The sequence below is a fragment of the Streptomyces sp. NPDC006655 genome (assembly GCF_040703965.1).
Taxonomy (GTDB): Bacteria; Actinomycetota; Actinomycetes; order Streptomycetales; family Streptomycetaceae; genus Streptomyces.
In genome coordinates, this window is sequence record NZ_JBEYJU010000084.1 from 1 (window position 1) to 41,643 (window position 41,643).

The 41,643-nt window shown below is 73.1% G+C and carries 35 protein-coding genes, 1 tRNA gene and 3 pseudogenes; 28 read left to right on the top strand and 11 right to left on the bottom strand.

Going from position 1 to position 41,643, the window contains the following annotated elements; translation table 11 throughout:
• Positions 1 to 317: 317 nt before the first annotated feature.
• Complete coding sequence (locus tag AB0958_RS34200) at positions 318 to 815, bottom strand: MarR family transcriptional regulator (protein WP_366894354.1); 498 nt, start codon at positions 813 to 815, stop codon at positions 318 to 320.
• Positions 816 to 930: 115 nt separating this feature from the next.
• A complete protein-coding gene (locus tag AB0958_RS34205) occupies positions 931 to 1,773 on the bottom strand; it encodes a YihY/virulence factor BrkB family protein (RefSeq protein ID WP_366894355.1) in 843 nt (280 codons plus the stop codon).
• Between the two features lie 194 nt (positions 1,774 to 1,967).
• On the opposite strand from AB0958_RS34205, the gene AB0958_RS34210 reads away from it, so the two are divergent.
• From AB0958_RS34210 to AB0958_RS34220, 3 genes are read left to right on the top strand one after another with little or no spacing between them, the layout of a single operon-like run.
• Positions 1,968 to 3,599, top strand: coding sequence for a PP2C family protein-serine/threonine phosphatase (locus AB0958_RS34210; RefSeq protein WP_366894356.1), 1,632 nt, complete (start codon positions 1,968 to 1,970; stop codon positions 3,597 to 3,599).
• Positions 3,596 to 4,687: a B12-binding domain-containing protein gene (locus AB0958_RS34215; RefSeq protein ID WP_366894357.1), complete on the top strand. Its 1,092-nt coding sequence runs from the start codon at positions 3,596 to 3,598 to the stop codon at positions 4,685 to 4,687. Before AB0958_RS34210 ends, AB0958_RS34215 begins: the two co-directional genes overlap by 4 nt.
• Entirely contained in the window at positions 4,680 to 5,066 is a 387-nt protein-coding gene (locus AB0958_RS34220; RefSeq protein WP_366894358.1) for an STAS domain-containing protein, read from the top strand. The genes AB0958_RS34215 and AB0958_RS34220 overlap by 8 nt, the downstream gene beginning before the upstream one ends.
• Here the strand turns inward: AB0958_RS34220 and AB0958_RS34225 are convergent.
• The 3 genes from AB0958_RS34225 to AB0958_RS34235 all read right to left on the bottom strand — a co-directional run bounded on the left by AB0958_RS34225 (position 5,002) and on the right by AB0958_RS34235 (position 7,203).
• Complete coding sequence (locus AB0958_RS34225) at positions 5,002 to 5,478, bottom strand: ATP-binding protein (RefSeq protein ID WP_366894359.1); 477 nt, start codon at positions 5,476 to 5,478, stop codon at positions 5,002 to 5,004. The two genes, AB0958_RS34220 and AB0958_RS34225, sit on opposite strands and share 65 nt — an antisense overlap.
• 107 nt (positions 5,479 to 5,585) lie before the next feature.
• A complete protein-coding gene (locus tag AB0958_RS34230; protein WP_366894360.1) occupies positions 5,586 to 5,921 on the bottom strand; it encodes an STAS domain-containing protein in 336 nt (111 codons plus the stop codon).
• Between the two features lie 73 nt (positions 5,922 to 5,994).
• Complete coding sequence (locus AB0958_RS34235) at positions 5,995 to 7,203, bottom strand: phospholipase D-like domain-containing protein (protein ID WP_366894361.1); 1,209 nt, start codon at positions 7,201 to 7,203, stop codon at positions 5,995 to 5,997.
• 463 nt (positions 7,204 to 7,666) lie between these two features.
• On the opposite strand from AB0958_RS34235, the gene AB0958_RS34240 reads away from it, so the two are divergent.
• From AB0958_RS34240 to AB0958_RS34285, 10 genes and pseudogenes are all read left to right on the top strand, one after another.
• Positions 7,667 to 9,937 (top strand): M4 family metallopeptidase, encoded by a 2,271-nt coding sequence (locus AB0958_RS34240; protein ID WP_366894362.1) that lies wholly within the window; start codon positions 7,667 to 7,669, stop codon positions 9,935 to 9,937.
• Between the two features lie 352 nt (positions 9,938 to 10,289).
• Positions 10,290 to 10,835, top strand: a complete 546-nt coding sequence (locus AB0958_RS34245; RefSeq protein WP_366894363.1) for a hypothetical protein — start codon at positions 10,290 to 10,292, stop codon at positions 10,833 to 10,835.
• Positions 10,836 to 11,064: 229 nt separating this feature from the next.
• Positions 11,065 to 12,057: a PP2C family protein-serine/threonine phosphatase gene (locus tag AB0958_RS34250; protein ID WP_366894385.1), complete on the top strand. Its 993-nt coding sequence runs from the start codon at positions 11,065 to 11,067 to the stop codon at positions 12,055 to 12,057.
• A gap of 27 nt (positions 12,058 to 12,084) precedes the next feature.
• A pseudogene (locus AB0958_RS34255) lies at positions 12,085 to 13,853 on the top strand (beta-1,3-glucanase family protein).
• A gap of 389 nt (positions 13,854 to 14,242) precedes the next feature.
• Positions 14,243 to 14,719, top strand: a complete 477-nt coding sequence (locus tag AB0958_RS34260) for a helix-turn-helix transcriptional regulator (protein WP_366894364.1) — start codon at positions 14,243 to 14,245, stop codon at positions 14,717 to 14,719.
• 40 nt (positions 14,720 to 14,759) lie between these two features.
• Complete coding sequence (locus AB0958_RS34265; protein ID WP_366894365.1) at positions 14,760 to 15,359, top strand: isochorismatase family protein; 600 nt, start codon at positions 14,760 to 14,762, stop codon at positions 15,357 to 15,359.
• 10 nt (positions 15,360 to 15,369) lie between these two features.
• Positions 15,370 to 16,281, top strand: a complete 912-nt coding sequence (locus AB0958_RS34270; RefSeq protein ID WP_366894366.1) for a DJ-1/PfpI family protein — start codon at positions 15,370 to 15,372, stop codon at positions 16,279 to 16,281.
• A gap of 80 nt (positions 16,282 to 16,361) precedes the next feature.
• A complete protein-coding gene (locus AB0958_RS34275) occupies positions 16,362 to 16,601 on the top strand; it encodes a hypothetical protein (RefSeq protein ID WP_046727032.1) in 240 nt (79 codons plus the stop codon).
• A complete protein-coding gene (locus tag AB0958_RS34280; protein WP_132890845.1) occupies positions 16,601 to 16,981 on the top strand; it encodes a toxin Doc in 381 nt (126 codons plus the stop codon). Before AB0958_RS34275 ends, AB0958_RS34280 begins: the two co-directional genes overlap by 1 nt.
• A 497-nt stretch (positions 16,982 to 17,478) precedes the next feature.
• On the top strand, positions 17,479 to 19,188 hold the full coding sequence (locus AB0958_RS34285) for a PE-PGRS family protein (protein ID WP_366894367.1): 1,710 nt from the start codon (positions 17,479 to 17,481) through the stop codon (positions 19,186 to 19,188).
• A 111-nt stretch (positions 19,189 to 19,299) separates the two neighbouring features.
• Here AB0958_RS34285 and AB0958_RS34290 read toward each other — a convergent pair whose 3' ends face one another.
• Positions 19,300 to 20,043: a DUF3566 domain-containing protein gene (locus AB0958_RS34290; protein ID WP_366894368.1), complete on the bottom strand. Its 744-nt coding sequence runs from the start codon at positions 20,041 to 20,043 to the stop codon at positions 19,300 to 19,302.
• Positions 20,044 to 20,443: 400 nt separating this feature from the next.
• Here AB0958_RS34290 and AB0958_RS34295 point away from each other — a divergent pair.
• Positions 20,444 to 20,566 (top strand): annotated as a pseudogene (locus AB0958_RS34295) (alpha-L-rhamnosidase C-terminal domain-containing protein); the annotation flags it as partial.
• A gap of 64 nt (positions 20,567 to 20,630) precedes the next feature.
• On the opposite strand, the gene AB0958_RS34300 reads toward AB0958_RS34295, so the two are convergent.
• From AB0958_RS34300 to speB, 4 genes are read right to left on the bottom strand one after another with little or no spacing between them, the layout of a single operon-like run.
• The gene (locus AB0958_RS34300) at positions 20,631 to 21,038 is read right to left on the bottom strand and encodes a nuclear transport factor 2 family protein (protein WP_366894369.1); all 408 of its coding nucleotides are present in this window, start codon (positions 21,036 to 21,038) and stop codon (positions 20,631 to 20,633) included.
• Entirely contained in the window at positions 21,035 to 21,688 is a 654-nt protein-coding gene (locus AB0958_RS34305) for a cyclase family protein (RefSeq protein ID WP_366894370.1), read from the bottom strand. The genes AB0958_RS34300 and AB0958_RS34305 overlap by 4 nt, the downstream gene beginning before the upstream one ends.
• 5 nt (positions 21,689 to 21,693) lie before the next feature.
• Entirely contained in the window at positions 21,694 to 23,262 is a 1,569-nt protein-coding gene (locus tag AB0958_RS34310; protein ID WP_366894371.1) for a cytosine permease, read from the bottom strand.
• A complete protein-coding gene (speB, locus tag AB0958_RS34315; protein ID WP_366894372.1) occupies positions 23,259 to 24,227 on the bottom strand; it encodes an agmatinase in 969 nt (322 codons plus the stop codon). The genes AB0958_RS34310 and speB overlap by 4 nt, the downstream gene beginning before the upstream one ends.
• 150 nt (positions 24,228 to 24,377) lie before the next feature.
• Between speB and AB0958_RS34320 the strand changes: the two genes are divergently transcribed.
• The 8 genes and pseudogenes from AB0958_RS34320 to AB0958_RS34355 all read left to right on the top strand — a co-directional run bounded on the left by AB0958_RS34320 (position 24,378) and on the right by AB0958_RS34355 (position 33,566).
• Positions 24,378 to 25,892, top strand: a complete 1,515-nt coding sequence (locus AB0958_RS34320; RefSeq protein WP_366894373.1) for a PucR family transcriptional regulator ligand-binding domain-containing protein — start codon at positions 24,378 to 24,380, stop codon at positions 25,890 to 25,892.
• Positions 25,893 to 26,054: 162 nt separating this feature from the next.
• Entirely contained in the window at positions 26,055 to 27,533 is a 1,479-nt protein-coding gene (locus AB0958_RS34325) for a glutamate--cysteine ligase (RefSeq protein ID WP_366894374.1), read from the top strand.
• Between the two features lie 98 nt (positions 27,534 to 27,631).
• Positions 27,632 to 27,952 (top strand): annotated as a pseudogene (locus AB0958_RS34330) (discoidin domain-containing protein); the annotation flags it as partial.
• Positions 27,953 to 28,029: 77 nt separating this feature from the next.
• Positions 28,030 to 28,102 (top strand) — tRNA-Arg (locus AB0958_RS34335).
• Positions 28,103 to 28,211: 109 nt separating this feature from the next.
• Positions 28,212 to 29,345 (top strand): gala protein, encoded by a 1,134-nt coding sequence (locus AB0958_RS34340; protein ID WP_366894375.1) that lies wholly within the window; start codon positions 28,212 to 28,214, stop codon positions 29,343 to 29,345.
• Positions 29,342 to 31,135: an ankyrin repeat domain-containing protein gene (locus AB0958_RS34345; protein WP_366894376.1), complete on the top strand. Its 1,794-nt coding sequence runs from the start codon at positions 29,342 to 29,344 to the stop codon at positions 31,133 to 31,135. Before AB0958_RS34340 ends, AB0958_RS34345 begins: the two co-directional genes overlap by 4 nt.
• A gap of 62 nt (positions 31,136 to 31,197) precedes the next feature.
• Positions 31,198 to 32,367: an AAA family ATPase gene (locus AB0958_RS34350; protein WP_366894386.1), complete on the top strand. Its 1,170-nt coding sequence runs from the start codon at positions 31,198 to 31,200 to the stop codon at positions 32,365 to 32,367.
• An 11-nt stretch (positions 32,368 to 32,378) separates the two neighbouring features.
• Positions 32,379 to 33,566: a VWA-like domain-containing protein gene (locus tag AB0958_RS34355; protein WP_366894377.1), complete on the top strand. Its 1,188-nt coding sequence runs from the start codon at positions 32,379 to 32,381 to the stop codon at positions 33,564 to 33,566.
• A gap of 133 nt (positions 33,567 to 33,699) precedes the next feature.
• Here the strand turns inward: AB0958_RS34355 and AB0958_RS34360 are convergent, their stop codons facing one another.
• Complete coding sequence (locus AB0958_RS34360) at positions 33,700 to 35,034, bottom strand: NAD-dependent succinate-semialdehyde dehydrogenase (RefSeq protein WP_366894378.1); 1,335 nt, start codon at positions 35,032 to 35,034, stop codon at positions 33,700 to 33,702.
• 90 nt (positions 35,035 to 35,124) lie between these two features.
• On the opposite strand from AB0958_RS34360, the gene AB0958_RS34365 reads away from it, so the two are divergent.
• The 6 genes from AB0958_RS34365 (at position 35,125) to AB0958_RS34390 (ending at position 41,569) form a co-directional block, all read left to right on the top strand.
• Positions 35,125 to 35,748: a TetR family transcriptional regulator C-terminal domain-containing protein gene (locus AB0958_RS34365; protein WP_366894379.1), complete on the top strand. Its 624-nt coding sequence runs from the start codon at positions 35,125 to 35,127 to the stop codon at positions 35,746 to 35,748.
• 171 nt (positions 35,749 to 35,919) lie between these two features.
• Entirely contained in the window at positions 35,920 to 37,146 is a 1,227-nt protein-coding gene (locus tag AB0958_RS34370) for a hypothetical protein (protein WP_366894380.1), read from the top strand.
• A 185-nt stretch (positions 37,147 to 37,331) separates the two neighbouring features.
• Positions 37,332 to 38,492, top strand: a complete 1,161-nt coding sequence (locus tag AB0958_RS34375; RefSeq protein WP_366894381.1) for an acyl-CoA dehydrogenase family protein — start codon at positions 37,332 to 37,334, stop codon at positions 38,490 to 38,492.
• Positions 38,489 to 39,343 (top strand): phosphate/phosphite/phosphonate ABC transporter substrate-binding protein, encoded by an 855-nt coding sequence (locus tag AB0958_RS34380; protein WP_366894382.1) that lies wholly within the window; start codon positions 38,489 to 38,491, stop codon positions 39,341 to 39,343. Before AB0958_RS34375 ends, AB0958_RS34380 begins: the two co-directional genes overlap by 4 nt.
• Positions 39,340 to 40,563 (top strand): ferritin-like domain-containing protein, encoded by a 1,224-nt coding sequence (locus AB0958_RS34385; protein WP_366894383.1) that lies wholly within the window; start codon positions 39,340 to 39,342, stop codon positions 40,561 to 40,563. Before AB0958_RS34380 ends, AB0958_RS34385 begins: the two co-directional genes overlap by 4 nt.
• Positions 40,564 to 40,660: 97 nt before the next feature.
• Entirely contained in the window at positions 40,661 to 41,569 is a 909-nt protein-coding gene (locus tag AB0958_RS34390; protein ID WP_366894384.1) for an aminoglycoside phosphotransferase family protein, read from the top strand.
• Positions 41,570 to 41,643: the final 74 nt, after the last annotated feature.

Consider the following 41,643-nt stretch of genomic DNA (forward strand, 5'->3'; position numbering starts at 1 on the left):
CAACTTCGCCCGAGCACGGTTCACTTCATGTGCGTCCACACCCTCACCATGCCCCCAAACAGCACCGCGAGACAGACCTAACGGAGCACTACTAGGGCCTGTCTGACAATTCCCGTCGTCGCCCGGAGGGCGGCCGCGCGGCGTCAGGTGCGTGCTCTGGGGGTCCCCCGGCCGGAGGCTGGGGGAGTGCCGGGCCCTGATCCACGTACTGGACGTACTTGGGTCTGGGCCCGGTGCGGCGAGTGGGGGTCCCCCCGGCCGGAGGCTGGGGGAGCGTGCATGGCGTCGCGTGGCAGGCGGGAATTGTCAGACAGGCCCTAAGGCCGCTGCGGAGGCCGCAGGGGTGTCTCGCCCTGGGCGGAGGCGAAACCTTTCATGCCGCGGATCAGCGCCGAACGGTCCGCGGGGGCCATCGCGGCCAGCACACCGGCCAGGGCCTGGGTGCGCCGGCACGCCACCTCGCCCAGGACGCGGCGGCCCTGCCCGGTGAGGCGCAACCGCACCTCGCGGCGGTTGCGCGGATGCAGCGAACGCTCCAGCATGCCCGCCGCCTCCAGCCGGTCGCACAGCCGGCTGGCGGTGGGCAGCCCGATGTCCATGCGCTCCGCCAGGCCGGTGACGTTGACCTCCGGCGCTCTCTCCAGTGCCTGCAGCGCCCGCAGTTGATGGAGGGAGAACCGTACCGTCGACTCCTGAGCGGCCATGGACCACAGGTCCGCCAGGCGCTCCACGGCATCGGAGATCTCCTGCGCGTCCGCGCTCGGATCGTCAACCGAGCCCACCGCGCGGTCGTCGGCTCCGCCGGGAAGTGTCACGAACACATCGCTTTCAGTGAGACCAGGCGTTTGCGGGGACACCCGTATTCAATCGCTGTACCCAAAGAGGCGCAGTACAACCGGCATGGCCGCGGACGCTCCGCGGCCGGCGTGATCACGAGCGTGCCGACAGCTCCGCGTTGAACTGCGCACCGAAGAGCAGGGCCAGGTTGGCCAGCCACAGCCACACCAGGAAGACCACGACGCCCGCCAGCGAACCGTACAGGCGGTGGTAGGTGCCGGCATGCGAGGTGTAGAAGGCGAACCCGAAGGAGACCGCCAGTACGAGCACCACCGCCAGCGCCCCGCCCGGCGCCATCTTCCGCACCGGACGCGAGGACGCCGGACCCGACCGGTAGAGGACGAGCACCAGGGCGACGGCGACCACGGCCACCACCGGCCACCGCAGCGCGTCCCAGACGGCCTGCGGCCCGGTGCCCAGATCCAGCACCCGGCCGAGCCGCCGGGCCAGACTGCCGGTCAGGAACAACGCCAGCGTGGTCGTGGCGAGCAGCGCGATCAGGACCAGCGCCGTGATGACGATGCGCGGAGCGGTGCGCCAGACCGGCCGGTGCGCGCTGACGCCGTGCATGGCGTGCAACGCCCGGCGGAAGACGCTCAGATAGCTGGAACCCGACCACAGGGCTCCCGCCCCGCCGACGAAGACCAGTGTCCATTCCGCCGACGACTGCTGGGCCATCTCCTCAAGGGTGCTGTGCAGCAGGGCGCGTGACTCCAGCGGAACGGCTTCCGACATGCGGTCGATGACATCGGGCCGGGCCGTCGGCATGGACAGGCCCACGATCGACAGGACCACCAGCAGCACCGGGAACAGGGCCAGGACCGCGTAGTACGTCAACGCGGCGGCCCAGTCCGTGATGTCGTCGTTCCAGACCGCCACCGGTGTACGGCGCAGGGCCGCCCACCAGCGGGCCGCGCGACCGTCTCTTTCATCCATGGGACGGATGCTCTCACCTCTTTTTCCTCGGGCCGCTCGCCCGGGCAGGTTGCCATGGCGGGGGTGGATGCGGGACTGTTGTCGTAAGACATCTATTTTTCGAGAGCAGGAAGGTGGTGAGGCGCGCAGGATGCGCGCCTCCGCTTGTGTCTGCTTCCCCCCACATTTCCGCCCGTCCGCCCGATGCCGGCCACGTGGTCGGTGCGACCTGGACCGAGGCTCCCTACCCGGTCCTGGTCGTCGACCAGCACGGCGTCCTCGTCGACCTCAACGGGGCCGCGCGGATACTCCTGCCCGGTGCGGCCATGGGCGACCGGTTGGACGAGCGGGTTCCCGCCTGGCTCTCCGGTGCCCACGCGCGCCTGGGCGACGCGGGGGCGGCGGGGAGCGGTACGGACGCCGGCCTGCCGAACGGACGTATCAACGGTCGTCACTTCGAGGGGCATCCGACCGCGGCCGGCGGCGGTGACGTGGTGTGGTGGCTGGTGGACGACACGGACCGGCGACTGGCCGAGGCCGCGCTGACCGACACGAGGACCCGGACCGAGATCCTGTCCGAGGTCTCCAGCACCCTGCTGTCCACCATGAACGTGCCACGGTGCATGGAGGCGTCGGCGTCCCTGGCCGCCGCGCACCTGGCCGACGCCGCCGTCGTCGTCGCGCCGCCCCAGGGACGGCGCCACTCGCTGACGTTCGCGAACCGGGGCGGTCCCGTCACCCGGGCCACCCGGCAGGTCGACGTGACCACGGTGCCGGGGCTGGCCGAGGCCCTCCAGGGTTTCCCGCCCGTGTCGGCCCGCTGGATCGACCCCGCCGACATTCCCGACTGGGTCACCCCGGACGGCTTCCCCGGCCCGCTCGGCTCGGTGATCGTCACCCCGCTTCCCGGTCACGGAGTGCCCGCCGGAGCGCTGATCCTGCTGCGGTCCAGCACCGAGCAGTCCTTCACCGAGGGGGAGGAGGTCTTCGCCCGCCTCTTCGCCGCCCGGGCCGGCGCGGCCCTGTCCGCCGCCCGCCTCTACGGCGAACAGGCCGCGGTGACCGCCACCTTGATGCGCGAGCTGCTGCCCCCGACGCTGCGCAGCGTGCACGGCGTCGAGTACGCCGGCGGCTACCGCGCGGCCAGGGACCACGAGCGGGTGGGCGGGGACTTCTACGACGTCCACCCGGGCTCCGACCCCTCCAAGGACACCCTCGTCGTCCTCGGGGACGTCGCGGGCAAGGGGCTGGACGCGGCGGTGCTCACCGGCAAGATCCGCAACACGTTGCACGCCCTGCTGCCGCTGACCGACGACCATCAGCGGGTGCTCGACCTGCTCAACGGCGCCCTGCTCTCCTCCCACCACACCCGTTTCGCGACGCTGGTGCTCGCCTCGGTCCGCCGCCAGGGCGACCGGGTCCGCCTCCGGCTCACCAGCGCCGGGCACCTGCCGCCGCTGATCGTCCGGGCCGACGGCACCGTGGAGGAAGTGGCCACGCACGGTACTTTGGTCGGTGCGCTGCCGGCCGTGACGGCGGACACGGTCCAGACCGTGCTGGAACCCGGCGAGACGTGTCTGCTCTACACCGACGGCATCACCGAGGCGCGCGGCGGCCCGCTCGGCGACGAGTTCTTCGGTGACCACCGGCTGCGGCGGGCCCTGGCCGAATGCGCGGGACTGCCGGCCGAAGCGGTCGTGGAACGGGTGCAGATGCTGGCCGCCCAGTGGCTGGGCGCCGGCCGCCACGACGACATGGCCGCCGTCGTCATCAGGGTTCCCCGAAACGGCCCGCCGGCGGCCGACGACGGGCGGACGGACAGGCGGTACAGCAGGAGGAGTACGTGACAGAGCCCACCGCGGCGGCCGAGCTGACGGACCGGCTGTGGCAGGCGGTGGTCGACGGCGACGAGCACGGGGCCGCCGACATCGTCCACGAGGCGGTGGCCGACGGCGTGACCGAGGAGACGCTGCTGCTCGAGGTGATCGCGCCCGTCCAGGCGAGAGTCGGGTCCGAGTGGGCCGCCGACCGCATCACGGTGGCCCAGGAACACGCCGCCACCGCCATCAACGAACGGGTGATCGCCTCCCTCGCACACCGTCGGCCGGCCCGCGAGCGGCGACTGCCGCACCGGGGCCGGGTGACGGTCAGCTGCATCGACGGCGAATGGCACGCCTTCCCCGCCCGGCTCGTCGCCGAGGTGCTCCACCTCCGCGGCTGGCGGGTCGACTACCTGGGCGCCCAGACCCCGACGCCGCATCTGGTGGCGCACCTGCACCACACCGGCCCCGACGCCGTCCTGCTGTCCGGCTCCATCCCCACCCACCTGCCGGCCGCGCACGCCGCCGTCACCGCCTGTCAGGCCCTCGGTGTCCGGGTCCTGGTCGGTGGCCGCGCCTTCGGCGCGGACGGCCGCTACGCGCGGGCGCTCGGTGCCGACCAGTGGGCGGCCGACGCGCGCGGGGCGGCCGAGGTGCTCGCGTCGGGCCTGCCCAGGTCCCGTCCGGCGGCGATCCGGCAGGTGGCGGACGACCTGCCGCACCTGGCCGACCAGGAGTACACGACGGTCGTCCGGTCCCGCCCCGCGCTCGTCAGGCAGACCCTGGCCGGCCTGACGACCCGTTTCCCGGCCGTGCGCGGCTACGACGACGCGCAACGCGAGCGCACCGCGGAGGACCTCACCCACATCGTCGACTTCCTGGCCACCGCCCTCTACGTCGACGACCCCGAGCTGTTCACCTCGTTCCTGACCTGGACCGCCGACATCCTGGAGGCCAGGCACGTGCCCGCCCGCTCCGTCGTGGCGACCCTCGACGTCCTCGCCGGCCAACTGCGCGAGTTCCCCCGCACCGTCGGCCTCATCAAGGCGGGCGGCGCCGCGCTGCGCGGCCGTCCCACCGTCCCGTCCCCGACCTCGGCACCCGCACATGACTGATTTTCGGCCCACCGAGTTCGCCGTCACCGTCGCCCACGAACCCGCCACGCTGTCCGTGCGGGTGCGCGGCGAACTCGACTACGACACGGGCGACGACCTGATCGACATAGTCGCCGAGCACCTGGCGGCCGACGGCGCGCCGCCCCACGAGGTGCGTGTCGACTTCCACGGCCTGACCTGGATCGACTCCACGGGCCTGGCCGCCCTGCTGATGGTCCACCGCCGTACCAGCGCCGTCGGCGCCACTCTCCGCCTGGACAACCGGCCGGAGGTCCTGGAACGCGTGCTGCGCCTGACCAACGTCCTGGACCACCTCACCGCGGGCGCGAGCGGCCAGGGTCCAGGGTTTCCTCCCGACGCAGGCTCAGTTCGGCCGTGACCCGCTTGCCGTCGTCGAGGAGGACCGTGTCGAACCGCTCGCAGATCCGGGCGACCAGATGCAGGCCGTGCCCCCCGACGCGGTGCGGGTCGGGGTCGAGCGGGCGCGGTCGCCGCGGTGAGCGGTCGTGGACGGTGATCCGCAGCAGGCCGTGCTCCGGGAGCAGTTCCAGCAGGAGCCGGCCGGGGCCGGGGGCGTGGCGCAGCGCGTTGGTGACGAGCTCGCTGACCACGAGCTGTGCGTCCAGGGTGGGTTGGCGGTCCGCGGGGTGGCCTGCCCCGACGAGCAGCGTGCGCACGGCGTGCCGCGCGTGAGCGATGGAGGTGCCTTCGCTGCCCCAGGCGACGCCGTACTGCGACGGCGTCGCCGGGACCGGCTCGTCCGTGGCCTTATTTCCAAGGGGGGTGACCATAGAGTTCCCGTGCGGTGCGTTCGACTTCCTGTCGGCGGGTCGTGGTGCGCTGTATCGTCGGCCCGCGGTGGCCGTGCTCATGGAGATGACCGGTGTCCCGGTGTTGCTCAGGGGTCCGGGTCCAGGACCGTGAAGTGTCCGAGGGTGCCGCTGATGGACAGCAGCCGGCGCACCGGCGGGGGCAGCGGGCCGCGCAGGACGAACGCGCGGCCGGCCGTGTGGTGCCGGCGCCGGCCTTCGAGGAGCGCGTTGAGCAGCATGCTGTCGGCGAAGGTGACCTGAGCGAGGTCCACCACCGTCGTGGCCAGTGCCGCGCGGTCGGCGGCTTCCCAGGCGCTGTCGACGGCCTCCGTGTCGTCGTGGTCCAGCTCTCCGCGCAGGACGACGTGCAGAGCCTGGTCGTGCTGGCTGACGTGGACGTTCATGGCGTGGGCCGCGGGCATGGGGCCATCGTGTCACCTGGGCGTTTGCGCTGCCAAGCCGGTCCGGGGCGGATATCGCGGGCGGTGGGCCCGCTCACAGGAACCGCCGGACCGGGGTGACCGCGGCCTCACCCGCGCGTTGCAGCAACGCCCTGCGTCTCCACCGGGTCAGGTCGATCTCCGCACTGTGTCTCAGGTCCGCCTCGTAGTCGCGGTCGAGCGCGGCGGTGAACTCCTCGTCCAGGACGGCCAGCATGACCTCTTCGTCGTGGTTCATGGACCTGCGGTTGAAGTTGGTCGACCCGATGAGGGAGGCGACCGAGTCCACGGTGATGATCTTGGCGTGCATCATGGTGGGCTGGTACTGGCGGATGTGGACACCGGCCCGCAGCAGACGTGTGTAGTGGTGCTGACCCGCCAGTTGGCAGGCGCGCTGGTCGGTGTACGGGCCGGGCAGCAGGATCTCGACCCGCACTCCGCGCCGGGCGGTCTCGCACAGCAGGCCGATGAAATAGGTGTCGGGCGCGAAGTAGGCGGTGGCCAGCCGGAAGCGTTCCTCCGCCGAGGTGAGCATGACCCGGATGAGGGTCTGCATGTCCTGCCAGCCGATGCTCGCGGAACCGCGGACGACCTGCACCACCGACGAGCCGGTTCCCGCGTGCGCGGTGAAGCGGTCGTGCTCGTCGAAGAGGTCGTCGTGGCACTCCGCCCAGTTCTGTGCGAAGGCGGCCGCGATGCCGTCCACGGCCGGACCGCGGACCCGGACGTGGGTGTCGCGCCACTCGGCGGGGTTGCGGGCGTCGCCGCACCATTCCTCCGCGATGCCGACGCCACCGGTGAAGGCGGTCTCCTCGTCGACGACGAGGGCCTTGCGGTGGCAGCGGTGGTTCTGTTTGAAGGGCGACAGCCACACGGGTTTGCGGAACCAGGCCACCTGCACGCCCGCGTCGCCCATGAGGTCCAGCAGCCGTTGTTCGATCTCCTTGGCGCCGAAGCCGTCGAGCAGCAGCCGTACCCGCACCCCCGCGCGGGCCCGCTCGGCGAGCGCGGCGGCGAAGTCGTGGGCGATCTGCCCGCGCCAGTACACGAAGGTCATCAGGTCGATGGTGTGCCGGGCCGAGCGGATCGCGCCGAGCATCGCGGGGAAGATCTCGTCGCCGTTGCGCAGGGCCGTCAGGTCGTTGCCCTCGGTGGCGGCGACACCGATCAGCCGCTCCAGGCGGCGGCGCAGGCGCTGCTTGCGCGCCGCCACGTCGGGCGCGGCGGCGCGCACCGGGGGCGCCGGTATGCCGTCGAGTATCACGCCGATCCCCCCAAGGGCCGGAAGACAGAAGGTCACGGGCTGCCGGACGAGCCCGAACAACCGGATGCCCGGTCGCAGCCGCCGTACTCCAGCCGTCGCCGTGACGCCCGTCGCGCACGGGCACGCACCGGACGCGGCCCGGGCCGGCGGCCGAGGCGGAGGGTGAAGACCGGGCGCGCAACCGCCAGTTCCAGCCGTTGTCATGGTGCGGTCATGACAACATCGAACGCCGGATGTCAGTCTGCTCTCCAGGTGTTCACCGTGAACACACGGACACCTCGCGAAAAACCCACATCTCGCCCCCACTTCACCGCACGGCAGCGCTGACGCCATCCCGTCGCACCGTGCCTCTTCCGGCTCCACCCGTTCCTCCCTTCACCCGCGCGCCGCCGGACGGCTCGACCCAGCCGCCCCGCTCTCCCGGGCTCCACCGAGCCCGAACACCCCACAGAAGGAGAACGCCATGTTCCGGCAGGACCGTCACCACCGTCGGATCAGACACCGCGTCACCCTGGCGCTGACCGCGGCAACCACCCTGCTCGCGGCCGGACTCCAGACCGGCACCGCCCTGGCCGCGGCCGGCGAACCCGGGCCCGCCGCCGTCCACGCCGCACCCCGGGCCGGCGCGGCCCCCGTCCCGCTCTCCCCGGCCCGACGCACGGCCCTGCTCAGGAGCGCCGCGGCCGACGCACCGGACACCGCGAGGACCCTCGGCCTGGGTGCCGACGAGCGGCTCGTCGTCAAGGACGTCACCCGGGACGCCGACGGCACGACGCACACCCGCTACGAACGCACCTACGCCGGCCTGCCCGTCCTCGGCGGCGACCTGGTGGTCCACGACGACTCCGGCCGTCTGACCGTCTCCCGGGCTTCGAGGGCGGCCCTCTCGATTCCGTCCACCAAGGCGCGGATATCCCCGGCCACGGCGAAGGCCCGGGCACTCGGCGCGGCCGCGAAGGCGGGCGCCGGGCACCGCACGCTCGACGGCCGCCCGCGGCTCGTGGTCTGGGCGGCCTCCGGCAAACCCGCCCTGGCCTGGGAGTCCGTGGTCGGCGGCTTCCAGGACGACGGCACGCCCAACGAACTCCATGTGATCACCGACGCGGTCTCCGGCAAACCGCTCTTCCAGTACCAGGGCATCGAAACCGGCACCGGCACCGGCCAGTTCAACGGGACCGTGCCCCTCGGCACCACGCTCTCCGGCTCCACCTACCAACTCGTCGACGGCGACCGGGCCGGCCACCGCACCTACGACCTGAACCAGGGCACCTCCGGCACCGGCACCCTCTTCACCGACGACAACGATGTCTGGGGCGACGGCACCCCGGCCAACCGGCAGACCGCCGGCGTCGACGTCGCCTTCGGCGCCGCGGCCACCTGGGACTTCTACAAGAACGTCTTCGGCCGCAACGGCATCCGCAACGACGGCGTGGCCGCCTACAGCCGCGCCCACTACGGCAACAACTACGTCAACGCCTTCTGGCAGGACAGCTGCTTCTGCATGACCTACGGGGACGGCGCCGGCAACACCCACCCGCTCACGGCGCTCGACGTCGCCGCGCACGAGATGAGCCACGGCGTCACCGCCGCCACCGCGGGTCTCACCTACTCGGGGGAGTCGGGCGGCCTGAACGAGGCGACCTCGGACATCTTCGCCGCCGCGGTCGAGTTCTACGAGAACCTGCCCGCCGACGTCCCGGACTACCTGGTCGGCGAGCAGATCGACATCAACGGCGACGGCACGCCGCTGCGTTACATGGACAAGCCCTCCAAGGACGGCGCGTCCAGCGACAACTGGAGCCCGTCCCTGGGCGGACTCGACGTCCACTACTCCTCGGGCCCGGCCAACCACTTCTTCTACCTGCTCTCCGAGGGCAGCGGCGCGAAGACCGTGAACGGCGTCGCGTACGACAGCCCCACCTACGACGGCCGGCCGGTGACCGGCATCGGCATCGAGAACGCCCAGCGCGTCTGGTACCGCGCCCTCACCACCTACATGACGTCGAGCACCGACTACGCCGGCGCTCGTACGGCCACCCTCCAGGCGGCGGCCGACCTGTTCGGCGCCTACAGCCCCTCCTACCTCGCCGTGGCCGACGCGTGGGCGGCGATCGACGTGGGCAACCGGATCGCGCTCGGCGTGAACGTGGCCCCGATCGCCGACCAGATCAGCGGCATCGGGCAGGCGGTGTCCCTCCAGGCGGACGCCTACACGACCAACTCCGGCGCCGGCCTGACCTACCGCGCGACCGGTCTGCCGGACGGCCTCACGATCAGCGACACGGGCCTGATATCAGGCACTCCCACCACCCTCGGGACCAGCGACGTCACCGTCACGGTGACCGACGCCACGGGCGCCTCGGCCACCCAGCGCTTCTCCTGGCGGATCGCCTACGTCTACGCCAATGCCACCCGCGTCGACATCCCCGACAACGGCCCCGCGGTGGAGTCCCCGGTCACCGTGACCGGACGCACCGGCAACGCCTCCGCCACCACCCAGGTCTACGTCAAGATCGTCCACACCTACCGCGGCGACCTGACCGTCGATCTCGTCGGCCCCGACGGAACCGCCTACTCCCTGCTCAACCGGAGTGGCGGGTCCGCCGACAACGTCGACCAGACCTTCACCGTCGACGCCTCCGCGCAACCCGTGTCCGGGACCTGGAAGCTCCGCGTCCAGGACCGGGCCGCGATCGACGTCGGCTACATCGAACAGTGGCGGCTCATGCCCTGAGCCCGCCCCGCGCCACCGGTCGTAGGCGTCGGCCCGCGCAGGCGTGGGCCGACGCCTCCCCGTCCGTTCGGTGGACGTCGACTTCTTCGCGCCGGCGGCCACTCGCCGCCGGCGACCCGGCTGCCGAGCCGGATCCCGCGTTCGGCGCGTCCCTCGTCAGGGGGAACGGCGGGCGGCCCGTCGGGCGTGGCACCCGGGCGGGAGCGGGCGCCCGCGCAGCGCCCGTGGAACGGATCGCCGCGGAAACGTGCTGTCCTTCGCCCGGCCGGGTAGCACATAGTGGAGGGTCTTCGTCGATCAACCAGAACGGACGCACGTGACGACCGCGTACAGCGAATCACCTACGGAGCGCGTGCCCGGGCGGGTCTGGACGGTCCGCCTGACCGGACACGCCGACCGGACGGCCACCGTGACCTGCAGCACCGCGGCCTGCCGGATGCCGCCGCGTTCCAAGGACCTCGCGGCGCTGCGCGCGTTCGCCGCCGGGCACGCGGCCGCGCACGCGAGGGCGGCCACCGTCCGGCCCAACGCCCGCTGCCACTGCGGCGCACAGCAGTGCGAGGCCCACCCGGACACCAGGACGCAGTGCGCGGGCGGTGTGGCGCTGGTCCTCCAGCACGACCCGGCCGTCGGGCGGGTCTGGACGCTGGAGGAGATCTGCGAGGCGTGCGCCCGCGTCCTCCCGCACATCAGCGTCCTCGCCCGCGCCCAGCGGCCGAGCCGTACCGCCGCCGGGCGGCCCGCCGAGCAGCAGCCGCCCGCCGCCGCGCGGCCGGGGATCCCCGGCGGTTTCTCGTCGCTCGCCGCCGGGCCGTCCGACGAGGGACCCCGGCCCGCACGACGCCCCCGGCGGGCGCCCCGCCCGTCCCGCGGCCGGCCCCGGGGCGAGGGCCGCTGACCCGGCCCCGGCACGGTCCGGGCGGCCGGCGCACCGCACACTCGTCCGGTTCGTACCGCGGTGGTGCCCGCCCGGCCGTCTGTCGCCTATGCACGGGCAACGGCGGGTACGTCTGCGATGATGCGCCGTGCCGGTCCGGTCACCGGGGGAGGATTTCGCAGACGTGTCCGCACAGAGCCGCCAACAGAGCCGTCGGTCCAAGGCGTTGTCCGTGCTGCCGTTCGCGGTCATGGGCGCGGTCGCCGTGGCGGACGTGCTGGCCGGCCCGTCACTCGGCTTCCTGCCGCTGGTCTCGGTGGGACCCGCCTTCGCCCCCCTCGTGGGGGGCTGGCGGCGCACCGCGTGCGTCGGCGGACTCTCCCTGCTGCTGTGCGTCGCACTCGGCTGGGTCGACGACCTGACCGACATGCGGCGCGGAGCCATGGCCGTCGGCTCCGTCCTGGGGGTCACCGTCGCCGGACTGGTGGCCGTGTCCATGCGCCGCCGGCGGGAGGCCGAACTCGAAAGCGTCCGGTCGATCGCCGAGGCCGCGCAGCGGGTCCTGCTCAAGCCCGTGCCCAAGCTCGCCGGGCGGCTGCGGGCGGCCGTCTCCTACACGTCCGCCGTGGCCGAGGCCCGGATCGGCGGAGACCTGTACGAGGTCGTCGCCGCGCCGCAGGGCGTGCGGGTGATCGTCGGGGACGTCCAGGGCAAGGGGCTGGAGGCGGTGGAGACGGCGGCGCTGGTCCTCGGGGCGTTCCGCGAGGCGGCCCTCGACGAGGCGGATCTGGAGGAGGTCGGCAGCAGGCTGGCCCGCTCCGTCGACCGGCAACTGGACGGCGAGCGGTTCGTCACCGCCGTGCTCGCCGAGGTCAGCGCCCACCAGGTGACCTTCCTCAACTTCGGCCATCCCGCGCCGATGCTGGTCCGCGACGACGGCACGGTCGACCTGCCCGAACCGGAGACCCACGCACTGCCGCTGGGCCTGGGCGCACACGGCGTCGCCGGACCACAGCCCTACCGGGCGAGTTTCCTGCCGGGTGACCAACTGCTGCTGTACACCGACGGCATCATCGAGGCCCGGGACCGGGGCGGACGCTTCTACCCGCTCGCCGAACGCGCCCACCTGCTCAAGGAGCAGGACCCCGAGGCTGCCCTGGAAACCCTGCGCCAGGACCTCCTCCAGCACATGAACGGCCCGCTCCAGGACGACGCCGCCATGCTGCTGCTCCGCTACCGGTGAGGCGCGCCCGGCCGATCCGCCGGCCCGCTGGGGACTCCGAAACCCTTGACCGCATTGGTCCAGTCCAATAACGTCACCCCCCACCGGACCCCACCCCCCAACCGTCACGTTCCTGACGGCCCCCCATGTCCGCGGGAGGACCTGTGGTTTCCCGACGTACCTTTCTGACCGCGGCCGGTACCGCCGCCGCGGCCGCGCTCACCCCCCTCTCGGCCCGCGCCGCCACAGCGGCGGCAGCGGGCCTCCCACTCCCCGTGAAACTGGCGAACAACTCCGGCCACGACACCGTCTACGCCTACATCTCCGGCTCCGACAGCAGCGGCTGGCCCGTCTTCGTCTCCGCTAACGGCGCCCTGAACCGGCTGCCCAACCCGTCGTCCACGGTGACCCCCGTCGCCGACCACTCCATCCCCCTGGGCGCCTCCGGTTCGGCCGCCACCACCGTCAACCTGGCCGACTACGTCATAGGCGGCCGGGTCTGGTTCTCGGTCGGGCAGAAACTCCAGTTCTTCGTCAACCCGGGCACCGTCCCCGGCCTGGTGCAGCCCGCCCTGGTCAGCTCCGATCCCAACTGGGCCACCAACTGGACGTTCTGCGAGTTCACCTTCAACAGCGCCAACCTCTACGCCAACATCTCCTACGTCGACATGGTCGCGCTGCCCGTCTCGATGGCCAGCACCGGCAGCGGCGGCAACCAGTCGGTCAGCCCACTGCCCTCGGGCGCCCTCTCCGCCATCGCCTCCGGCCTGCGCGCCCAGCACGCCTCCGACGGAGCGCCCTGGGACCGACTGGTGGTCACCGACTCCTCCGGCGCCGTCCTGCGCGTCCTGTCGCCCGCGCACTCACCGGTCGACTTCGGCGGTTACTGGGACGACTACCTGAACCGGGTCTGGAGCCACTACGCGGCCACCCCGCTGAGAGTCAACGGCCAGGGCGCGATCGGCTCCTACACCGGGACCGTCTCCGGCGGGGCCATCGTCTTCTCCGGCCTCGACACCAACGGTGTGCCGTTCACCAAGCCGAGCGCCGCCGACATCTTCGGCTGCGCCTCCGGTCCCCTCTACAACTCGGGGCCGGACGCGCGCGGAGCGATCGCCGCCCGGCTGGCCGCCGCGCTCAACCGGAGCTCCCTGCTGGTCCCGGGCGGGAACAACCAGCCCGACGGCGTGGCACCCGCCCAGTACTACCAGGACGCGATCACCAACCACTACGCACGGCTCGTCCACCAGTACGCCACCATCGGCTACGCCTTCCCCTACGACGACGTCGGCCCCACCGGCTCGGCCCCGGTGGACGGCCACCTCCAGGACGGCGCACCCACCTCATGGACCGTCACTCTGGGCGCCGGCGCGGGCAGTGGACCGGGCAGTCCGGGCTCGGGCACCGTCAGCGCGTACAGCACCATCCAGGCCGAGTCCTACTCGGCGCAGAGCGGCACCTCGACGGAGAGCTGCTCCGACACGGGCGGAGGCAGCGACGTGGGCTACATCTCGAACGGCGACTGGCTCAAGTTCTCGTCCGTCGACTTCGGTTCGGTCTCGCCGAACCAGTTCAAGGCCCGGCTGGCGTCGGGCGCCGCCTCCGGTGTCAGCGGCGCCGTACAGGTGCGCCTCGACAGCACCGGGGGCACGAAGATCGCCGAGATCGACTTCGCCAACAACGGCGGCTGGCAGAACTGGCAGACGGTGCCCGCGAACATCGTCGCCCCCGCCACCGGCGTCCACGACGTCTACCTGGTCTTCGCGGGCAGCAGCTCGGACTTCACCAACATCAACTGGTTCACCTTCACCAGCTGATCAAGGCCGGGAGCCCGGCCGGGATGGGCCTGGCCGGGCGCCCACCGGTGCCGGCCCCGGTCCTGCCCCCCGTGACCGCCGGTCTCGCGAACGGAACGTGCGCGGGCGACCAGAGGGGAGCGCGGGCTGCGCCGCGGCCGTCCGGCCGGTCGCTGCCGAGGCCGAGACCGCGGTGCGCACCGTCCGCCGTACTGCCCTGGAGAACCGCGGTCGCGTGTCCCCGGGGCCGCGGAGAGGGGCCTTCGAACCGGCCGCGAAGGCATGTGTGGGGGACGAGCGCGCAGGAGCGCGGTCATCCTGTCGCGGCCACGGCCGCCCGCGGCGAGACTCTGCTCGGGATCGTGCCAGCGGACACGGTCTGCGCCATCAGCAACAGAAAGGGCCGGCCAGTGAACCGACCGCCGTTCTCACCCGTCGTCGCCATGTCGGCCAGGCAGAGCCTGGGGCTGTCGCCCCAGCAGGTGACGGAGCAGATGAACGCCTGCGGGATTCCCGTCGACATCTCGGTGATCCACGCGTGGGAGGTCGGCGAGTACCGCCCCACCGAGGACGAGTTGTTCGTCCTCGCGGACGTCCTCTGGTGCCGGACCACGGAACTGATGGAGATCCAGGACCCGCGCACCCTGAGGGAGCACCGCCTCGCGCGCCGGCTCACCGCCGCGAAGGTCGCCCACTCCGTGGGAATGGAAACGGCCGCGTACGAGCGGGCCGAGGAGACGCACAGCTGGACCGGTGACGGCCGGCAGACAGCGGCTCTGCTGCGCGTACTCGACCTCACCCTGCACCAGCTGGCCAGGGCCACCGGACAGCCCGGTGCACCGGGAGCCGCCCCCGTGACCGGATCGGTCCGCACCGGGACCCGATGAGGCCTGTCGCCCCGGTGACCCCGCCGGTCAGGCTTGGGGCATGACCCGAGCCTTGATCGTCATCGACGTCCAGGAATCCTTCCGCGCCCGCCCGCTGTGGGAGACCATCTCCGATCCGAAGATCGCCCATCAGGTCGACCGACTGGTCCGGCTCGCCCGCCGGGCGGGCGACCTGGTGGTGTGGGTGCTGCACTCCGAGCCCGGCAGCGGCGATGTCTTCGACCCCGCCCTCGGCCACGTCCGGCTGATGGAGGAGTTGCGGCGCCTGGACACCGAACCGCTCCTCCACAAGACCTCGCACAACGCCTTCACCACCACCAACCTGCAACAACTCCTCACCGAGCGCGGCATCCGGGAACTCACGGTCTGCGGCATCCGGACCGAGCAGTGCGTCGAGACCACCACCCGCGTCGCGAGCGACCTCGGCTACTCGGTCACCTTCGTCGTCGACGCCACCGCGACCAACCCCATCGCCCACCGCGACGCCCCCGCCGGCCGGAGCGTCGCCGAACTGCTGGCGGACCCCCGCACCCTGAGCGCCGAAGAGATCATCAGGCGCACCGAGTACGCCCTGGCCGGACGCTTCGCCACCATCGCCACCGTCGGACAACTGGAGGCCTCGGCCGAACCCGGGGCATGATGACCGGATCGTGAGTCACATCGTCTTCCTCCTGCTGCCCGGGGTCCATCTGCTGGACCTGGCGGGCCCCGCGCAGGTCTTCTCCACGGCCTCCGACTTCGGGCAGCCCTACACACTCGGCTACGTCGCCGAACAGCCGCAGGTGCGCACCGCCCAGGGGCTGCCCCTGCTGGCCGGGCTGGACTGGCCGGAGCTCGGCCCCGAGGACCTGATCGTGGTGCCCGGCTGGCGGGCGCGCACCCTGGCCGACAGTCCCGGCCTCGGCGCGGACTCCCTGAAGGCGCTCAGGGACCACCACGCCGGCGGCGGGACCGTCGCCAGTGTGTGCGCGGGAGCCGAGGCGCTCGGTCGGGCCGGCCTGCTCGACGGCCGCCGCTGCACCACCCACCACGACGTGCAGGACGAACTGGCGCGCCGCTACCCCAGGGCGACCGTCGTGCGCGACGTGCTGTACACCGCCGACGACCGGGTGGTCACCTCGGCCGGCATCGCCAGCGGCATCGACCTGGCCCTGCACATGGTCGCCACCCGGCACGGCCCCGCCGTAGCCGCGCAGGTGGCCAGGGACATGGTCGTCTACGCGCGGCGCAACGGCCATGAACCACAGGCCAGCGCCATGCTCAGGTACCGGTCCCACCTCGACGACACCGTGCACCAGGCCCAGGACCTGCTCGACGCCCGCTTCGACCGGCCCCTGCCGCTGTCCGCGCTGGCCGCGACGGTGGGCGTGAGCGAACGCACCCTCACCCGTCTCTTCACCCGTGCCACCGGCGGCCTCACCCCGCTGCGCTACCAGCAGACCCTCCGCCTGGAACGCGCCGAACACCTCATCAGCCACGGCGCCACCGTCGACGCCGCCGCCCGCGCGGTCGGCTTCGAGGACCCCCGTATGCTGCGCCGCCTGAGAGCACGCCGGCCCTGACCGGCCCGGGTCACCGCTGACACTGATGTTCGACATCGGACGCTTTACCCGTCAGGCACCTAGTAGGTACCATCGACGCCATGCCTTCCCTGAACGTCTCTTTCACCGACGAGGAACTCGAGGGTGTCCGGGCCGCGGCCGCCGCGGAGGGCAAGAGCCTCAAGCAGTACCTGCACGACCTCGGAGTCCGCGAGATGCAGCGCAAGCGGTTCGTCGCCGGTGCGACCGAATGGGCCGACCGGTTGCGCGGGGAGTTCGACGAGGCCTTCCCCGACGAGGTGCCACCCGCCGAGCGTGGCGACGGGGCTGCCGCCGCCTGATGCCTCCCCTCTACATCGACGTCTCCTGGCTGCTGGACGTCCAGGAGAGCGCGCTCGGCCACGACGACCTGAGCGTCTCCGACTACTCGGCGCTGGTGGCCGCCGTGGCCCGGCACCGGACCCGGCTGCCCACCCTGGCGGCGGCCGACCCGGACACGGCGTGGCGAGCCGCGGCGCTCCTGCACACGATCGTCCGCCTGGAGCCGCTGCCGCACCGCAACAGCCTGTACGCCGCGTTCATCGCGGCCCAGTACATGGCGCAGGCCGGCGAGGGCATCGATCCGCCCTACGGCGCGCTGCCCGACCTGGTCCGCAAGGTCCGCGACACCCGCATCGGCGTCCAGGACGTCGCCGACCGGCTGCGCGGCTGGAAGCTGTAGCCGGTCCGGCCGCCCCGCCGCGTATTCGGTGACGACCGGCGGGAACTCGACGGGGCCCTGGGGCGACCGGGCGATCATCCGCCCATTCTCACGCACCGGCCACCCTCGGTAGGTTGAACCCTGGGAGAACCGCGGAGGGTGTGCGAGTGGCGCCCCGTGGGACGAGAACGGAACGGGGGCGGCACGTGAACACCGGGACGGGTTCGGCCGACGACCCCGCCGGGACCGGGACCGGGGCCGGGACCGGAACCGGGACACGGCGGCGCGGGAGCCGGGTGGTGTCGGCCCCGCCCGACAGCGCGGCCGCCGCACGTCTCGCCTCGTTGCAGCGGACGGCCGGAAACACGGCCGTCGTCAGGATGTTGACAAGAGGCCGGACGCCTGCGGAGGAGGACCGGTAGGCACCGGGGTCTGCCCCTTCGTACCTTCCGCGGCGCCGCCCCGCTGATCTAGAACAGAGAGCTCGGCAACGGGAAGTTCGGCGAGGAGGACCCCCCATGCGCTCGGTCGCGCGGGATCACCACCACCCTGGTGCACGAGGGCAGGAAGCCCCGCGTGCGGCGTCACCGCCCGCCGGCCTGAGCGGCCCCTGGATACAGCACCTTCAGCGCGTCGCCGCGGGCGAGCACACCTCGTCCCCCGGACACACCCGGCCCGGTGCGACGACCGTCCAGCGCGCGGGAGCCTCGGCCGCGAACGAACCGAACACCGAGGAAGCCGAACAGAGCGCGGACACCGACCAGTCGGGCAAGGAGATCATCACCAGGCTGAGCACTTCGATCGAACAGCACACCGTCCAGACGAAGTCGAAACGGAACATCTTCGCGCCGGGCACCTGGTGGCCCGAACAGTGGCTCGTCGAGGGCCCCACCCGGCTGCGCAAGACCCTGGACCGCCGCGTGCTGCGCGGCGAGGCGTTCAACGAGCAGGACCTGGACGACATCAGGCAGCTCTCCGACGTCAACCCGAAGTGGCTCAAGTCCGTGGGCATCGGCACCTACGCCGACGCGGAGGCGTACCTCAAGGGGAGCTTCAAGGACTGGTTGCAACTGAGCGCGGGCAAACGTGTCCTCACCGCGACGCTGGCCGTCCGCGCGAACCACCCGGCCGTCCGCGAGGCGGCCACGCCGCCGATCAGCCCGGACTACACGCTCGGCCGGTTCATGCTGACCCAGGCGCCCGGCACCTCGGCCGACGAACGCAAGCTCCTGGAAGCCGAGCGCGACCAGCAGATCCGGGAAACCGCCGTCGACTCCCTGTATCCGGCAGGCATGGCCCCCGAGCGCCGGCACGGCGGCGCCATCCCGGAGGAAGGCAGCCCGGTCGGCAAGGGTGGCAAGGAGACGGCGCCCGACTACGTCCGCAAGGACGGCAGGGCCCGCGAGATGCTCACCAAGATCCTGCTGATCCTGCGCAACGGGCTGAAGCTCTACGACCCCGCGCAGGGCAAGCACCAGGTGAACTACGAACAGGACGTCATCCGCGCCCTGGCGCACGGAGGCCGGGTCAACGTCCGTATCCCGGCGCTGAGTTCCAAGGACGACCCGGCCTACTGGCTCCCCCACTTCCTCGGCGTCACGAAGGACGCCACCAAGGGCGAGACCGCCGAGGACGTCTCGGAGCGCGGCTTCGCCACTCACCGCACCTCCATCGGAGCCAACAAGGGCGACCAGCCGGGCACGTTCAAGGAGAAGGGCGGCATCCTGGCGTCCGCCACCAACAAACTCGCGTTCGGCGCCGCCAGCCCCAAACTCTGGGGGCAGGACTTCTCCGGCGGTGGCCTCGGCTCCAAGGACTGGAACGGCGACATGGTCCTGCCGAACGGCTCCTACGGACACGTCCTGCTGGTCTACCACCGCCCCACCGTGGACCGCGACGGCTCGCTCCAGATCGGCATCGAGACCATCAAGCCGCACGCCGACAGCCCGGTCGGGTACGAGCACGACTTCCGTTCCACCGAGGCCACCTCGAACCCGGAGTCCGTGCTGCACGGCCACAAGGGCGACAAGGTGGGATCCGGCGGTCTCGGGAAGAACGAACGCTTCGTCGACCTGCGGGAGATGGGAGCCGCCCACGGCGGCGACTGGCGTGCCTACCTGGACGAGGTCAAACAGGACTGGGACAAGGCCCTCGCCGAGACCGAGGACGGTTCGAAGGAACGCCGAGCCCTCTATGAAAGCCTCGTCGGACCCCGCCCGAAGCCGTAGCCGTAGCCGTAGCCGTAGCCGTAGCCGTAGCCGTAGCCGTAGCCGTAGCCGTAGCCGCGACCCCGACTCCGGCCGCGGGCCTGGCCGCACCCCGCGTCGTGCGCGACGCCCTCAGTCGCTCTGGCCCTGGTCGTCGGTGAGCGAGATCTCGACACCGCCGTCGTACGGGGCGGTCAGGTTGTACAGGAAGCCGACCAGGGCCGTCAGGCAGGAGCCCAGGACGACTTCGAGCACGATGACCGTCGTCGAGACGGTCAGCCAGATGCCCGGTCGCGGCAGGGCGTCGGGGGCGATGAGCGTGGCCACGCCCCAGGCGACGGTCGAGGCGACGGCAGTGGCCGCGCCGAGGCCGCCGACGACCAGGACGCCCATCCGCGCGACGGACCCGCGTCCGACCGCGGATATGCGCGCCCGCACGGTCCGTGGCCGCGGCTTCGGTGAGGAGCGCCGTCCGTGGGGTCGTAGGACCGTACCGGTTGCCGTCGGCTGGGCACCGTCGGCCGCGGCCGCGGCTGCCTGCGCCCTGGTGGCGTGGCCGACGTCGGCCACGGCAGAGGGCTCGGCACGGACGGGTCCGGCCGCTGCCGCCTCGGTCGCGGAGGGCGTGGCCGGTGTCGGCGCCGGGTGCGCGGCGGGAGGAGCGGCGGTGGTGGCTGCCGGGGCGAGGCCAGGGGTGCCGGGCGGCGTCGCCGGTGACGCGGTCTCGTCTCCGGCGGGGGAGGAACCGGTCGCGGGGCCCGGCCGGGCGTCGGCGGTCTCGGCGGTGCGGTGCGCGTCGGCGATGCGGGCGGTGCCGCCGGGCGTGGGGGTGACCCGGCGGGGGGCGGTGTGTCGTCTGCGTTTGGCGCGACTCATGCGCGTCTCCCTGAGTGGCCCGGCGCTCTCGTGAGCCTGTTCCGTGTCGCACGGCCCGCGTCGGCCGCCCGGCGGCCTGGGGGCCTGCTGGTCGTTGCTTCGACGGTAGGCGCTCGTGTCCGATCGCGCATCAGCGGTGACGCACGGTCACCCTCCGCGGTGCGTGTCGGGACGCCGCCAGGGCTCGAAAACGGTGCCCTGCGGCCTCAGTCCGGCCGCGGTGCCCCGTCGCCCGGCCCGAACAGCAGCCGGACGAAGTCGGTGACCGGCCCGACGATGTCGAGGTCCTGGTCGAGGAGCCACTGCAACTGGAGCCCGTTGAGCACCGCCTGGAAGAGGATCGCGGCGCTCTCGGGGGTGCACCCTCACGCAGTCCGCCGCGGGCCGCCTCGTCGGCAAACTGGACCACGTCAGCGCCGCGATCGACACCGTCTCGGACTGGCGGCGCCGCCCGGACGGCGGGATCGACCTCTCGGTGACCGTCCCTCCCAACACGGAGGCCGAGATCCGGGTGCCACCGGGCCCGCGCGGGCTCGTACCGCTTCAGGTCCTGACCCGGGTCCCGCCGGCGGGAGCGCGGCCGGCGGTCAGGCGGCCGGGTCGGCCGGGGCGGGCGACAGGTGCTCGTGCACGGCGTGCCAGCCGCCGTCCTCCGCGCGCCGCAGGACGATGGTCTCGCGCTCCCGCAGCGTCTCCTCCCCGGCCCGGGTGGAGACGCGGGTGGTCACCGAGTGGGTGAACACGGCGGTGTCGCCGAAGAGCTGGAGCCGCCGGTCCCTCGAGTCGCAGGCGAGGACGCGGAAACCGTCCTGCTCGCTCCACTCGCGCCACAGCTCGCGGTACTCCTTGGTGGAGTCCAGACGCCGGTCGGTGGTGTGGAAGACGAAGCTGGCGTCGGCCGAGAAGGCGTCGAAGTAGTCGTCGGTGCGGCCCTCGGCGAAGGCGGCGATCAGCGCGTCGGCCGCGGCGAGGGCCGCGTCGTGGTCGTTCTTCATGGCTGCTGCTCCGGGATCCGGGCCACGGCGCGGACGGGTGCGCCGTCCGCGCCGGGCAGGTGGAGGGGGAAGAGGCTGACGTGGACGTCGTGGCCGGCCCGCTGGGCGTCGAGGACCTCGGCCAGGTTGGTGAGGTTCTCGGCGATGACGGCGCCCGCGCCGCACAGGACGCGGTGGGCGGGCAGGGTCTCGCCGGGCGTGGGGTCGACGCTGAGCGCGTCGATGCCGACGGTGCGCACCCCGCGGGCGACGAGCAGCCCGGCCGCCTCGCGGGTCAGGTAGGGGTGGTCGTGGTAGGCATCGGTGCCCCAGTGGGCGGACCAGCCGGTGGCGAGCAGCACGATCCGGTCCTCGGGGACGTCGGCGAGCAGGTCCGCCCCGACGGCCGTCCGGGGCGGCAGGCCCCGCAGGTCGACCACGTGGGCGGGGCCGTCGAAGCGGTCCAGGGGGAGCCGGTCCAGCGCGGGCAGGCCGTCCTCGATGTGGGAGGGGGCGTCCACGTGCGTGCCGGACTGCGAACCCAGCCGCAGGTGGAGGACGTTGACGCCGTCCTCGGCCGCGGTGAGGGCGGGCCGGATGTCCACCTGCGGGTCCCCCGGGTAGACCGGCATGCCGGTGCGCAGGGGCACGGACAGGTCGATCAGCCGCACCCCGCTCACACCTCGGCCGGCTGGGGCTCGCCGACGGGCGCGCCGTCGGCGGCGGTGATCGGCGGCACCGGGGTGTCGACCGCACGCACCAGCCGCGGTCCCTCGGGACCGAAGACGGCGCGGGGCTCGGGGAAGAGCCACAGCAGCGCGAGGTAGCTGACCGCGGCCAGGCCGAGACCGACCGGCAGGGAGATGTCCACGCCGCCCGCGAGGTCGCCCAGGGCGCCCACGAACTGACCGGGCAGGTTCACGAACTGGACCGCGAGCAGGGCGGAGGCCAGCCAGGCGGCCATGCCGCGCCAGTTCCAGCCGTGCGAGAACCAGTACCGTCCGCCCCGCTGACGGCGGTTGAAGACCTGCAACGACTCGGGGTCGTACCAGCCACGACGGGTCAGGAAGCCCAGGGTCATGATGACCATCCACGGCGCGGTGCACACGATGATCAGCGTCGCGAAGGTGGAGATGGACTGGGTCAGGTTGGCGGCGAACCGGCCGACGAAGATGAAGGAGATCGACAGGACACCGATGAACACGGTGGCCTGCACGCGGCTGAACCTCGGGAAGACGCTGGCGAAGTCGAGGCCGGTGCCGTAGAGCGAGGTGGTGCCGGTGGACATGCCGCCGATCAGCGCGAGCAGGCAGACCGGCAGGAAGTACCAGGACGGCGAGACGGCCAGCAGACCGCCCACGTAGTCCGGAGCGCTGGGATCGAGGAAGTGCCCCGCCTTGGCGGCGATGATCGAGGCGGTCGCCAGGCCGAAGAAGAACGGCAGGATCGTCGCGATCTGGGAGAGGAAGGCCGCGCCCATCACCCGGCGGCGCGGGGTGTCGGCGGGGATGTAGCGGGCCCAGTCGCCGAGGAAGGCGCCGAAGGAGACCGGGTTGGACAGCACGATCAGCGCGGAGCCGATGAAAGCGGGCCAGAAGCCGGGGGTGCTCAGGGAGTGGAAGCTGCCCCCGTAGCCGGGGTCGAAGTCGCCCGCGAACGCGAACAGCCCGAGGACGAAGAGCAGCGAGGCGGCGGCGACCGCGATCTTGTTCACGAAGAGCATGAACCGGAAGCCGTAGATGCACACCGTCAGCACCAGCGCGGCGAACAACCCGTACGCCAGTGCGTAGACGCCCTCGTTGGTCGGCAGGTGGAACATCCGGTGCGCGCCGCCCACCAGGGCGTCGCCGGAGGACCACACCGAGATGGAGAAGAACGCGACCGCCGTGAGCAGCGAGAGGAAGGAGCCCACGACCCGGCCGTGCACGCCCAGGTGGGCGGAGGAGGACACCGAGTTGTTGGTGCCGTTCAGCGGCCCGAACACGGCCAGCGGCGCGAGGATCAGCGCGCCGACGGCGAGCCCGAGCCCGGTGGCCGCCAGGCCCTGCCAGAAGGACAGCCCGAACAGGATCGGGAAGGCGCCCAGCACGCAGGTGGCGAAGGTGTTCGCACCGCCGAAGGCGACCCGGAACAGGTCCAGCGGCCGGGCGGTGCGGTCGGCGTCCGGGATGCGCTCCACTCCGTACGTCTCGATCTCGGTCAGCGCCGGAGCGTCGTGCTGCTCCGCCTGGGGGCTGGTGGTCATGTCTGCTCCTCGCGGGGGCCGGCGGAGTCCAGGGTCAACAGGCTGATCAGGTCGTAGGCGACGTGGGACGCCGCGAAGGAGGTGATGTCGGCGTGGTCGTAGGCGGGGGCGACCTCCACGACGTCGCCGCCGACCAGGTTCAGCCCGGCCAGGCCGCGCAGGATCTCCAGCAGCTCGCGCGAGGTCATGCCGCCGGCCTCCGGGGTGCCGGTGCCGGGGGCGTGCGCCGGGTCGAGGACGTCGATGTCGACGGACACGTACAGCGGCCGGTCGCCGATGCGCTGCCGCAGCGCGTCCACGGTCTCGTCGACGCCACGGCGCAGCACGTCGGAGGAGGTGACGATGCCGAAGCCGAGACGGCGGTCCTCCTCCAGGTCCCGCTTGCCGTACAGGGGGCCGCGGGTGCCGACGTGGCTGAGCGCCTCGGTGTCGACGATGCCCTCCTCGACGGCGCGCCGGAACGGGGTGCCGTGGGTGTACTCGGCGCCGAAGTAGGTGTCCCAGGTGTCGAGGTGCGCGTCGAAGTGCAGCACCGCGACCGGGCCGTGCCGCTCGGCGACCGCGCGCAGCAACGGCAGCGCGATCGTGTGGTCGCCGCCGATGGTGACCAGCTTCGTCCCGTCGGCCTGGAGCCGGCCGGCCTCGGCCTGCACGGTCTCGATCGCCTCGTTGATGTCGAAGGGGTTCACCGGGATGTCACCGCCGTCGACGACCTGCGCCGCCGCGAACGGCGACACGTCGAGTGCCGGGTGGTACGGGCGCAGCAGCCGGGACGCCTCGCGCACCGCCGCCGGGGCGAAACGGGCGCCGGGCCGGTAGGAGACGCCGGTGTCGAAGGGGACTCCGACGACGGCCACGTCCGCCCGCTCCACCTCGTCGAGACGCGGCAGCCGGGCGAAGGTCGCGGGTCCCGCGTAGCGGGGGACACGGGAGGAATCCACGGGTCCACGGGGCTGGGTCGTCATCGGGCACCTTCCTGTCGAGTGGGGCGTGCACCGCCGGATAAGCGGACCCCGGGGCGGAATGAGTGGTTCCGCCGACGGGGGATGCCTCAGTCTGCGGACGGCCGGAGGGAAGGGTCAATTGTTGACGGCACCAAGAACTACAGTTGTCTTGTGCCCGACCACAAAGCCACGTCGCCTTCCGTCCTCACCGTCGGCGACCTGCTCTCCTTCCCCGCACTGCAGATGCGCCTGCTCGCGGGCGGCGGCGGCCTCGGCCGGACGGTCTCCTGGGCGCACGTCAGCGAGCTGGAGGACCCGACGCCCTGGCTGCACGGCTCCGAGGTGATCATGACCGTCGGCCTCGCCGTGCCCCGCACCGGCGAGGCCCAGCGGCGCTACCTGGAGCGGCTCGACGACGCGGGCGTCGCGGCGCTGGTGCTCAGCACCCAGCTGCGCACCCCTCCGCTGCGGCAGGCGTTCCTCGCCGCGGCCGAGGAACGCGGTTTCCCGGTCCTGGAGGTGCCCCTCGCGGTCCCCTTCGTGACGATCGCGCAGGAGGTCGCCGCCGCCGTCAGCGAGAAGTCCGCCGAGCGGCTCGGCGCCCAGCTCCAGGTCTTCGGCGCGCTGCGCTGGATGGCCGAGGAGAACCTGGACACCCCGGCGCTCTTCGGTCGTCTGGAACAGCTCAGCGGCTACCGGATCCTCCTGTGCACCACTCAGGGACGGCCCCTGCTGCCCGGGGTCGCGGCGCCCGCGGACCTCTCGGTGCTCCCGGCGCATCCCGACGCCCCGCCGACCGTGCCCGGCGGCTTCGTCCTGCCCGTTCTCGGCCCGGGCGGAGCCGCCGGCTACCTGGTCGCCCTGGAACAGGCCGGCGCCCGCCCCGCCGGACTGGCCGTCGTCCAGCACCTGGCCACCGTCGCCGCCCTGCGGCTCGCGATGGTCCGCCAGGAACGCGAGGTGCTCCGCCGGGAGGGGGCGGAGACCCTGGCCGAGATGCTCCAGGACACCCTCGACCCGGCCGGTGCCCAGCGCCGGCTGGCCCACCACGGCCTGGACGCGCGGCGGCCGGTCGTCCTCGCGGTGGTCCGGCGCACCCCGGACGCGCAACCGGGTGTGGCCACCTCGGACGAGGACGTGGGCGTCGCCCTCTCGGACCACCCGCACCTGACCCTGCGCCGCGGTGAGGACCGGCTGGTGCTGGCCGAACCCGGCTTCACCGAGGCGCTGGCCGGCCTGCCCGGCGTGGTGTGCGGAGTCAGCCGGCCCTTCGCCGTCGGGGAGCCGCTGCGGGTCGCCCGGCAGGAGGCGGAGTGGGCGGCCGGACGCGCCGAGGAGGCGGGCAAGCCACTCGTCCACTACGGCGAGGACGCCACCGGGCGCTGGCTCCCGGAGGACCGCCGACTGCTGGCCGCGCTGGTCGAGCAGGTCCTCGGCGAGGCCCTGCGCTACGACGCGGCGCACGGCTCACAGCTGCTGGTCTCCGTCCGTACCTGGATGGAACGCGACCGCCGCACCGAGGACGCCGCCGCGGCCCTGCACGTCCACCCCAACACCCTCTCCTACCGGCTGCGCCGCTTCGGCGAGGTGACCGGCCGGGACCTGGCCACCACCGCCGCCTTCACCGAGGTCTGGTTCGCCGTCCGCGCGGCGACCGAACTGGGCGTGGCGGCCGAGGGGCCGTAGGGCCCTTCGACGGATCCCCGCGGCGTCGCGACACCCGGCACGCACGCTCGACGCAGGGTGTGGCGGACGCGGCGTGAGCGGGGCGCCGACGAGTGTCCGGGACGCCGGTGAGGTGCGACGCTGGGACGAGAAGCGTCCGCCGAGGCGACTCCGGAGGGCCCGATGGGACGTGATGTGCCGGCCCGGGTGTTCACGCGGGAGGACCGGCGCCGGTACCGCGAGAAGATGCACGGCTGCCTCGACGTACTGGCGCGGATGCTGCGCGAATCGGGCTTCGAGAGCGAGCGTCCCCAGGTCGGCATGGAGATCGAGCTGAACCTGGTGGACGACGACGGGCTCCCGGCGATGCGGAACACCGAGGTGCTGACCGCGATCGCCGACCCGGCCTGGTCGAGCGAGCTGGGCCGGTTCAACCTGGAGATCGACATCCCGCCCCGGCTGCTGACCTCCGGTGGCCCCGGCGCCTGGGAGCAGACGATCCGGGACGCGCTCAACCACGCCGAGCAGCGCGCCGCCACCGTGGGCGCCCACCTGATCATGATCGGGATCCTGCCGACGCTGCGGGAGTCGGACGTGGACGAGACGTCCCTGTCCGGTGATCCGCGCTACCGGCTGCTGAACGAGCAGATCTTCGCGGCCCGCGGCGAGGACCTGCGGATCAGGGTGGACGGTGTGGAGCGCCTCGCGATGTACGCCGGCGCGATCACCCCCGAGGCCGCCTGCACCAGTACCCAGTTCCACCTCCAGGTGGCCCCCAGGGACTTCGCGGACTACTGGAACGCGGCCCAGGCCGTCGCCGGTGTGCAGGTCGCCCTCGCCGCCAACTCGCCCTACCTCTTCGGGAAGGAACTCTGGCGCGAGACCCGCGTCCCGTTGTTCGAACAGGCCACGGACACCCGTCCCGAGGAGATCAAGGCGCAGGGCGTACGGCCCCGGGTGTGGTTCGGCGAACGGTGGATCACCAGCGTCTTCGACCTGTTCGAGGAGAACGTGCGCTACTTCCCGGCACTCCTGCCGCTGTGCGACGACGAGGACCCGCAGCGGACCCTGGACGCCGGCGGGGTGCCGCAGCTGGGCGAACTCACCCTGCACAACGGCACGATCTACCGCTGGAACCGCCCCGTCTACGCCGTCACGGACAGCGGCCCGCACCTGCGCATCGAGAACCGCGTCCTGCCCGCAGGACCCACCGTGGCCGACATCCTCGCCAACGCGGCCCTCTACTACGGCCTGACCCGGGCCCTCGTGGACGAGGACCGCCCGGTGTGGTCGCGGATGTCCTTCGCCGTCGCCGAGGAGAACCTGCACACGGCCGCCCGCGACGGCATCGACGCGCGGCTCTACTGGCCGGGGGCGGGTGAAGTGCCCGTCACCGAGCTGGTGCTCAGACGCCTGCTGCCACTGGCGCACCGGGGTCTGGAACTGGCCGGCCTGGACGCTTCCTGGCGCGAACCCATGCTGGGCATCATCGAACGGCGCTGTGTCGACGGACGCAACGGCGCCCTGTGGCAGGCGGAGACGGTCCACCACCTGGAGAAGACCGGCGTCCACGACCGCCGGGAGGCCCTGCGCCGGATGACCACCACCTACATGGACTACATGCACCTGAACGCGGCCGCGCACACCTGGCCGGTGGAGTGATCAGGTCAAGCGTCCCGGACGCTTGACTCGGTAGGCGCCCGGCCCGATCCTCGTCCGCGGTATTGCGCGGTTCATGACAACCCCAAGGGTTCGTCAACCGCGCCGCCGACGGCGACGACACCACCCGCTGGGCGAGCGACTGGAGCGACGACCAGTGGTGGCAGGTCGACCTGGGCTCCACCCACCTGGTGTCCCGGGTGACGCTGGACTGGGAGCGCGCCTACGGCAAGGCGTACCGCGTCGAACTCTCCACCGACGGCACGCACTGGGGGACCGCCTGGTCCACCACGAGCGGCGACGGCGGCCTGGACACGGCCGAGTTCACCGGGACCCCGGCCCGCTACGTCCGGGTCCACGGTCTCGGCCGCGGCACCGGCTGGGGATGCTCGCTGTACGAGGTCGGGGTCCACAGCGCCTGAGACGGGCGTCTCGCTGACGGCCTGACCCTCGAAAAGCACCGAACACATGGTCGAAAATCCGCTATGATCATCGCGGCAAGGCTGTAGCGCAGAGGTCGTCGCGCCCAAGCATCGAGCTGGAGGACGTCGGTTCGAATCCGACCGGTCTTGCCGCCCCAGTCATGAAGGAAAGTCGATGGGCGTCGGTTCGTCCTGGGCGGGCGGAGGGCGATGCCGCCCCCGGCGGTCCGGACCCCGGCGACGGACCGGTGGAGTGGTGATGACGCAGCCGACACCCGTACGGTGCCCCGCGATCGAGCACCCGGACATCCCGATCAGCGACCCCGCCGGTCTGGAACCGCTGCTCGACCGCCTGCGGTCCGCACGGCCGTTGGAGACCGACGAGACCTTCCCGCTCGGCACCGTCCGCGCGGACGGCCGGATCGACCTCTGCAAGCAGGGCCTCGGCGCGATCGGCGCCGCCCGCGTGCTGCCCGTCGCCGCCGCCTCCCCGCACGCCGCGCACGTTCTGCTCGGCACCAACGCCATGGGGAACGAGGGAGCCCGCACGGTCGCCGACGCGCTCACCGACGGCCACGGTCTGCGCACCCTCTACCTCGGCTGCAACCGCATCGGCCCGCAGGGCGCCGCCGCGCTCGCCGACGCCCTCACGACCGACGACACCGTCCGCGCCCTCTGGCTCAAGCGCAACCCTCTGGGTGACGAGGGCGCCCGCGCGCTCGCCGGGATGCTCCGCCACAACACCGCACTGCGCACCCTCGACCTGGTCAACACCGGCCTGACCACCGACGGCCTGCGCGCCCTGCTCGCCACCCTCACCGGCCGGCCCACCCCCGTCGAGCGCCTCTTCCTCGGCGGCAACGGCCTGACCGCCGAAGCCGCCCCGCTGCTGGCGGCGCTGATTCGCGAGGCCGGCGTCCGCGAGCTGTACCTCCCCGCCAACCACCTCGGCGACGCGGGCGCCGCGATCCTCGCCGCCGCGGCCGACCCGGGCCGCCCGGTTCGCCTCGGCCTCGGCGGCAACGGCATCGGCCCGGCCGGCGCGCGGGCCCTCGCCGGCTCCCTGGCCGGTGTCGAGGCGCTCGACCTGGGGCGCCCCCTGTCCGAACGCAGCCTCGGTGCCCCCGCCAACACCACCGGCGACGACGGCGCCCACGCGCTGGCCGCCGCCCTGCCGGGCAGCCCGCTGCGCCGACTGGAGCTGTGCCACACCGGCCTGACCGGCCGGGGTGCCAAGACGCTGCTGGCCGCGGTGCCCGACGACTCGCCCCTGGAGTACGTCGGCCTCGGTCCCGGGCTGCCCCGCAGGGTCAAGCGGTCCTTCACCCAGCGGCTGCGGCCCCTCGGCACGGCCCATCCGGACCTGCGCGCGATAGGAAGTGTCTACCGGTGAGCTCCCCGGGCGAACTCCGCTGCCTCCCACCGGACGAGGCATCCGGCAGACGCCGGGTACGCCGGTACGCCGTGCCCGGCTGGATGATCGAGCGCGCCACCGAGCGCCGGACGGCCGGTGACTGGCGCGGCGCCTGCGCGGCGGCGAACGTGGACGTCGTCTTCGACCTGCCGGAGATCGCCGAGCACTGCGGTGACGACGTCGCCGCCGCCCTCACGGACGACCTCCGTCACCTCGCCCCCGACCTGCTGCGCTGGCACCTGCCGCGGCACCTGGGCGGGCGGACCACGCTCGCCACGGACCGGACGGTCGTCCTCGCGCGCTACCGGCCGATCGCACCGCACGAGGGCCCGCGGGCCACGCCGTACCTGCACATCACCACCGGACCCATGGCCGACGGACCGCAGCGGATCGCGCTGCGGTTCCGGACCGTCGGGGACGAACAGGGCGTCGGCGTCTTCGGGCCCACCACCGAGGACTGGCGCCTGGCCCGGCACCTCTGGGACGCACGGCACACCGCCGAACTGCGCGAGCGGTGCGGCGGCGGCCAGGACCGGTCGCCGTTCTTCCGGGCCGACGGCACCCCACTCGGCCCGGACCACCTGCCGACCGCCGGACCCGGCCCGGACGATCCGACGGCGCGGACCGAACTGACCATGCTGACGCACCGCAGGGAAGGGGCGCCGGCCGCCTTCGCCGCGGCCGGCATTCGGCTGGACCTGACGCCTCCCGACAAGCCGGGCTGGTACCGGGCCGACCCGGAACAGCTGCTGAGCGGGCTCGCGCTGAACCACGCCCGCCTGGAGCCCGAGGTGCGCCGGCAGCGGTCCGCGGGCGTCGGCGACCGGTTCCTCATCGCGGCGCACTGGCGGACCTACCTCCTGCTGGAGCCCGTCGACGGCGACGGGCTGCTGGTGCGCACCGTCGACCGGGAGGAGGCCGAGGGCCTGCCCTTCCTCGCCGAGGCCCTCTGGCGCAGGCTTCCCGACCTCGATCTCCTGCGGGACGGGGGGATCGCCCCCGAGCAACTCCATCCGCTCGTCCGCGAGGCGCTGTTCCCCGCCCTGCGCGTCCCGGCGGGCCAGGGCGGCCCACCCGCGCCGACGGCCCCCGCGCCCGTGCGGGTCAGGTGCCGCGGTGCATGGCACGAGGTCGGCTTCCGGCCCGGCGGCCCGCTGAGCATGCCGCACAGCGACGACGAACGGCAGCGGGAACGGGCCCTGCGCGCCTTCGGCGGAACCGTCGCCGGATGCTTCGCCGTGGAGCAGACCTGGGCGTCGGGGAAGGGCCGGCTGCCCAAGGCCCTCAGGGCGCAGCGCAGCGAACTGTTCCTGCGCGCCCAGCACGGTGACACCCCCGGCGTCCTGGCACTCCTGGACGCGGGTGTCGACGCCCGGGTACGGGACGCCGGCGGCCGCACCCTGCTGCACGTGCTGAACCTCCTGGACCACGAGGTGCTCCTGCCCCGGCTGCTGGCCGCGGGAGTGGACCTGGAGGCCCGTGACCTGCGCGAGCGCACACCGCTGTTCACGGCGGTCAACGACCTCGGTTCCAAGGCCCTGGTGGAGGCGCTCGTCGCCGCCGGGGCGCGGCTCGACGTGACCGACGAGTCCGAACTGTCCCTCGCCCAGCTCGTCCGCCGCTACCAGCGGCCCGACCTCGCCTTCCTCCGCGACCGCGTGCAGGCCGAGCATCCCGGCATCGGCGCCGACTGGTGGGACGAGTGGATGGACGAGCAGGGGCAGTACGACTCGGAAGACCCCGACGACGAGGAAGAACCGGTCCTGTGAGCACCCACCGCACCGACCGCGGCGCCCCCGCTCCCGCTGCCTCCGCCGACCCCGTCGGTCCGCTGGCGGCCGCCGACGACCTCAACCGCAGGCTGCGTACGCGACGCACCGAGCCCGCCGCGAACCCGCAACTGGAGGCCCTCGCCCTGGCCGTGACGGCCAACCAGCCCGTCCTGCTCTGGGGCGAACCGGGCATCGGCAAATCGGCGGCCCTGGAGCAGCTCGCCGCCGGACTCGGCCTGGCGCTGGAGACCGTCATCGCCAGCGTGCACGAGCCGTCCGACTTCGCCGGACTGCCGATCGTCGGCGACGACCCCGCCGTCACCGGCGTGCCGATGGCACCGCCCGACTGGGCCGTCCGCCTCGCCCGGGCCGGACAGGGCCTGCTCTTCTTCGACGAACTCTCCTCCGCACCGCCGGCCGTCCAGGCGGCCCTGCTGCGCGTGGTGCTCGAACGGCGCGTCGGCAGCCTGGTCCTGCCGGACGCGGTGCGCATCGTCGCCGCCGCCAACCCGCCCTCCAGCGCGGCGGACGGCTGGCACCTCAGCCCGCCGCTCGCCAACCGGTTCGTCCATCTCGAATGGACCCACGACCCCCGCACGGTCGCCCGCGGCATGGCAGGCACCTGGCCGGAGGTGACCGTGCCCGTCGTCGACGCCGGCCGGGTGCCCGGTGCGGTCGCACGGGCCCGGGGCGCCGTCTCCGGCTTCCTCACCGCCCGGCCCGGCCTGGTCCACCACATCCCCGGTGACGCCGAGAGCCGGGGCAGGGCCTGGCCGTCCCCCCGGACCTGGGAGATGGCCCTCAGACTGCTCGCCACCGGCTACGCGTCGGGCCTCGGCCGCGAGGCGCTGGCCGCCGCGCTCACCGGCGCGATCGGGGATGGCGCCGGCATCGAGCTGCTGTCCTACCTCGAACACCTCGACCTGCCCGACCCCGACCGGGTCCTCGCCGACCCGGACGCCTTCGCCCTGCCCGACCGCGGCGACCGGCAGCTCGCGTTCCTCATCGCGGTGGTCGCCGCCATCCAGGGCGACCTCACCCGGCCCCGCTGGGAGGCGGGCTGGGCGGTGCTGGCGAAGGCCGTGGACGCCGGGGTACCGGACGTGGCGGCCCGCGCCGCCACCGATCTCGCGATGATGCGGCACCTCGACTGGCCCGTCCCGCCGGGCATCGACGCGTTCCTGGACCTGCTGCAGATGTCCGGAGCGCTGCCCGGCGCCGGCCGGTGAGGCGCGCGGGGATGCCGGAGGAGTCCCGTGCCGCCCTCGACATGACCAAACTGCTCGCCGCCCGCTACCGGGCGGCGAGCGACCGGCCCTACCTGGCGACCGCGCTGTACGCGCTGACCATCGTCCCGAGCGGGGACGTGCCGACGATGGGCGTGGACCGCCACTGGCGCTGCTACGTGTCGCCCGCGTTCGTCGACGCGACCCCCGTCCCCGAACTCGCGGGCGTCTGGGTGCACGAGGCGGCCCACCTGCTGCGCGACCACCACGGCCGGGCCGACCGGCTCCCGGCCGCGACCCAGCGCGACCCGCACCGCGTCAATGTCGCGCAGGACTGCGAGATCAACGACGACCTGCTCGCCGACGGCCTGCGGCTGCCCGGCGGGCGTATGGAGCCGCGCCTCTTCGGCCTCCCCGAGGGCCAGTTGTTCGAGGCGTACGTCGACGCGCTGCCCGCGCACGTGCGCACCCCGGACTGCGGGTCGGGCGCCCACGGCCGGCCCGTGCCCTGGGAACTGTCCGACTCCGCCGGTCCCGCCCGGCTCGGCGAGGTCGAGGCGCAGGCCCTGCGCCGGGCGACCGCCGAGGCGATGCGCGCCCACCGGCGCAGCCGCGGCACCCTGCCCGCGGGCTGGCAGCGCTGGGCGGAGGAGATCCTGGAACCCACCGTGGACTGGCGGCGGGCGCTGACCGGCGCGGTCCGGGAGGCCGCCGCCTGGGCCTCCGGGGCGGTCGACTACACCTACCGCCGGCCTTCGCGCAGGACCCCGGCGCTGCGCGGCGTGGTCCTGCCCAGCCTGCGCCGCCCGCTGCCCCGGGTGGCCGTCGTCATCGACACCTCCGGTTCGATGGGGGAGGCCGAACTGGGCGCCGCCCTCGCGGAGGTGACGGGCGTCCTGCGCGAGGTGGGCATCCGCGGCAACCGCGTCAGCGTGCTCGCGTGCGACGCCGACGTGCACGCCGTCTCCCGGGTGACGGCGACCGAGCAGATCACGCTCGGCGGCGGGGGCGGCACCGACATGCGGGTCGGTATCGAGGCGTCGCTGGCGACACCGGACCGCCCGAGCATCGTCGTCGTGCTGACCGACGGACACACGCCCTGGCCCGACGAGCCCCCGCCCTGCCGCATCATCGCGGCCCTGATCGGCACGGACGCCCCCGAGCCACCGCACTGGGTGGAGACGGTACGCGTCCCGGGCTGACCCATGGCCGCGGCTCGGGTTCGAAAGACCCCGGGGCGACGTCGGCCGCCGGGTGCCGATGGCGGCGTTCCTGGGCGTGGCCGGGGCCCGTGACGGTCGTACCGGCACGGGCCCCGCAGCTGCGCTGTGGCGGTCAGGCCACCGTGCGGATCAGCTTCTTGTTGGTGAACTCCTCGATGCCGAGACGGCCGAGCTCCCGGCCGAAGCCGGAGCGCTTCACCCCGCCGAAGGGCAGCTCGGCACCTTCGGCTCCGACACCGTTCACGAAGACCATGCCCGCCTCGATGCGGTCGGCGACCCGCGCGGCCTGCTCGGGGTCGGTGGTGAAGACGTACGAACCGAGGCCGTACGGAGTGTCGTTGGCGATGCGTACCGCGTCGTCCTCGTCGGCGGCCGGGAAGACCATCGCGACCGGTCCGAACAGCTCCTGGCGGGCCGCCGCATGCTCCGTGGTCAGCCCGGTGAGCACACCCGCCGGGAAGAAGGCGCCCCGCCGCTCGCCGGAGCCGTGCAGGGTGGCACCCTGCGCCACGGCGTCACCGACCTGCCGGGCGAGGGTCTCGGCGGCGGCCGCCGAGGAGAGCGGCGCACCGGTGGCGGACTCGAGCAGCCGGGCCGTGAACTTCGCGACGAACGCGTCGTACAGGTCCGCCACGACCACGAACCGCTTGGCGGCGTTGCACGCCTGGCCGGTGTTGTCGAGACGGGCGGCCACCGCGGCCTCGACGACGGCGTCCAGGTCGTCCGTGGACAGCACCACGAACGGGTCCGAGCCGCCGAGCTCCAGGACGACCTTCTTCAGGTGCCGTCCGGCGATCTCGGCGACCGCGGCCCCGGCCCGCTCGGAGCCGGTGAGCGAGACGCCCTGCACCCGGGGGTCGGCGATCACGTCGGCGATCTGCTCGTTGGTGGCGTACACGTTGACGTACGCGCCCGCCGGGAAGCCCGCCTCGGTGAACAGCCGCTCCAGCAGCGCCGCCGTACCGGGACACTGCGGGGCGTGCTTGAGGACGATGGTGTTGCCGACGGCCAGGTTGGGGGCCGCGAACCGGGCGACCTGGTAGGCCGGGAAGTTCCACGGCATGATGCCGAGCAGCACGCCCACCGGACCGCGCCGTACGACCGCGGTGCCCGGGCCGGAGGTGACGGGGAGCGGCTCGTCGGCCAGGAACTCCTCGGCGTGGTCGGCGTAGTAGTGGTAGATGTCGACGCAGAAGCCGATCTCGCCCTCCGCCTCGGCGACCGGCTTGCCCATCTCCCGTACGATGCTCGCCGCCAGTTCGGCGCCGTGCTCGGCGTGCAGGTCGCCGAGGCGGCGCAGCAGCGCGGCGCGCTCGGCCACGGAGGCGGACCGGCCCCACGCGCCGGCGGCGTGGGCGGCGTCGACGGCCGCGGCGACCTCGGCGTCGGTGGCGGTCGGGTAGGTCTCGACGACCTCGCCGGTGGTCGGGTCGATGACGGCGTACATGGTGTCTCCAGATGCGGCGGGTATGTGCGGGGCGCTTATTGGGCACGCGACCAGTTGTCTATTGGTCGCCCACCCAATACCATCCACCGCATGACGTCAAGAGCCCCGGGCAAGCGCGTCCGCAAGGCACCCGCCGAGCGCCGTCACGAAATCGTCGCCACGGCGGCGCGGATCGGCCTCGTCGAGGGCCTGGAGTGCATCACTTTGCGCCGGGTCGCCGACGGGCTGGGCGTCAGGCCCGGACTCGTCGGCCACTACTTCCCGGCCGCCGACGAACTGGTGGCCGAGGCGTTCACCCACGCCACCATGGCGGAACTCGACGGCCTGCTCCCGCCGCGGCCGGACGCCCCCCTGGACACCTTCCGGAGGTTCTTCGGGCTCACGTCGAGCGCCGAGTTCCACGACGTCAGCAAGCTCTGGCTGAACGCACGGCACCTCTCGCGCTACCGTCCGGCGCTGCGCGAGCACGTCGTGAAGCAGGAGCTGCTGTGGTGCCGGCGCCTGGCGGAGCTCATCGCCGCGGGGGCGGCGGACGGGGTCTTCGCCTGCGCGGACCCCTGGGGCGCCGCCACCCGCGTGCTCGTCGCCATCGACGGCGCCAGCGCGTACGTCAACACCACCGCCGACCACCGCATGACGACCACCGCGGACCTGCCACGCACCGTCGCCGAGGCCGAACTCGGCCTGCCGCGGGGCGCGTTGCTCACCGGCTGAGGTCGGCACCCACGGGTGTCCCGTTCGTGGCCGACCGCCCACTGTGTGGCCGATCGGAACTGATGTACAAGTGGGGACTGTGCGGCATCCGGCCGGCCCGTGCCTGGGGAGGGCGCGGGGCCCTGCCGGACCGCGCTCGTGCCGACCGACCACTTCAGGGGGATCATGCGCATGCGTTCACGTGCCTGGCTGCTGGCGGGCGCGGGCCTGCTCGTCGCGGCCGCCGGACCGGCCTACGGGGCCGACACGCCGTCGGCCGCGCCGACGACGCCGTCCGTGCGGTACGCGGTACGGGACCTGGGCACCCTGGGCGGTACCCGCAGCGAGGCGACCGCCATCGACGGCGGCACGGTCGTCGGGAGCTCCCTGACGAGCGGCGACGCCGCCGAACACGCCTTCGCCTACGACCTGCGTCGGCACACCATGACCGACCTCGGCACGCTAGGGGACTCCAGCAGGGCGACCGGCGTCGCGGGAGAGCACGTCGTCGGGGAGTCGGACCTCTCCGCCGGCGGCCCGACCCATGGATTCGTCTACGACCTCCGCACCCGCCGACTCGCCGACATCGGCACGCTCGGCGGCAGCAGCACCCATGTCACCGGCCTCGACGGCGACACCGTGGTGGGGGAGTCGTCGCTCTCCGGGGACACGGTCACCCACGCCTTCGCGTACAGCCTGCGCACCCGGACCATGACCGATCTCGGCAGCCTCGCCGGCCCCTCGGGCACCAGTACCGCGGCGGCCGTCAGCGGTACGACCGTCGTGGGCAGCTCCTCCCTGCCGAACGCACCGGCCACCACCACGCACGGATTCGCGTACAGCCTGCGCACCGGGACGATGACCGATCTCGGAACTCTCGGCGGAAGCTCCAGCACGGCCAACGACGTCAGCGGCGCCATCGTGGTCGGCCAGTCCCGCACGGCCGGCAACAGCCTCTCCGGATACGCCTACGACCTGCGCACCGGGGTCCGCACCGACCTGGGGTTCCACTTCCTGATCGCGCAGCTGGTCAGCGGGAACACGGTCGTCGGCGGTGACGGCCTGCTCTCCAGCACGTACGACCTCACCACCCGTACGACCGCCACCGTCGGCTCCGGGCGCGGCGTCACCGAGACCAGGCAGATCAACGGGAGCTTCATGGCCGGTGACAACTTCGCCCCCAACTCCTTCGCCTTCGTCGCCCGCGCCGACACCGGCGCCTTCACCTGCCTCGCCTCCCTCGGTGGCCTCAACTCCGCCGCCGCACAGGTCGACCGGCGCGGTGTCGTGGCAGGCAGCGCGGCACTCCCGCCCACGGACCCGGTAGCGGTCAACGGTCCTTTCCACGCGGTCGTCTGGGCTCCACCCGGTTCACCTTGGACGCGGACCCGAACGCCGAACCCTTCGACGCGGCCATGAGCGGGGTCCGGGTCGGCAGCGTCCCCTCCGGGTCGGTTCCCGGCCGGACGCTCACCCAGTACCTCCGTCACGTCCCGGGCTGACCCGGCCTCGGGTCTTTCCGGGGTCGGCGCGGTGCGTTTCGGTAGGAAACGGATCATCAGGTGCGAAGGTGGCACAACGCACCGATCATGAAAGAGGCCGCCATGCCGCAGCCCGCCCGCTCCGCCCAGGCATCGGACACCGTGCAGGCCCTGGACGCGGTGATCCAGGACGTCGTCGCCCCGCTTGCCCAACAGGTCGACCGGGACGGTGCCTTCCCCCGGGAGGGGATCCGGGCCCTCGCTGCCGCGGGCGGACTGGGTCTGCTCAGCGCGTCGGAGTTCGGCGGGGCGGACGCGGACCTGCGGCAGGCGGCCGGGGTCGTCGAGCGGCTGGCCGGCGCCTGCGGGTCGACCGCCATGGTACTGCTGATGCACTACGCGGCCGTGTCCGCCATCGAGGCGCACGGCCCGGACACCGTGCGGCGGGCGGTCGCCGAAGGACGCCATCTGAGCACCCTGGCCTTCTCGGAGCAGGGCTCGCGCAGCAACTTCTGGGCCCCCGTGAGCACCGCCGTCCAGGACGACACCGAGGAGGTACTCCTGAACGCCCGTAAATCCTGGGTCACTTCGGCCGGCGAGGCGGACAGCTACGTGTGGTCGAGCCGGCCCCTTCGGGCCGCGGGCCCCATGACCCTGTGGCTGGTGCCGAGCGACAGCCCGGGCCTGGACGTGCACGGCGACTACGACGGGTTCGGGTTGCGCGGCAACGCCTCCAGCCCCGTCGGCGCCAAGGACGTGCGGATCCCCGTCACGGCCCGGCTGGCCGCGGACGGCGAGGGCCTGTCCACCGCCCTGGAACTGGTGCTGCCCCGCTTCCTCGTCCTGAGCGCCGCCTTCTGCCTCGGCGCCGGCGAGGCGCTCCTCGCGCTGGCCGCCGACCACCTGCGCACCACCCGACTCGAGCATCTGGGGCAGAGCCTGGCCGAGCAGCCGCACGCCCGCAGGGAGTACGCCCTGGCGCGACTGCGCGCCGACGCCGTCCGTGCCTTCCTGGACGACACCCTCGCCGCGCTCGACACCGGCCGTCGTGACGCGACGCTGCGGGTGCTCCAGGTCAAGGCGCTGGCGGCGGAGACCACCGCCGAGGTGGCGGACAGCGTCATGCGGCTGTGCGGAGGCAGCGCGTTCCGCCGCGAGTGGGGAGTGGAACGCCGCTTCCGGGATGCTCTGGCGGCCCGCGTGATGGCACCGACCACCGAGGCGCTGTACGACTTCTGCGGACGGGCCGGACTCGGCCTGCCCCTGTTCGAGGAGGCACGGTGAACCCGCTGGTCCTGGGGGCCGTCGCCTACGACCCCAAAGTGGTGACGATCTGGTCCGGCTTCCGGACCTGGCTGCGCCGGCAGCGACTCCCCTTCGACTTCGTGCTCTATTCCCACTACGAACGGCAGACCGAGGACCTGGTGCGCGGCCGCGTCGACATGGCCTGGCAGTCGCCGCTGGCCTGGCTGCGCACCCGGCGGCTGGCCCGGGCGGCGGGCGCCGACGTCCGGCCGCTCGTCATGCGCGACACCGACCAGGACCTCACCTCGGTGGTCGTGGTCAGGGCCGACGCACCCCTCGCCGCGGTCGCCGACCTCAAGGGCCGCACCATCGCGGTGGGCGCGCTCGACTCGCCCCAGGCCACCCTGATCCCCCTGCACCACCTGCGGGAACTGGGCATCGACACGGACACCGGCCTGCGCGTCGAACGCCACGACAGCGGTGTCGGACTGCACGGCGACCACATCGGCGGCGAACGGGACGCCGCCCGCACCCTGCTGGCCGGCCGGGCCGCGGCGGCCTGCATGATCGACGCCAACCACCTGGCCTTCACCCAGGACGGAACCCTGCCCCCGGACAGCACACGGGTACTCACCCGCACGGCCCCCTACGACCACTGCGTGCTCGCCGCCGGGCCCGCACTCGCCGCGGAGCGGGCCGACCGCCTCACCACCCTGCTGCTGTCGATGTCCTACGCCGATCCCCACGTGCGCCACCTGCTCGACCTGGAAGGTCTCACCCGCTGGGTCCCGGCTCGCCAAAGCGGCTTCGCACAACTGGAGGCCGCCGTCGACGCCACGGGCTTCTACGACCCGGACGGCGGGATCACGGCCACCGGCTACCAGCCGTGACCCACGGCGACCGGCAGCCCGGCACCGCGCTGCCGCTCGACCTCGCCGGACTCGGCTTCGACCAGGGAGCACACCTGCTGCTGAGCCGGGCGCTCGGCCGGGCGGCCCCCGGCCGGCCGGTCGCCGTGTCGGGCACGCATCCGGAACTGCTCTCCCATCTCGCGGTCTGGTGCCGTCGACAAGGCCACACGGTCACGGCGGCGCTCCCCGGGGAAGCCCCGGTCCGCGCCCATGTGCACCGGGGCACCGCGGTGCAGGCCCGCTGGGCCGGTGCCGAACGGGCCGGAGGCGCCGAGGCGGACGGTGTGGCCGAGCACGCCGCGGCACACTGGGGGCTGGCCGCGCGCGGCGCGCTCGTCGAGGCCGGCGGACCCGAGACGCACTTCGCCGTCGCCGACCGCGACATCGTCTGGACGGAGCTGGCACCACGCCTGTACCGCCAGGCGGCCGCCGCGCAGTGGGACCCGCACACCGCGATCCCGTGGGAGACGCCCTTCACCCTGCCCGACGACGTGGAGCGGGCCGTCGTACAGGTGATGACCTACCTGGTGGAGAACGAACAGGCCGCCCTGGTGATCCCCGGACGGCTGCTGACCCAGGTGCACCCGCACTTCCGGGAGGTGCTGCAACTGCTCGCCGTCCAGGCCGCCGACGAGGCCCGGCACGTGGAGGTCTTCACCCGGCGGGCGCTGCTCAAGGGCGGCCGGATGGGAACCTCCTCGGTGGGCGGCAGGGCCTCGCTGGCGACCCTGATGACAGAGCCGGACTTCTCCATCGCGTCCTTCCTGCTCTCCGTCCTCGGCGAAGGCAGCTTCCTCAACCTGCTGGCGTTCCTGGAGCGGCACGCCCCCGACCCCGTCACGCACCGCATCAGCGGGCTCGTCCGCCAGGACGAGGCGCGGCACGTCGCGTTCGGCCTCGGCCACCTCGAACACCGCAGCACCGTGGACCCCCGACTGCGCGGCAGGCTGCGGGCCGCCGTGGAACGCCGCCACGAGGCCCTGACGCACACCGCCGGCCTGAACGCGGAGGTGTTCGACGCCCTGGTGCTGCTCGCCGCCGGTTCCTGGACCCCGCAGGCGATCGAACGCGGCTGGCACGCGGTGCGGCGGTTGCGGTCCGACATGGACCAGAGGCGTCGCCACCGGCTGTCCCGGCTGGGCTTCCCCGACGACGAGGCGGCGGCCCTCTCCGCCCTGCACACTCGCAATTTCATGTGAACGGCCCCTGATCGCACCCTCGTTCAGGGTATCGGACAGGACCGGCCCGGTCGAAAATCCGTTGCCTCCTCATCACCGCCGGGGCGATCATCGGTGGATGGTCACGACTCCGCCCGACGGCCGCGCCGGAATCGATGCCGCCCTGGTGAAACGGCTGATCGCCGCGCAGTTCCCGCAATGGAGCGGCAGGCCCGTCACCCCGGTGGAGGTCGACGGCTGGGACAACCGCACCTTCCGCGTCGGCGAGGACATGACGGCGCGCCTGCCCACCGCCGCGGGCTACGTCCCCGCGGTCGCCAAGGAGAACGACTGGCTGCCCCGGCTGGCGCCGTCGTTGCCCGTCGCCGTCCCACCGGTCCTGGGGCTGGGCACCGCGGGCGAGGGGTATCCCTTCCCGTGGTCCGTTCGCGGCTGGCTGCACGGGGAGCGGGCCGACCGCGGGCACATCGACGACCTGTCGCGGTTCGCGGTCTCGGTGGCCGAGTTCATCCTCGCCCTCCAGCGCTGCGACGCCACGGGCGGTCCGCCGGCCGGGGAGCACAGCTGGTTCCGCGGGGCGTCGCCCGCCCACTACGACGACGAGACCCGCCGCTGCCTGGCCGCCCTGCGCGGCCGCGTCGACACGGACCGCGCCGCGGCCGTCTGGGAAGCCGCCCTCGCCGCCCGGTGGGACGGCACACCGGTGTGGTTCCACGGCGACATCGCGGCCGGCAACCTGCTGGTCGCGGACGGGGGACTGACAGCCGTCATCGACTTCGGCACGTCGGGCGTCGGCGACCCGGCCTGCGATCTGCTCATCGCGTGGGGGATGTTCCACGGCGAGAGCAGGGAGGCGTTCCGGCACGCGGTCGGCCAGGACGACGGCACCTGGGCCCGGGCCCGGGGCTGGGCGCTGTGGAAGTCCCTGCTGACCCTGACCGAGTGCATCGACACCGATCAGGAACCGGCCGCCACCAACCAGCGCATCATCACCGACGTCCTGACCGACCACGACCGCTTCGGTTAGGGCCCTTCTGATGGATCTCCGTGCGTCGAGCGTGCGTGCCGGGCGTCGCGACGCCGCGGAGATCCATCAGAAGG

What these genes read in the sequence shown, in the direction of transcription:
- AB0958_RS34205 (WP_366894355.1), bottom strand. Translation starts at nt 1,773, where the DNA reads ATGGATGAAAGAGACGGTCGCGCGGCCCGCTGGTGGGCGGCCCTGCGC.
- AB0958_RS34220 (WP_366894358.1), top strand. Translation starts at nt 4,680, where the DNA reads ATGACTGATTTTCGGCCCACCGAGTTCGCCGTCACCGTCGCCCACGAA.
- AB0958_RS34225 (WP_366894359.1), bottom strand. Translation starts at nt 5,478, where the DNA reads ATGGTCACCCCCCTTGGAAATAAGGCCACGGACGAGCCGGTCCCGGCG.
- AB0958_RS34230 (WP_366894360.1), bottom strand. Translation starts at nt 5,921, where the DNA reads ATGCCCGCGGCCCACGCCATGAACGTCCACGTCAGCCAGCACGACCAG.
- AB0958_RS34240 (WP_366894362.1), top strand. Translation starts at nt 7,667, where the DNA reads ATGTTCCGGCAGGACCGTCACCACCGTCGGATCAGACACCGCGTCACC.
- AB0958_RS34250 (WP_366894385.1), top strand. Translation starts at nt 11,065, where the DNA reads ATGGGCGCGGTCGCCGTGGCGGACGTGCTGGCCGGCCCGTCACTCGGC.
- AB0958_RS34265 (WP_366894365.1), top strand. Translation starts at nt 14,760, where the DNA reads ATGACCCGAGCCTTGATCGTCATCGACGTCCAGGAATCCTTCCGCGCC.
- AB0958_RS34275 (WP_046727032.1), top strand. Translation starts at nt 16,362, where the DNA reads ATGCCTTCCCTGAACGTCTCTTTCACCGACGAGGAACTCGAGGGTGTC.
- AB0958_RS34280 (WP_132890845.1), top strand. Translation starts at nt 16,601, where the DNA reads ATGCCTCCCCTCTACATCGACGTCTCCTGGCTGCTGGACGTCCAGGAG.
- AB0958_RS34285 (WP_366894367.1), top strand. Translation starts at nt 17,479, where the DNA reads ATGCGCTCGGTCGCGCGGGATCACCACCACCCTGGTGCACGAGGGCAG.
- AB0958_RS34290 (WP_366894368.1), bottom strand. Translation starts at nt 20,043, where the DNA reads ATGAGTCGCGCCAAACGCAGACGACACACCGCCCCCCGCCGGGTCACC.
- AB0958_RS34300 (WP_366894369.1), bottom strand. Translation starts at nt 21,038, where the DNA reads ATGAAGAACGACCACGACGCGGCCCTCGCCGCGGCCGACGCGCTGATC.
- AB0958_RS34310 (WP_366894371.1), bottom strand. Translation starts at nt 23,262, where the DNA reads ATGACCACCAGCCCCCAGGCGGAGCAGCACGACGCTCCGGCGCTGACC.
- speB (WP_366894372.1), bottom strand. Translation starts at nt 24,227, where the DNA reads ATGACGACCCAGCCCCGTGGACCCGTGGATTCCTCCCGTGTCCCCCGC.
- AB0958_RS34325 (WP_366894374.1), top strand. Translation starts at nt 26,055, where the DNA reads ATGGGACGTGATGTGCCGGCCCGGGTGTTCACGCGGGAGGACCGGCGC.
- AB0958_RS34340 (WP_366894375.1), top strand. Translation starts at nt 28,212, where the DNA reads ATGACGCAGCCGACACCCGTACGGTGCCCCGCGATCGAGCACCCGGAC.
- AB0958_RS34355 (WP_366894377.1), top strand. Translation starts at nt 32,379, where the DNA reads ATGCCGGAGGAGTCCCGTGCCGCCCTCGACATGACCAAACTGCTCGCC.
- AB0958_RS34360 (WP_366894378.1), bottom strand. Translation starts at nt 35,034, where the DNA reads ATGTACGCCGTCATCGACCCGACCACCGGCGAGGTCGTCGAGACCTAC.
- AB0958_RS34365 (WP_366894379.1), top strand. Translation starts at nt 35,125, where the DNA reads ATGACGTCAAGAGCCCCGGGCAAGCGCGTCCGCAAGGCACCCGCCGAG.
- AB0958_RS34370 (WP_366894380.1), top strand. Translation starts at nt 35,920, where the DNA reads ATGCGTTCACGTGCCTGGCTGCTGGCGGGCGCGGGCCTGCTCGTCGCG.
- AB0958_RS34375 (WP_366894381.1), top strand. Translation starts at nt 37,332, where the DNA reads ATGCCGCAGCCCGCCCGCTCCGCCCAGGCATCGGACACCGTGCAGGCC.
- AB0958_RS34390 (WP_366894384.1), top strand. Translation starts at nt 40,661, where the DNA reads ATGGTCACGACTCCGCCCGACGGCCGCGCCGGAATCGATGCCGCCCTG.